The following is a 57,671-nucleotide window of genomic DNA, read 5'->3' as shown; positions in this document are numbered from 1 at the left end:
CAGAATATTGCTGCATTTTTGGCTGAACCAATCCAAGGTGAGGCTGGAGTCTTTGTTCCGGACGAAGGATTTTTGAAAGGCGCATCAGAATTATGTAAAAAATATAACGTCCTTTTCATTGCTGATGAAGTTCAGACCGGAATTGCAAGAACCGGAAGATTAATTGCCTGTCATCACGAAGATGTTCAGCCCGACATTTTGATTCTTGGAAAAGCGCTTTCCGGCGGAATGTATCCTGTTTCCGCAGTCCTGGCGAATGACGAGATTATGAATGTTATCAAGCCTGGCCAGCACGGCTCTACTTTTGGAGGAAACCCGATTGCTTGTGCAGTGGCAGTGGCAGCTTTAGATGTCGTAGAAGAAGAAAAATTATCCGAAAGAGCTGAAGATTTAGGACAACTTTTCCGTTCTGAGATTGAAAAATTAATTCAGAAAACAGATTTAATTACGAAAGTCCGAGGAAAAGGTTTGCTGAATGCTATCCTTATCAACGATACACCGGACAGCAAAACAGCCTGGAATCTTTGCTTACAACTGAAAGAAAATGGATTGCTTGCCAAACCAACTCACGGCAACATCATCAGACTAGCGCCACCTTTGGTAATCTCCGAAGAACAGCTACTGGATTGTGTGAGAATTATTGAGAAAACTGTTTTAGAATTTCAGAATTAATTTTCCAAAATCCTTTCATATAAATCGTGATATTGTTTTGCCATGATTTTATAATCAAATTGTAAAGCCCAATCTGTCAACTGTTTTTCCAGTTCCGGTTGGGTTTTATATTTTTCAAGACCTTGGAGAATGACATTCGCCATTTCCTTTGGATCGAAACTTTGAAAATAAAAAGCCACATCACCTCCAACTTCTGGAAGACTAGTATAAGTTGATAAGAAAACAGGCCTTCCGAAATACATTGCTTCGATTGGAGGAATCCCAAATCCTTCTGCTACAGAAGGCTGGCAAAGTGCTTCACAGTTTTTCAGAAGTCCAAATTTTTCTTTGTTACTAATGTTTCTTAGAATGTGAACTCTGTTTTCTAAGCCATTAGCTTTAATTTCTTCTAAAATCTGATCTTCATAGTCTTTTTTACTTCCAGATACGACTAAAACTAAATCTTCTTCCAGAAACTTTAGCATTTTAATCAATGTTAATTGGTTTTTTTTGGGAAATAAAACACCAATGTTGAGAAGATATTTTTTGTCTTTGAGAATTGGAAAATCTTTTATCTGACATTCTTTTTTTTCAGGGAAAGTAATTCCGTTATAAATAACTTCGGTCGATTTAAGTTTTTTCAGACCAAAAAGATGCTTATTTTTTTCAAAATCGTCTTTAACAAAATTCGATATACATACAATATGGTCAGCGTACTTTAAACTTCTATTTACCTTGTAAAGCATTTTACGCTTCTTGGTAGTAGTGAAATTTTCGTGTAAAAAATTAAGATCATGCAGAGTGACAATCTTTTTTGTTCTAGAGTAATTTTTTTTGAAATAAGGAGATAATTGGTGGCTCACGTGAACAAGGTCATAACCTGAACTAAACATATCAGCAAACTTGTTCCAAAAGTGTCTATTAACAATATTAGATTTTGGAATATATTTTCCGAGGGCGTCTATCGGCCCAAAAAAATCCAAAACAAAATTAGACTCTAAAGTCAACAAACCTTTAGCTAAATTCCTAAACACAGATGCAATGCCAGAATTAGGATAGCGCAAGCGTTCCAAATCTACAAGTACCTTCTTCTTCAAACTTTTTTTTACAAAGATATATTTATTATTTTTTTTTCTGTTTCTGGATTGTGATTTTCTGAAAAATAATTAATTCCATTAGATTTAATTCTTTCATAATAATTATTGTCACTTATTAATCTTGTTATGGCATTGGCAAAGTCTTGAGAATCTTCTGCAACGACACAACCATTGTTAGTTTTGTTAATAAGTCCATCTACACCTCTTCTGTTAGTAACAACTGGCAGGCCAAACGATAGCGCCTCCAAAACTTTTATTTTAATACCAGTCCCACTTAGCATTGGACATATTGCTATTCTTGCCTGTTTGTAAAATGAATCGATATCATCTACAACGCCATGTTTTATGACATTAGGATGCTCTTCAGAAATCGTATTACAGATTTTTCCAATCAGATGAATATTAATATTATTTAAATTTGGTAATACATCGTGTAAAAACCAATGTATTCCCGTGATGTTATGTTGATTATCACTTGCTACATAAATCACATCATACTTAAAATCATTTGTATGTTGATAATAGTTAAAAGGAAATGACACAGGCATTAAAGTAATCTTTTTACCCGTAAACTGTTCAAAAATGTAAGCTTCTTCTATTGAATAAGTCCATATTTCATTAAATTTTCGCAGAATATTAATTTCATCTTGAAAAAGTTTTCCAATTTTATTCTCTTTATCTCGACTTTGAGCAGTTATAAAATCATGAGTATCAATAATTTTATAAACATTATCAGAAAGACCTTCAACTAATTTACCCCAAACTGCGTAGCTAATAATTGCAGTATCAAAAGAATTCTTCTTTATAATTTCTGAAAATTCTTTTCGCAAAATGAAGCTTGTTAAATCAATCGAATTATTTTTAAAAAAATAAGGTATTTTATACAAAAAGAAATACTTAAAGAAGTTTTTTTTGTATTTCTTATCTAATGAATAAAAACTGATGTTAGGATATTTTTGTTTGAATAAAACTTCATCATTATTATTCCACATTCCCCAATCTCTCAGGGAAACAAAAGTAACCTCCAGATTTTCATTTTCATTAAAATTTGAAAGCAACTGATTGAGCCTAGTTGTATTACCGGCTTTTCCAGAAATTGGATTATCAGGCATAAAATATAGAAGCTTTTTTTTCAAAATTATTTACAAATTATTAAAATTGCAGAATTGTTTCATAAATCTTCAAATGTTCAGCAACAGTTTTTTCCCAAGAAAAATTCTTAGCCTGCTCTATTGCTTTTCTACCTAGATCTTGTCTATACTCATCATTATCATAAATCTTCCACATTGTTTCAACAAGTTGACCTTGATCTGTTGGGTCTAATAAAACACCTGCATTACCAACAACCTCTGGTAAAGATGATGTGTTTGAAACTACTACAGCAGTTCCACATTGCATTGCTTCTAACGGAGGCAGACCAAACCCTTCATAAAATGACATATAATAAAAAGAATTCGCATGACTATATATGCTTGCCAAATCCTCATCCGGAATACGACCCGTGATAATTATTTTATCTTTACGTCCTTTTGTATTTTCATACTCTTGGAATATATTATCAAAATCCCAACCTTTATTACCTACTAAAACTAAACTAAGATCATCAATTTTTTTCTCTGTAATCATTTTTACAAAACTTCTGATTACGTGATCTATATTTTTTCGTGGTTCCAAAGTACTAAGACTTAAAAAATACTTGTTAGGAATATTATATTTCTTTTGAACTTCAGAAAATTTTTTCCCGTCATCACATTTATAAAAAAAATCTTTTGATGCTGCTAAAAGACTCACAAAAACTTTGTTTGGATCTATGTAAGGTGCATATTTTAATAAGTCTTTTTTGGTGTTTTCTGACACACAAATTGCAAAATTACTTGAACCTATACTTTTTATTGTTTTCTCTAACAATTCAGTGTTTTCGTTATACTGTGGATATAGAATAGGAATTAAATCGTGAATAGTAATGACTTTTTTCAAATGAGGATAAACCTCTAAACTCTCGTGTATTGGGTAATAGAAAGTATGATATATTTGTGCATTCTTAATTTCTTCATTATAAGAAATAACATAGTCTGAAATACCAATCAGCTTATAGATTTTTTTAAAAAGTTTTTCCTTTCTAAACGGAATAAATTTTACTCGAATGCAGTCATTAACATTTTTAATAATAAAATTTTCTTCCAGAATAAAGCGATTAATTTTAAGATGAGTTTCTTTATGATTATTAAAATTATGATTAGCGTAAAAAACCTCTAAACTGTTATTTGAAAAAAAACGTTTAAAAAGTTCATAAGCCACTCTGAAAATGCCTGTTTGATTATACTTATAAGCGTTGCCAATGACCTCAAGATCAAATATAATTTTTATTTTTTTCACGTTGATAAATACTTTTGTGTAAAATTGTACTATAAAGTATCGTAAAAAGCATTCTGATTTCTCTGTTTATCGATATTTTTAATATGAAATAAACAATAATCTTCATTATCGGAAGGCAATTTTTTAACTTTTTTAAAATTGATAAGTACTTCCTGAATTTTATTCTGCCATCTTATATTTTTGCCCAGTTTAAAAATCCTATTCTGATAATCTGGAAAATTGACATAATCTTTTTCATTAACGTTCCAATTCCAATTTCTAATATCAGAATCTGTAATTCCCTCGACAATATTGATTCGCGGAACTATAAAACAATCGAATCCCCATTTTCGAACAAAATTTCTTTGGGATTTTTTTTCAATCGATAGAGATTTATTGCTAAACTCTTCGGAAAATCTAGAGGTCTTACTTACGAAATGATAAGTGATAGCATTTGCACATAAAAAAATCTTCTCACCTGATAATCTTAAGCGAAGTATCAAATCATCATCTTCGCAAAACATTGGAGAAAAAGGTGGATCCAAACCTCCTATTTTTAATAAAGTCTCTCTCTGTACACTAAGAAAGAACAATGTATGAACTGTTATTTTTTTTAGTTCTACTACCCCATCTAAATATTCTTTTTCATATTGATAAAAATCAGAAAATTTAAATGTTTTGAAGTCGTCGCCGAAATCTTTTATAATTTTCCAATCTCTATTATCATCATCGAAAATAGGAGGTTCTACAACTTTATAACAAAAAATATTATCTGAATCTAAACTTTTTGACAAATTTTCGAGAAAATCCTTTCCCAAAACCATATCATTATGAAGAAAGCAGACATACTTTTTTGTGGCTATACTTGTAGCTTTGTTATAAGTATCAGACAACGTTTTGTTATCTTCGGAATAAAAGTACTTTACGTTAGAATCTTCCAAATTATCTAACCATATGTTCGTTCCGTCAATACTTCCATAGCTCACAAAAACAATCTCTACATCCGGATATAATTCTCTGGTATGTTGATAGAAAAACTTTGTGTATTCTATATTGTTTTTAAGACCAATTAGGAGAAAGATATTATTTTCCACAGCTAGTTACTCCCTATCATAATCATCCTCCAGCCTCACAATATCATCTTCGCCAAAGTAAGTCCCTGTCTGTACCTCGATAAAAACAACAGGCTGATCTGTAAGATTCATAATCCGGTGCTTGGCACCTAGTGGGATGAAAATACTTTGACCATAAGCCAAAGGGATCTCTACATCATCCAGAACAATCGTCGCATTACCTTCGATAATTGTCCACTGCTCTTGTCTTTTATAATGATATTGGTAAGATAATTTTTGACCAGGGTTCACTTCAATTCTTTTCAGTTTATAGTTAGGCTCATCTGCCAACACATAATATTTTCCCCACGGTCGCTCTCCAATTTCTAACATAGTTATCATTTTAATTGTCAAAAATAATGAATTCCTTCAGGAATAACCAAATTCAAACCTCAAAACGGTTAAATTTTATTAATTTTGCACCACATTTTTTAGACATCAAAGCATAACAGGATTTGCATTTGATATTAAAAAACTAAATATCTACAAATGAAAAAAGTACGCGTGCGATTTGCACCCAGTCCGACAGGAGCTTTACACCTTGGAGGAGTCAGAACGGCTTTATATGATTATCTGTTCGCAAAAAATAAAGGTGGCGAATTCGTTCTTAGAATCGAAGATACCGATACAGCAAGATATGTAGAAGGTGCAGAAAATTACATTATGCAATCTTTAGCATGGTGCGGCATTGTTCCGGATGAGAGCCCTGCAATTGGTGGTCCTTATGCACCATACCGCCAGTCGGAAAGGAGAGCCATCTATGACCGCTACAAAGATCAGATCCTGGAAACAGATTATGCTTATCTCGCATTTGATACGCCGGAAGAATTAGACAATATCAGAAAAGAATTTGAAGCCCGTGGCGAAGTTTTCTCATACAACTACCAGACAAGGCAACAATTGAGGAATAGTATTTCTCTTCCTCATGAAGAAGTTCAGCAACTGTTGAATGACCAGGTACCTTATGTTGTACGTTTCAAAATGCCGGTAGATCGTGTTCTTCATCTTCAGGATATTATCAGAGGTAATTTTACTGTTAATACTAATACATTAGACGATAAGGTTTTAATTAAAAATGACGGCATGCCAACTTATCATTTCGCCAATGTGGTGGATGATTATGAGATGAAAATCTCTCACGTTATCCGTGGTGAAGAATGGCTGCCATCTATGCCTTTGCACGTTTTGCTTTACGAAGCCATGGGATGGGAAGCTCCGGAATTTGCACATCTTTCGTTAATCCTAAAACCAGAAGGCAAAGGAAAACTCAGCAAAAGAGACGGTGCAAAATTTGGTTTCCCAGTATTTCCGATGGATTTTAAAGACCCGGAAAGTGATGAGGTTTGGAAAGGTTACAAAGAATCCGGCTATTTCCCGGAAGCTTTTATCAATATGACAGCACTTTTGGGATGGACACCTGCCAATGATAAAGAATTGGTATCAATGGACGAAATGATTGCCGAATTTGATCTTCATAAAGTCCATAAAGCCGGAGCTAGGTTTGACCCTCAAAAAGCGAAATGGTTTAACCATGAGTACCTCAAACTGAAATCTGACGAAGAGGTTTTAACTTTGTTAAAAGAAGTAGATGGTATCAAATCCTTCGGTTTTTCAGACGAAAAATTACTCAAAATCGTTTCGTTGATGAAGGAAAGAGCCAGTTTTGTAGCTGATATCTATAATGACGGCCAATTCTTTTTCCAGGCACCTACATCTTACGACGAAAAAGCGCTTAAAAAAGCATGGAATGACACGACCTCTTCTACCCTGGCCAATTTATCTGCAAAACTGTCTACCACAGAAAGCTTTGAACCGGAAGTACTGAAAGAAACAATCCATCATTTTGCAGAAGAGCAAAGCCTGGGCATGGGAAAAGTTATGATGCCACTTCGTCTCGCACTAGTCGGTGAACTGAAAGGCCCTGACGTACCAGATATTATGAATATTATCGGGAAAGAAGAAACGCTTGCAAGAATAGAAAAAGCAATCCGTTTAAATTAATTATTAAAACACTTCATGAGTCTCAGTTTCACAATTTTTTAATTTTTAAAAATGTCTGTCTGAGGCTGTTGAGGACTCTTAAAGATAATTCAAAAAAAAAGATTATTTTTGGGATGGTTTAACCCAAACGAAATATGGAATATTTAGAATTTGAACAACCTGTAAAAGAGCTGATCGAGCAGTACGAGAAATGTGTACAATTGGGTACAGAGAGCGGCATCGATGTAGATGAATCCTGCAAAAAGATCAAAACAAAAATAGAGGATACCAAGAAAAAAATATATGGCAATCTTACGCCTTGGCAAAGAGTCCAGCTGTCAAGACATCCGGACAGGCCTTATACCTTAGATTACATCAACGGTTTGGCAGATGCAGGAAGTTTTGTAGAACTGCACGGTGACAGAAACTTTGGAGATGATCCGGCCATGATTGGCGGTATTGCCAGCATTAGCGGGAACACTGTGATGTTAATCGGAACCCAAAAGGGAAGAACGACCAAAGAACGCCAACACAGACGATTTGGGATGTCTAACCCTGAAGGTTACAGAAAGGCGCTAAGGCTGATGAAACTGGCAGAGAAATTCAATATTCCTGTGGTAACGTTTGTAGATACACCTGGTGCTTATCCAGGCCTGGAAGCGGAAGAGCGTGGACAAGGCGAAGCTATCGCACGTAACATCTACGAAATGTGCCAGCTAAAAACTCCAATTATCACAATCATCATTGGCGAAGGGGCAAGTGGAGGTGCTCTAGGAATTGGTGTAGGAAACAAAGTTTATATGTTGGAAAACACTTGGTACTCTGTGATTTCTCCAGAAAACTGTTCTGCAATACTTTGGAGAAGCTGGGAATATAAAGAAACTGCTGCCAACACAATGAAGCTGACTGGTGAGGATATGCTGAAGCAGAAACTGATTGATGCGATTATCCCGGAACCTCTTGGTGGGGCACACTATGATTACGCTGCCACTTTTGAAAACGTAAAAAAAGTCATTCTAAAAGATATAAAGAGTTTTGCCAAAATCCCGACTGATAAAATTGTGGAAGAAAGACAGGACAAATTTATTGCCATGGGTGAGTTCAAAGGATAGCACTTTGCTGTTAGCTTACTTCTTTGAAATCAAATAATTATACGACCCTTTCAGAGTTCAAATCCTGAAAGGGTTTTTTTTGTTTTTTCATAAGCCTTGTTAAGCTTTAAACCACGATAGGCCTTTTCTGTATTGATACCAAGCAGACTTTCAATTATATGACAAACATCGTTTGATTGCCTTGTCCTGCGCCCCGACTTGAACGGACTCTTCGACAGGCTCAGAGTGACAAAGCGGGAGTGGAAGGCGGATAAAGGCGCCCCAATAATTTTACAAAAAAAGCGGCTCAAACAAATTGAACCGCTTTTTATATTTAGAAAAAATCTTCTAATTATTCTGCATCGAAGTCTGCATCTGCATCAGCAGATACTTTTTCGCCTTCTTCTTTAGATTTTTCTTTTTCTGCTTTTCTTTGAGATTGTCCTTCTTTTACAGCATCTGCTACAACAGAAAGGATCATATCGATAGATTTGGAAGCATCATCATTTCCTGGGATTACGTAATCCACTTTTCTTGGATCTGAGTTGGTATCTACGATACCGAAAACTGGGATACCCAATTTTTTTGCTTCTGTAACTGCGATGTGTTCTCTCATGATATCAACTACGAAAATAGCTGAAGGAAGACGAACCATGTCTGCGATAGATCCTAAGTTTTTCTCAAGTTTAGCTCTTTGACGATCCACTTGTAATCTTTCTTTTTTAGATAAAGTTTCGAATGTTCCGTCTTTCTTCATTTTATCGATAGCGTTCATTTTTTTAACCGCTTTTCTGATTGTTACGAAGTTGGTCAACATCCCACCAGGCCATCTTTCTGTGATGTAAGGCATGTTAAGTTCTGCAGCATGTTTTGCTACAACTTCTTTCGCTTGCTTTTTAGTCGCTACGAAAAGAACTTTTTTACCAGCAGATGTCAATTTTTCCAAAGCTGCACAAGCTTCGTCCAATTTCACTGCTGTTTTATGTAAATCAATGATGTGAATACCGTTTTTCTCCATGAAAATGTATGGAGCCATATTTGGATTCCACTTTCTGGTCATGTGACCGAAGTGTACGCCAGCCTCTAAAAGGTCTTTTACATTTGCTTTTGCCATGTTTTCTTGTTTTTGTTAGTTTACTTTCCGCTTTTTTGCAATCAACTCAGCTTTAGATGGGAGCGGAGTTTGGATGCTAAACCTAACGGGCAATATTTTTTGTTAGATAAATAGATTTTAGACATAAGACACAGACAAAAAAATCTGAAATCCGACATCTCCAATCTGAAGTCTGAAAAAAAATTAACGTTTTGAGAATTGGAATCTCTTTCTCGCTTTTTTCTGACCTGGTTTTTTTCTCTCAACCATTCTTGCGTCTCTTGTAAGCAATCCGTGTGGCTTAAGAGCCAATCTGAATTCTTCGTTGATCTCGCAAAGTGCTCTGGAAACCCCTAGTCTTACAGCTTCTGCCTGACCTGTGATCCCACCACCAAAAACATTAACTGTAAGATCATACTGACCCAAAGTTTCTGTTAACAAAAATGGCTGATTAACTTTGTAAACTAAAACATCTGTACAGAAATACGTTTTAGCATCTTTCCCGTTTATAGTAATGTTACCAGTTCCTGGTTTTACATAAACTCTTGCAACAGAAGTTTTTCTTCTTCCGATTTTGTGTACTATAGACATACTCAAATTATTTGAATTCGTTAACATTGATTACTTTTGGCTGCTGCGCTTCGTGCTTATGCTCAGTCCCTTCATATAGATAAAGGTTTCTGAATAAAGCTGAACCCAATCTGTTTTTAGGCAACATCCCTTTTACAGATTTTTCCAACACTTTCAAAGGATCTTTCTTCAAAAGCTCTTCTGCAGTTTGCGACTTTTGCCCACCTGGATATCCCGTGTGCCAAATGTAAGTTTTGTCTGCCCACTTGTTTCCGGAAAGTGTAACTTTCCCAGCGTTCAAAACGATTACGTTGTCTCCACAATCTACGTGTGGTGTGTAATTCGTTTTGTGCTTACCTCTCAAAATCTTTGCAACGGTAGAAGCTAGTCTTCCCAACGGTTGCTCAGCAGCGTCTACCACAACCCATTCTTTATTAGCGGTAGCCTTGTTTGCCGATACTGTTTTGTAACTTAATGTATTCACAATTTATCGTTTACGATTAAACATAATTTTCCCTCAAAGGGTGTGCAAAGGTATGAAATTTTTCCCGGATGAAAAATTTTCCCACAAAAAATATTATAATTTTCTAAATATTAAATGGTTAAGTAATACCTGTTTCGTAAAACAGAACAGAAATTATCGTCATTATTTCAAAACTACTAATGTTGCCTGATAAATTATCTGCCCTGCATTTCTTAAAACTAAAGCTTAAAAATCAAATTCAAAAAATTGCACAAATTTTTAAAAGATTAGCAGCCGCCCCATGCCTTTTTTATATTTTTGAGGAACAAGGTTTTACTCAACAAAAAATTCAGGAAAAATTCACAGAAGCGTTTGTTCATACTCTACCAAAAGCACTTTTTATCTACTTGCCTATTTTTGCCTTTATTTTATGGCTGTTTCACGACAAGAAAAAATGGTGGTATTTTGATCATGGTATTTTCACGCTCCATTATTTTTCTTTCCTTCTGCTTAATATCCTCATCTTTTCATTTTTGAACAAACTAACGAATGTAGTGACTATCGGAGCCATCAACTGGCTTTTATATCTGGTAATGACAGGGATGATCATCTACAGCGCGCTCTATTTTTTCGTTGCACACCGCAGAGTTTACCGTTCACATGGTATTGTCAGTTTAATTATTGGCTTTATCTTATTCTCAATCAACTTTATTGCCTTTCTTTTTTTGGTTGTCGGACTAGGACTGATCAGTTTCCTCATGATTCATTAAAAAACAAAAGCCAGATTTCTCTAAGAAGCCTGGCTTTTTTATAAATTTAAATATTGCCTAAAAAGCAAATAGCCAAAAGCTACAAGCCAATCAATACCTCAGCGATTTGCTTTCTCGGAAACTGGCGATCATATAATAGGCAACAAAGACCGTAGAAAACTTAATAATTGATGGAACAGCCGTTTCAAAATCGAAAAATATCAGTCCTACAGCCACCAAGAAAACAATTCCAATTAAAGAAATGCCCATTTTTTTTGCAAGAGGCCACTCCGGATGATCTACAAAATAAGCTAATCCCCAACCAATCCCAAAAGCAGAAGCCACATACAGTTCTACCCAGAAATTGGCAGGCTCTCCTGTAAAACGTCTCAAGAAAAAACTGATCAAAGTTCCTATTGCAAAATACATCAGCGCCTTTACCATCTCAAATAATTTTCGCAAAAATAAGAAATGTATTTGTACAATAGAAAAAGTGTAGAGATTGTTTGTAAAAACCACAAAGTCACAAAAGCTATACTATATAAGTCTTATTGAATATCCATAATTAGTCAATTAATACATGATGAAGAAAATAACTGCTAAAAATACAATTGTTCCAGAAAGCGGACATTCAGATGTTTTTTTCAGTTGATCAAAAACCCAAAAAAGGAAAGCATTTTAAGTATTTTTGTTTTCAACTTTGCAAAGTTTTCAAGTAAGTTTTTCTTTTGTGGCTTTTGTGGTTTAAAATTTTGATTAAAATCAATCAAGTTCAAAACTCTCCTCAACAAAATTCCTTAGATTTGTTTAAATGATATTTTTATGCGCGAGGTAAGGCTCAATTCCATTCTGGACAACGACTTTTATAAGATCACGATGCAAAATGCCGTAGTGAAATTGTTTACCAATGAAATTGTAAAATACGAATTCATCAACCGTGGAAAACACAACTTTCCCGAGGGTTTTGCCGAGGAACTGAGAAAATCTGTCAACGCAATGGCAGAGCTTAAACTGACCAAAGACGAAAAAAAATATCTTAAAATCACCTGCCCGTATCTGGCTTTGCCCTATCTTGACTTTCTGGAAGGTTTCCATTACGATCCTTCGGAAGTCAAAATTGAGCAGGACGGCGCCGATCTCAAAGTGTCTGTAGAAGGCTTGTGGTACAGAACAATCCTTTGGGAAGTGCCTCTTCTAGCGCTTATCAGCGAGCTCCATTATGAGATGAATCATCTGGAAAGGCAAACTAATGAAGAAGTGGTTGAAAAAACCGTGGAAAAAGCCCGACATCTGACAGAACTCGGTGTTCCGTTTGCGGAATTTGGGACCAGGAGGAGGCATTCCTACAAAGTGCACCGATTGGTGATGGACGCTCTTACTCAGGACAAAAGTTCTACTTTTATTGGAACATCCAACATCCATCTCGCCATGCTGTATAAGGTAAAACCTATTGGCACGCATGCGCATGAATGGTTTATGTTCCATGCGGCAGAATTTGGTTTTAAAATGGCCAATTCTATTGCGCTGGAAAATTGGGTGAATGTTTACCGTGGCGATTTGGGAGTTGCATTGTCAGACACTTATACTACGGATGTTTTTTTCCAGCAGTTTGACAAAATGTTTACAAAACTCTTTGATGGTGTGCGGCATGACAGTGGCGATCCGTTGGAATTTGCGGATAAAACCATCGCCCATTACAAGGAGAACGGTATCAACCCGCTTTTCAAATATATAATTTTCTCCGATGGCCTTAATCTGGAAAAAGTTGAAGAAATTACCAATTACTGCAAAGGCAAAATAGGAATCTCTTTTGGTATCGGAACCAACTTAACCAATGATGTTGGCCTGAAACCTATGAACATTGTGATGAAACTTATCAGTGTAAAAGGCATCAATAATGAATGGATCCCTACCGTAAAACTATCTGACGAGAAAGGCAAATATACCGGTGACCCCAAAATGATAGAACTGGCCAAAGAATTTTTAAGAATCAAAGATTAATAGCCTTAAATAGAAAAACCACTTTTGACAGTGGTTTTTGTGCACTAAATTCTTGAAGAATTAATAGCATATTTTAAACTAAAACAGTTTGAAAATAAGTCTTTTATCTTTTCTCTATTTTTTTTCATCTAATTAATTCTTATGAATCTTAATCGGATGTTTTTCTGTTGCATTGATGATTTTTGAAATATCATCGGGAGAAAATTTGCCTTTAATATCTACAAAAACACTTTGGTCATTATCATCATTCACATTGATGATCATGCGGTTTATGACATCTTTAGACTCCTGCGCATTGATGCTGACCAACTGCCCTTCCTGCCTTACAGACATCCACTCCTGATAATTGTTTTTTGTAAGGTATTTCTGAAATTCAGATTTTACAGACGTCTTGGAACTCTCTACAATAAGAACCTTCACGTCACTTATTTTCCTGACAAGGTCAATCACTTCCTGGCTTTCCCCATCCTCTTTCAATGCGTGTTTTACATAAGACTTAGCTAAAAAAGTAGGAACATTGATGCTTACATAGGTTGAATTATTTTTAAAGTCCGGATTATCAAAAAAATCAGTGTGGACTTTTTTCTGTGAGACCATACAGGATTGTAGAAAAAATCCTAAAATAGCCAACATAATAATGTATATAAAACGTAACATAGCTTAATTGATTGAAGTGATACTGGCGCCGGTAATTTCCTGAGCGGATTTGGTAACTCTAGAAGGATTCCCCCTATATTGCACCGAGGCTGCTGAACTGGCACTGGCGGTGATAGTTTCGGTGGTGTTAACTTTGATACTGGCGCCGGACGATGCATCCACAACAGCAGATCTTGTTACAAAATCACTGGCAGAAACGGAACTGCCGCTGCTGGCGCTGTAAACCCCGGAATCTGCTTTGCCGCTCAACTTGATAGAACTGCCGCTGCTTGCTTCCAAAGCCAGAGATTTGGTTTGCAGATTCATCTTCACACTTACGCCAGAAGAAAGTTCCATGGCCGTTGCCGTTGCAATTTTGAAATCCCCGGTAACCTGAGACCCAGACGAAAAACTGGCATTAAAAGAGTTTTCACTAACAGGCGTTACCGTTTTGAAAGATGCACCCGATTTGGTAATCAATTTGGATAATTTTGGCCCGGAAACGATAACTTTCAAACTGTTGAAGTTTAGGTTTTTCACACTTCTGTTTCTCACAAATATCTTCAGAACACCGTTCTCTACTTCCGTTATCACATATTGCTGTTTATCCGCGTCAACCTTCAGCACCACGCTTTGTTTCGGGCTTTGGGTAAACTCCACATCCACGCCTGTTGACACTTCGATCCCGCTGAAAGCCGGTACCAAGCGCTCACTTCCAGTTCCGGAAAAACCGGTATCTGTAGTGGTAAAAGTAGTCGTCCCAGAGTTGTCTGTAATGGTATGTGTTGAAGTATTAATCGTTTTTGCAGGATTCACCGACGTTACATTTTTACTTTCCTCCATCAGTCGGCTGATATCATCCATAGAGATCTTGCCGTCGAGCATCATCAGAACAGTATTATCTTCTGAACTGATATTGAGAATCAGGTTATCCAGTGTGCTGGCAGACGTGTTCTGTGCGAGGAATTTGATTTTATTATCCTTACTGTTAACGGACATCAGTTCCTCATAGTTGAGATTTTTGAGGGAAGATGTGATTTCTTTTTCTATAGATCCGGTTTGTTTCAGGATTTTCTGATCTTCGGCATCGGGCATTGCTGACGTTCTTGGTTTTTCCAAAATCAGCATTTTCAGCCCGTTGACTTTGCCGAGCAATGGCTGTATTTTGCCCAATTCTTCGTTATCAATCTTCAGATTATTCAGCATCTTGAACATTGGCTTGGCAATCTTGATAGACGTGACCCCTTCTTTGTCCTGATACTGGTCAAACAATGCGTTGAGTTTTTCTGTCTGCCCAAAAATATTGGTGGAGAGCAGAAAAAGGATGATAAGTATTGCTATTTTTTTCATTGGTGGTATTTACATTTTTGTGTCAAACCCATTGGTTTCGTGACATTAATAATTTATGATTTTGTAAAGATCTTTAGATAGGTTTTGTGCATTCTCTGCTTCGGTTATTGTCTGACTCACATTACTTGCAAAATAGTTGAATGTATCCTCTGTAATTGCAATAGCCTCCGCCTCATTATAGACAGGCTTTCCGTTGATTATCACATAATTAGGATTATAATCTGATATTTCGTCCTTTATTTGATTATGCTCTGTGTTTTCTTTGTACTGGTAATCAGCCAACTTTATATTCTGCAGATTTGTTTCTCCTCTAGTTTTGTCATAGGATTTTCTGACCGGTTTTTTTGCCTGAGCAAGAACTGGCGCCGGCTGTATGGTTTCTCTCTCCGGAGCTGTCTTAGTTTCAGTCCTTTCTTTTATTTCTGGCTGATGTGCCATCTGTTTTTCCACATGAGCCGGTGGCGACTGAATCCAAAATACCACAAGGCCAAAGACAACCACAAGGCTGGCTGCAAGCCAATAGATAACCGGGGCTTTTTTCTTAACCGGAATAGTAACTACTTTTGGTTGCTCTGCCTTCTTCAGAAATTCTTCAAAACTAAGATCCATTTTTTCATTCTTTTCATCTTTAAGAAATGAAAAGTACGGGTTATCACTTTCATTTTTCAGGAACAGATCTTCCTCCGGCGTCAGCTCTTCGCCTTCAAAAAATTTATATTCCCAATCCTTGTATCTGTCGGTTTTCATATGCATAAAGTTTGTTTACAGCGTCTTTCACCTTTTGCCTGGCTCTCATGAGGTTGACACGGACGGCATTTTCTTCCATTTCCATCATTTCTGAGATTTCCGAGATCTCATATTCTTCTACATCCTTCAGGTGAATGACCATTTTTTGTTTTTCGGGCAATTGATTGATAAATCCCAATATCTGTTCCCGCATATTATTGGTTTCGATCTGATAAAGCTCTGACTGATGCCTGGCCTGGCTGGCAAATCCCAATTTTACATCGTGATGCTTCAGCCTGTTGAGACATTCGTTTTTTACACTTCTCAGGGCAAAACTTTTTAGGTTTTCTATTCCATTTAGCTGATCTTTTTTTTGCCAGAACTTCATCATCAGATCCATTACCACATCTTCTGCCTCATCAGCACTCATGAGAAACTTTTTGGCAAAGCGGTACATCTCATCCTTGAGAATAAATACAGCTTGCTTAAAGTCTTCTTGAGTCATAGATTTCAGTTTAATTTTAAAACTTCAAAGCTTCTTGAGTTTTCAGAATTGGTTGTTTATAAGTAAGACACCTGTAATATAAATATTATTACATCAAAAATAAAAAAGAACTTTAATAATTATTAAAGTTCTTATAATCAATTTGTTATCTTGACAATTGTTTCTATAGAAGGTCATTCCTAATCTCTGTAATCCCAAAGATTATCTTACTATATGCATTGATGGCTATGGCGTTATTCTGAAATATACGCCATTTACTCTCCACCATTTACATTAGCAGAATCAGCTTGTTGACCACCTTTCGGATTCATTGTTTTTTTGAATTTTTCCATCTCAAACGGAAAGTTTTCAAAAAGGCCGGATAATGATAATGCGGAATATACTCTGCCCGAATATTTGTTACCTATGGCTATGATGGTGACTTTTGATTTCAGCAGGTGCGCAAACACAGAGTTGGTACCGTGCCACCAGCCATTATGGTAAGTCAGTTTTTCACCGTTGTCAAATTCTTTCATACGGAATCCAAGTCCATAATTATTAATCCCCTTTTTCTCGTTGCTGTTGGGTTCAAAAATTTTACCAGCCAGTTCTGCCTTCAAGAAATCTTTGGAAAATAAGGCCACAGAAAAATTGAGTAAATCCCGTGGTGTAGTGTACACGTTTTTGTCACCGTAGATCAAATCCAGCTTATCCAGAGGATATAACCTGTACCCACTAAAAAAGGACTGGGACGCCGTGGGGATATCTTTTTCCTGGAAAATATAAGTATGACTCATCTTCAATGGTTTGAACACAATCTCCTGCATCACTTCCGGGAAAGGTGTTTTGGTCACTTTTTCTACAATCAGCGCCAATAATGCAAAGTTGGTATTGCAATACATAAATCCTGTATTACTCATCCTTGCAAGGGCTGGCTGGTATTTGATGAGCATATCCAGCACATCCTGATTGGTAAGGAATGCTTTGTTTAATTCTTCGGGAAGTGGTTTTATACTTTGATCAAAATGTTCATATTTTGGCAGGCCGCTTCTTTGAGACAAAAGGCTGAAAACCGTAATTTCTTTGTAAGGAAATTTAGGGAAAAACTTAGTAATATCATCATCCAGCTTCAATTTTCCGGCTTCTATCAACTTGAGAACGGCCATAGAAGTCATGGTTTTACTCACGGATGCCACGTGCAGCGGTGTATTGGCATCTATAGGCATCTGCTGGCCTTCTCTGCCAAAGCCCCTGTACTTTTCAAAATAGATTTTGTTTCCTTTTGCGACCAGCAAACCACCGCTAAGGTCGCCCTGCTCCCAAACCTTCTGGTAATAATTATTGATAACCGGCAAAATTGTGGCCTGGTTTTCTAAAACACAGTCTGCAGGTGTAAAAACTTTTGAAAGATCTACGTTGCCGTAATTAGGTAGTTTTGACTGGTAAGTTTCTTGTGATTTTTTTTCTTCCTTCTTGCAGGACGAGATTGCCATTGCTGCAAAAGCGATGGTTATTGCTTTTCTAAAATTCATTATTTGCCAACTTCTAAAGATTCGCAAGTTAACATAAAATGACTTTTTATCGGGCCTGCAGGTTTCTTAAGAACTGTTAAAATATCGCTCTTAATTTTACATTTTTTTAAGAAAATCAATAATAACTGGCCAAAATTTTATCTACAATCACCTGTGCCAGCTTCTCCTTGCTCTGATGGGTCCAACCGGCAATATGTGGTGTAACGATCGCTTTATCAGAATCTAAAAGAAACTTCAAATCCTGATTTTCTGATTCTAAGTTTTCGAAAGAAGATTTTTCGTACTCCAAAACATCCAGGCAGGCTCCCAAAACTTTCCCGGATCTAATGGCTTCTACTAAGGCTTTAGTTTTTAAATTTTTACCTCTTGCGGTATTGATGAAATAGAAATCCTTCTCCATTTTGGAGATGAATACTTCATCAATCAGATAATGTGTTTCCGGAGTCAAAGGAATGTGAAGACTTAAAATGTCGGCTCGTTCCTGAAGTTCTTTCAAAGAAACCTGCGTGGCATATTCATCGGAGAGATCTGGTAATATATCATAGAAAATAACCTCAACACCAAAACCGGATAATCTCTTGGCTACCGCTTTTCCCATATTACCATATCCGATAATCCCGAAGGTTTTCCCCAGCAACTCATCGCCACGGTTTTCTTCGCGTTTCCAGATGCCGTTTTTGACTTCGTTGGCTGCGATGAACAAACGGTTCATAAGAATCAGCAGCATCCCGACAACATGTTCCGCTACAGAATCCCGATTGCCTTCCGGAGAATTAATCAATTTGATTCCGAGATTAGCAGCCGTTTCTGCATCAATATTTTCCATCCCGGCACCTACCCTCGCAATAAATTTGAGATGGGAAGCACGAGTCAAAAAATTTTTATCCAACGGAATACGGCTTCTAATAATAAGCGCGTCATAATAAGAGATCTTTTCCAAAACCTCGTCATAGCTGGATGTATGGTCTTCCTCTACCACAAATCCTTTTGCCGTAAGCTGCTGAGAAATTAACGGATGATTTTTATCGAGTTGCAGGATTTTCATTTTTTTAACACTAATTGCACTAATATTATCACAAGTCACACTACTCTAGAGTTTTCCATTGATAATTCGTTTAACTCCATTTTTAAAGTGAGATGTATTGAAATTAATCAACATACCAAGTTTACATTTACTCAATTTGAGATAAGTAAGAATCTGAGCTAAATGGACATCATTCAAAGCTTCAACAGATTTGATTTCCACAATAAATTTATTTTCAATTAATAAATCTAATCAGTATCCAACATCCATTTTTATTTCATCATAAAAAAGAGGCATTGGTTTTTGTTTTTCAACAAATAGCCCTTGTTTTTTAATTTCATAGAACATGCACTCTTCATATGCACTTTCCAGAAGTCCCGGCCCTAATGATTTATGAACTAAAAATCCGGATTCATAAACAATTTTAGATATTTCATTTTCTGAAATGTTGTGAGAATTTGTGCTAAGCATTTGTGTTATTTGTGTTTTTATTCCTCGCCTAAGAATAATTTTTTCAGTTCTATAGAATCTGTTGGTTTCATTCTGCCGGAGAGGATGAGGGACAGTTCTTTTCTTCGTAATGCTGCATGGAAACGCTGAACTTCTTCTTCAGATTCTGGCTCCAGATGCGGGATAGGCACAGGTTTGTTAAACTCATCCACCGCAACAAATGTGTAAATACCTGTATTGGTATGTGTTTTTCTCTGATTGATAGGATCATCCAGCCATGTATCTACATACACCTCCATAGATGTAGAAAATGCGCGGGAAACCTTGGCCTCCAAAACAACAATGCCACCTTCGGGAATTGGTTGATCAAATGACACATGATTGACGGAAGCCGTCACTACCCTTCTCTCACAATGCCTGGTGGCAGAGATAGAAGCAGCGCGATCCATCCTGGCCAATAACTCGCCGCCGAAAAGGTTTCGCAAAGAATTGGTCTCGTTAGGAAGAACGATATTGGTCATTACCGTAAGGCTATCTATTGATTTTTTGGATTTTTGCATGTGTTGTAGATTTTATACTATCTATTGTGACAGAGTCTTTTTTAGGAACAGCCACAGCCTTTTTTGGTGTGACTTTTTTAATATTTTTTTTCTCAGGAATGTGAGAAGATTTTCCGAAAATCAATTCCTGATTTCCAAAAATGGAAATGGCAGCAACCCCCACAACGATAATTGCGAGAAAAGTCCAGATTACATTTTTACTGATGCTATATTCCTGCGAGGTGCTGTTTTTTGAGGTCTTTGGGCTTTGCAGGTTTTGTATACTGATCTCTTCGTAGCCAAACACATCCGACCCGCTATCATTAATCTTTATAATCTCCTGCCTGTCATCTAGCTGAAACTGTCCCAGATGTTTGAGATCCAAAAGTTGGTTATCCTTCATTAACTGATGCCAACGAGCCACTTCTGCCTTCAGGTTCATTTGAACAACAAAAAGATTGGTCCCAGTCTCATCCGCAATATACTTCGCCAGATGATTGCCATAGACCGCCGGTTTGTAAAAGAAAACCACAGTCTCCCTTGGCGGCGTTATGATTGCATTTTCCGCATCAATTTTTGCGGACTCTCTGGTCAACTGAAAAACCCCAAAATCCGGCACTTCTACAGTGTTATTCTTTAGAAGATATTGATATAAAAAATATTCAAAATTCATCGCCACAAAACTACACATTTTTAGGGTTATAGAAAATACAAAAGCCTGCCTTTTACGGCAAGCTTAAAATTGATCTGAATATTGATTAATTTGATAAAAATCGATCTAATGATTTATAAATTAAAACAGTACTGTGAATTTATATTATAAAAAACACAATCTACAGGTCTTATTTTATCTTAATTGACACACCAAAAAGGAAGTTAATTCCGGCTTGTGAGAAGTAATTTGGCCCACTAAAACCGTTATTGACATACTTCGTATTTGTGAAATTATTTAACAAGAACCTCAAAGTAACTTCTTGTTTCTGAAAAGGCAACTTGTATGACATATTAAAATCTGGAACTAAGTAATCTTTTAATTGATTATCTGCAGTTTCTAAATTATCCAAATATTGTTTTCCCACATATTGCGCAGTAACACCAAGATTGAAATTTTTGAATGGCGAGTAAATCACATTTCCGTTCGCAATGATGTTAGGAGAAAAAGAGATATCAGAATCTTTCAAAACAACATCCGCACCATTTTGAAGCGAGTTGATTTCCTTAATCTTATTCTGACTCAAAGATAAATTAGCTCCTAATTGAATTTTATCAGAAAGTCTGCTTTGGGCAGAAAGTTCAATTCCTAATCTATAACTTTTATCTACATTCTGACGAATGAATTCACCAACATTGTTGATTCTACCTGACAAAACCAACTGATTTTGGTAATCCATATAATACGCATTAGCCGTCAACACAACCTTTCCAAATTGCTGTTCCCAACCAGCCTCAAAATCGTGTAAGGTTTCTTCTTTTGTGCTAGGATTTGCAAAGATGTCATCTCTATTTGGTTCGCGATGCGCATTGGCATACGAAACGAATACTTTTCCGTTTTCAATATTGAAATTGACACCAACTTTCGGGTTGAAAAAAGTCCATTTTCTGTATAGATCTGCACCTTCGCCATCACCTGCTGTAATGATTTTGGTATTGTATCCAATATTTCTCAGCTGCAAGTCCCCAAAAAGTTCAAACGCACCTAATTTGTAAATGGCTTTCGCAAAACCGGACACTTCATTCTTTACAGACCGGTTTCTATAATACTCGTACTCATTGATCTCCGGGAAATAAACACCTGTAACATTACCATAATGCCGCCCATAATATTGGTTGGCAACAGCACCAAAATTGAGATCCAAATCACCAAGATTCCCATAGAGCGTAGATATCACACCATAGAAATCATTATCCAGCCATTTTTTACGGATGAAGTCTGTAATTTCAACCGGAGAACCATTGACCACAGGGATAGGTAAATTATAATCTGAGTAATGAGTAGCTGTTTCTTTTGTTTCATTTACCCTCTTATAATTCTCATACCATCCTTTTCCTTTGGTATAATGCGCCGTGGTTTCCAATTTCCAGCTGTCAGAGAACTTTTGGTTCCATAAAAACTGATAGTGGTTTTGCCGGTAATTATCGGTCTCATTATCGTAAAATTTTATTTTACCGGTTACCAAATCTGTATACATTCCGGAATAATTGAACCTTGGATTGGTTTCCCAAGTTTCTTTGTCAACACCATTCCATGCCTGGTAGGTTTTTTCTTTACCACCAAAAGCCAAAAACCTCAACTCAGTATTTTTCTCCTGAAACAAGGCTGAAAAATTATAAGAATTAAGCTCCGATGAAGCGCGGTCTATATAGCCATCTGACTTGATATAAGTATACCGCCCCATCACAGAGAGCCTGTCTTTCCAGAATTTCCCCGAATTGATTTCTGCTGAATACTTTTGCGTGTTGAATGAGCCATAAGAATCATCGGTCTTCACAGAAAAAACACCAGACGGATCTTTGGAAATCACATTAACGCTAGCACCAAAAGCCGAAACTCCGTTGGAAGAAGTACCCACACCCCGCTGAATGACGATCTGCGATGCCGAACTGGTAAGATCCGGAACATCTACAAAAAAGGTTCCCTGCGATTCGGAATCGTTGTAAGGCACACCATTCATCATGACATTAATCGCCGTACCGGCCGTTCCCCTAATCCGGAATCCTGTGTAACCTATACCATTCCCTGCATCAGAAGTAGAGACGACCGACATCTGATTTTTCAGCAAAATTGGCAAATCCTGGCCCAGGTTTTTGTCTGCCAGATCCTTCTGCACATTGATAATTGTTTTGGCAACCGGTGTTCTTTTGGTAAACTCAACCGCTGGGATTGATGTGACATTTGCCGTGTCCTGAACAGTTTGTGAAAGATAAAACGGAGCAATGAAAACCCCTAAAAAAACAAATCCTTTCATTCTTTTAAATTTTTGATTGTTAAAATTTATAGGAATAAAAGGGGCGATTAAATACAATGTACCAATTTTAAAATTTACCAATGTATCAATTATTGATTGTTACACCGCTACATTGTTCTATTGTTACATTTCAAAAATTCCCTAAACAGCATTACCTGTTCCAGGTTCATTGGGTATAATCTCAGCTTGTGACAGCACCCCTTCAATTACTGGCTGCGAAATTACATTATTTTTAATTAATACGCTTTATTATTTTCATCAACGAAATAATAATTTTTACCATCCTGCGAAACTTCAAACAGATGAGCTGTCTTCCAGGACAGGTTAACCTTGATATCATTATATACAAAAGGAATGATAACCTTGTTTGCCTTATCTACAACACCGAATTTATTATTTTTTACGGCAACAATCATCGGATTTTCCCTGTCACCACTTAGCACATAGAGCATGTCGTATTGAGGATAGATGTCAAAATCTTTGTAACCGCCCAGATCTATGTCATCTTTGCTTACCAGCCCATAAGCACCACTCAGGGCAAAAGGTTTATATATAGGTGGCTCATAAGACATTTCGCATTTCCCAAGATCGGATTTTTTGTACTGATAAACACGGGCGCCTTTTTTATTGATCCGGTAACTGATTTTATCTTTCTCCACAGTGGCATAATTAGCAGAGCCAAAAACTCTGACAGTCTTCTTGGGCGAGTTAAGCAGATTACAGTCTTCGGAAAAAAACATGGCAATATTATACTCCGGCTTTATCACTTCCTGGCCTTTTTGATTGACATAGCCTTTTTTTCCATTGATAGCCTGAGGGATCAATTTTGGGATACTATTGTTTTGTTGAGAATAAGCCAGCACAAAGCCAGATACAAACAGTATGCGTAATAGGTTTTTCATCTTAGTGTGTGTTTCTAATTTTCAAAAATACCATGGTAGCAATCAGTATTCCGAAAGAGCGAAAATAGTAAAACTATTATTAATACAATGATTAAGAATGCTTTTGAACGGTAAAACAAAATTTGTTGTTCCGCAGATCTGTATTGGTTAATCCACGAAATGAGCAAAATCAATAAAACCAAAGGGATAGAAATCACAAATAAAGGATTAAAACCAAATGCCTCTGCAAAACGCCCATGCAACAAGGCATGCAAAGCCCGCTGGGAACCGCAACCCGGACAGTCATAACCCGTAACAGATTTTAAAGGGCATGATAAAAATAAAGGACTGTCAGAAGGATTCAAAAAATAATACACCGCTATAATTACCACCACCAAAGCGACAACTATTATATATCCTACATTTTTTTTATTAAACAGATTATTAAGATGCACTCTCACTTGATTGGATTCAGAAATTATAAATTATTATGATACAAAAACAAAATATAGAAAAAACAAATCTAATTTATTTTAAATCTAAATTATTCTATTCTTAAAAACTTTAGAATTTCGTAAATTTGGGCGAATTTAACTAAAATAAAATCATGGTAATATCTTCAGTATTTTCTATGATATAAAAACCTTATGCATAAACATAATTCTGACAGACGCCGAAATCTTTCGCCAAAAATCAGATATGTTTTGCAATTAAAATTTATAAAGACATCTATATGAACTTGTATCAGGATTACCTTAAAGAAATTGAAGAAAGAGAAACACAGGGACTTCACCCAAAACCCATTGACAGTGCCGCATTACTTAGCGAGATTATTGCTCAGATAAGAGACGTCAATAATGAGTACAGGAAAGATTCCCTTACCTTTTTTATCTACAACACCTTACCGGGCACCACAAGTGCTGCCGGCGTAAAGGCTCAGTTTCTTAAAGAAATCATTTTGGGGATCGCAACTGTAGAAGAGATTACGCCTGCGTATGCCTTTGAACTGCTGTCACACATGAAGGGAGGACCATCTATCAAAGTATTGTTGGACCTGGCTCTTGATAATGAGGATCAGACTATTGCGAAAGAGGCTGCTAAAGTTCTTAAAACACAGGTTTTCTTGTACGATGCAGATACTGACCGATTAAAAGCAGCTTACGAAGCAGGTAACGAGATAGCCAAAGATATATTGGAAAGTTATGCAAAAGCAGAGTTTTTCACAAAGCTTCCGGAAGTACCGGAAGAAATCAAAGTTGTGACTTACATTGCTGCAGAAGGAGACATCTCTACCGATTTATTATCGCCGGGAAACCAGGCACACTCACGCTCTGACCGCGAATTACACGGCAAATGTATGATGTCACCTGAGCAACAGGAAGAGATAAAAGCTTTACAAGCCCAACATCCTGATGCAAGCGTGATGTTAATCGCAGAAAAAGGAACAATGGGCGTTGGCTCTTCCCGTATGTCGGGTGTGAACAATGTGGCATTGTGGACTGGTAAACGGGCTAGCCCTTACATTCCGTTTGTGAATATTGCGCCAATTGTGGCCGGAACCAACGGTATTTCTCCGATTTTCTTAACAACAGTTGATGTAACCGGAGGTATCGGAATCGACCTTCAAAACTGGGTGAAAAAACACGATGAGAATGGCGAACTGGTAAGAAACGAAAAAGGAGAACCTGTTTTGGAAGAAGCTTATTCTGTTGCGACAGGAACTGTTTTGACGATTAATACCAAAGAAAAAAAATTATACAACGGTGACAGAGTACTGAAAGATATTACAAAATCCTTCACACCTCAAAAATTAGAATTCATCAAAGCAGGTGGTTCTTACGCCATCGTTTTTGGTAAAAAAATACAAACTTTTGCAGCTAAAACCTTAGGCATTACTGCGCCTGCTGTTTTTGCGCCTTCAAAAGAAATTTCGATTGAAGGACAGGGTCTTACTGCCGTTGAAAAAATCTTCAACAAAAATGCAGTAGGCGTTCCCGAAGGTAAACTGTTACATGCTGGTTCAGACGTTCGGGTAGAAGTTAACATCGTTGGTTCTCAGGATACCACAGGGCTGATGACAGCTCAGGAACTGGAATCTATGGCTGCAACAGTAATTTCTCCAATTGTTGACGGCGCTTACCAATCCGGCTGCCACACCGCTTCGGTTTGGGATAAAAAAGCACAGGCTAACATTCCTAAACTGATGAAGTTTATGAATGACTTCGGCGTGATTACCGCAAGAGATCCAAAAGGAGAATACCACGCCATGACCGATGTTATCCACAAAGTTCTGAATGACATTACCGTGGACGAGTGGGCCATTATTATTGGAGGAGATTCCCACACAAGGATGTCTAAAGGTGTTGCTTTCGGTGCCGACTCTGGAACTGTAGCATTGGCTTTGGCAACAGGTGAAGCGTCTATGCCAATCCCGGAATCTGTAAAAGTAACCTTCAAAGGTGAGATGAAAGAATACATGGATTTCCGTGATGTGGTTCATGCTACACAAGCACAGATGTTGAAACAATTTGATGGTGAAAACGTTTTCCAGGGTAGGATTATCGAGGTTCACATCGGAACACTTCCGGCAGATCAGGCCTTTACATTTACCGACTGGACTGCTGAGATGAAAGCTAAAGCATCCATTTGTATTTCTGAAGATGACACCCTGATCGAGTCTCTAGAAATCGCAAAAGGTAGAATCCAAATCATGATTGACAAAGGGATGGATAACCACAACGAGGTTCTTCAGGGATTGATCAATAAGGCTAATAAGAGAATCGAAGAAATCAAAACAGGTGAAAAACCAGCTTTGACGCCTGATGATAACGCAAAATATTATGCAGAAGTGGTTGTAAACCTAGATGAAATTGTTGAACCAATGATTGCGGATCCGGACGTTAATAATGAAGATATTTCTAAAAGATATACCCACGACACCATCAGAGACCTTACTTATTACGGTGGTGAGAAAAAAGTAGATTTGGGTTTTGTAGGATCTTGTATGGTTCACAAAGGCGACCTTAAGATTGTTTCCCAAATGTTGAGAAACCTGGAAAAACAAAATGGCAAAGTAGAATTCCAGGCACCATTAGTTGTTGCGGCTCCTACTTATAATATCATTGATGAACTGAAAGCGGAAGGCGATTGGGAATTACTGGAAAAATATTCCGGTTTCGAATTTGATGATAACGCTCCAAAAAACCACGCCCGTACAGAATACGAAAACATCATGTATCTTGAGCGCCCTGGTTGCAACCTTTGTATGGGTAATCAGGAAAAAGCGGCAAAGGGAGATACAGTTCTGGCAACTTCTACCCGACTTTTCCAGGGAAGAGTGGTTGAAGATTCTGAACGTAAAAAAGGAGAATCTCTTCTGGCATCCACACCTGTGGTTGTTTTATCCGCCATCAAAGGTAGAATCCCAAGCATCGAGGAATACAAAGAAGCAGTAAAAGGAATCGACTTAACAACCTTTGTCCCATCCATCAAAGAATTGGTTGCAGTTGGACACTAATTTATTTTAAATTAAAGTCACTTAAGACTTTTCAAATAAAAAAAAGGGAGATTTCAACAGAAGTCTTCCTTTTTTATTTAGAATCTTTCCATATTATGACTCCCGGTTTAATTTGACAAAACAGATAGCATCAAAAAAACAATATTTTAGTACCTTAATAGTCTAAAAAACATGAGGATTAATAAAACTGAAAAACCAGCTAGGAATGGTATTTGATAACAATTACAAGGAATAAAAATAAAATTACAGATATGACTTTTGACTTAGATATGATTAAGAAAGTTTACTCTGACTTCGAAAATAGAGTAAACGAAGCAAGAGCATTCATGGGAAGGCCTCTTACTTATTCAGAAAAAATACTTTGTGCGCACCTATATCCCAGCCAGCATAAAGACACATTCAAACGTGGGGAATCTTATGTAGATTTTGCACCAGACCGTGTCGCCATGCAGGATGCAACAGCTCAAATGGCACTCTTGCAGTTTATGCAGGCCGGTAAAAAAAGAGTAGCTGTACCGTCTACCGTCCATTTAGACCACTTGATACAAGCAAGAGTTGGATCTGCAAAAGACCTGATAGAAGCCGAAAACAAAAATAACGAAGTTTATCAGTTTCTTCAATCGGTTTCTAATAAATACGGAATTGGTTTCTGGAAAGCCGGCGCAGGAATCATTCACCAGGTTGTTTTAGAAAATTACGCATTTCCCGGAGGAATGATGATCGGAACAGATTCTCACACGCCAAATGCGGGTGGACTCGGAATGGTCGCCATCGGTGTTGGTGGCGCAGATGCCGTTGATGTGATGGCAGGAATGCCTTGGGAACTAAAATTCCCCAAAATGATTGGTATTAAATTAACCGGAAGACTGAATGGTTGGGCTGCTCCAAAAGACATCATTCTAAAAGTAGCCGGAATCCTTACTGTAAAAGGTGGAACTGGTGCGATTGTAGAATATTTCGGAGAAGGTGCGAATTCATTGTCTTGTACTGGAAAAGGAACGATTTGTAATATGGGCGCAGAAATCGGCGCAACCACTTCTATTTTTGAGTACGACCAAAATATGAGCAAATATCTTCGTTCAACCGACAGAGAAGATTTGGCTGATGCAGCAGATGCAATTGCTCACGTTTTGAAAGCTGACCCAGAAGTTCACGCAGAACCTGAAAAATATTATGACCAGCTTATTGAAATCAATTTAAGTGAACTAGAACCAGCACTGAACGGACCTTTCACACCAGACCTTTACACTCCGATTTCTAAAATGAAAGAAATTGCAGAGAAAAACGGATGGCCTACAAAAATTGAAGTTGGCTTAATTGGTTCTTGTACCAATTCATCATACGAAGATATTGCCAGAGCTGCTTCCGTTGCTAAACAAGCTAAAGATAAAAACCTTGACGTCAAAGCAGAATATACCATTACTCCAGGTTCCGAGCAAGTACGATTTACTGTAGAAAGAGATGGTTTCATTAAAACTTTTGAAGAAATTGGCGGTAAAGTTTTTGCCAATGCCTGCGGACCGTGTATCGGGCAATGGGCTCGTGAAGGTGCAGAAAAGCAGGAGAAAAATACGATTGTACATTCCTTTAACAGAAACTTCTCCAAAAGAGCCGACGGCAACCCGAACACTTACGCCTTTGTAGGTTCTCCGGAATTGGTTACAGCTTTGGCAATTGCTGGAGATTTGAGATTCAACCCTTTAACAGATAAACTTAAAAATAAGGACGGAATCGAAGTTCTTCTTGACGAACCAAGCGGAGATGATTTACCAAGATTAGGATTTGATGTGGACGATCCGGGTTATATTGCGCCGGCGGAAGATGGTTCTAATGTAGAAGTTATTGTTTCGCCAAAATCTGATAGACTTCAGTTATTAGAAGAATTCCCGGCTTGGGATGGACGCAATATTACCGGCGCAAGATTACTCATCAAAGTATACGGAAAATGTACGACTGACCATATTTCTATGGCTGGACCTTGGCTGAAATATCGCGGACACCTTGACAACATTTCCAACAATTTGCTAATTGGCGCTGTGAATGCTTTTAATATGGAAACCAACAAAGTTAAAAATCAATTGGACGGGCAATATAAACCAGTGCCGGATTCTGCAAGACAATACAAGGCAGCACACATCCCAACCATTGTGGTAGGTGATGAAAATTATGGTGAAGGTTCTTCCAGAGAACACGCTGCGATGGAACCAAGACATCTTGGCGTGAGAGCTGTTTTGGTAAAATCTTTTGCCCGTATCCACGAAACAAACCTTAAGAAACAAGGAATGCTGGCCTTGACATTTGACAACAAGGAAGACTATGATAAAATCCAGGAAGATGACATCATTAATTTCCTTGACCTTGACCAATTTGCACCTGACAAACAATTGACTTTGGAATTTGTTCACGCTGATGGAACTAAAGATATTATTAAAGCTAACCATACCTACAATGCTGGACAAATCGAATGGTTTAAAGCTGGTTCTGCTCTTAATCTCATTAAGAAAATGGAAAAACAAGGTTGAAAATTTAACTTTTAATTGCAAAAAAATTCTCACAAAGTTTGTGAGAATTTTTATTTTATGCATTATTGTCTTTTAGCTCAAAATCTGGATTCCAAAACTTCTATTCGGATTTCGGATTCCACATTTCTTTGAACTTTTCTTTTTCATCTTCTGCTCCGCAAAATCGGGATTCAAACTTTTCTTTCCATCGTTTTTTGAATTCTTCCCGCTCTTCTTCACTGCCGCAAAATCTGGATTCGAATTTTTGTTTCCAACCTGCTCGCAAATCATCACGCCCTTCGAAATGATTTCTTCTCCCGAATTTCTTCCCATTAAAACCTCCGAATAAAATTTTCGATAATAACAAAATCCCGAAAGCCTGCCAATAACTAATGGCTTTTACACCTAATATCTCTGGCAAAAGGATATTCCAAAGCCATTGGAAAAACCAAATAAATAATCCCATTGCCGCAATAACAAAAGGGAAAATCAGCCAAAATTTCTTTTTATGTTTTCTCATTTTTTAATTATTTAGATCAGTATACAATTGCTGAAGCCTTTTTCTCAAATGCTTCACCGCATAAGATTTCCTACTGATAATCGTCTTGATATTTTCGCCTTCGTCATCTGCAATCTCCTGCAGCGTTTTATCCTCCAGCTCATTTTGTACATATACCCTTTTCTGTTTTTCCGGTAGCTCGTCCAGCGCTTTCATCAGTTCCTTCCAGAACATATCTTTAAAAACTGCCAGCTCTGGGCTGTTGCTGTCATCGGCCAACAGGATATCTTTCACATTCAGTTCACCATCTTCATCCTGATAAACAAAATCCTCCAGAGACTCTGTTTTCTTTTTCCGATAACTGTCAATTATTTTGTTACGGGTAACCGAGTAGAGCCAGGCGCCTACATTTTCCAGCTCGTCCAGATTGGTTAACCTGCTTGTCTGGAACCAGACTTCCTGAAGAATATCTTCTGCATCCTCTGTCTTTGCCACTTTAGAACTGATAAAGCGCAAGAGCTGGGAACCGTAATTTTTCACGACTTCCGTAATCGATACAGATTTTTTTTCGGCCATTGGCTGTAAAGATAGCGACTCCATACGAATATGACGGCAGAGATGATTCTTTTACCTTAACGGATCAGTAAAAAAAAATAATTTAGGATTTCAGTTTTAGAAAAAAATCAGATTTATAGGTCTCTCCCATTGGGATTTCTATCTCTGATAATAAGGAAATGGTCTTAGGGTTAATTCTGATAATTTTATCCACGTTTACAATAAACGACTTATGTATCCTTGTAAAACGATCAGAAAGCTGTCTCTCTAATGATTTCAAAGTATCCAGTACAATATATTCCTGATTTTCTGTTTTGATGCTGACGTAATCTTTGATACTTTCTACGTAAAGGATTTCATCAAAATTGATTTTATGCTGCTGTCCGGACGACTTTATAAAGAAGTAAGAATTCTGAGAGGTTTCATTCGGAAATCTTTCCTGGGCTTTCAAAGCACTTTTTTGGAAACGATCAAATGTAATCGGTTTCAGAAGATAATCGATGACATTATGCTCATAACCTTCCAAAGCGTATTCTGCATAGGCTGTCGTGAGAATATATTTCATTTTATCACCAACGATCTTCATAAAGTTGATTCCCGTGAGTTCCGACATCTGGATGTCCAGAAAAATCAGGTCTGCTTCATTCTTCCGGATATATTCTAAAGCTTCAATCGGGTTTTCTGTAGAAAAAACCAACTCAAAAAACGGAATTTTCTCAACGTAACTTCCCAGCAAAGAAACCGCGAGCGGTTCATCATCAACGACAATGCATTTAATTCTTTTCATCCTTCAATGATTATTTATATTCTGAAAATAAGACTTTACAATTTCTTTTTTTCAACCACAAAGTCACAAAAGAAATAATTGAAAATAAAGTTATGCAAAAGAAAAAAACGGTTGTTTCTTTTAATGAATATTCAAAAGTCTAACTCTTTTGTGTCTTTTGTGGTTTATACATTCAAATCGATTTTCAAATCTACTGTAAAATCGGTTCCTGTTTCAGTGATGTTCAATTCGTGCTTACCTGGATAAAGGATTTCCAGTCTTTTTTTCACATTTCCGATTCCAATCCCGGAGAGTGAGTCTTTAGACCTTTGTTTTTTGAAGTTTTGAAGATAGAAATTCAAAGTTTTATTTTCATCCGAAATTTTCATAATGAAACCTTTTCCACTGAAATCGCCGTGCTTGAAAGTATTTTCTACAAACGGAACCAGAAGCATCGGCGAAATGTTGAGATCCGGAAAATTGATTTTCTTTTCAATCATTAGCAAATCAGGATTTTTGATTCTGAGTTTTTCCAATTCTATGAGGCTTTCCAGATAGCCGATTTCTTTTTCCAGAGAAATGAAATCCTGTTCTAAATCTTTCGTACTGTATCTTAATAACTGGCTTAATTCCTCAATCGCAGGCAATGCTTTTTCTGAGTTCTGATAAACCAAGGAATAGATATTATTTAAAGTATTAAAAATAAAATGTGGGTTGATTTGCGTCTTCAAAGCCTGAATTTTCGCTTCGTTTCTTTCCTGTTCCAGTTTTTGTTTTTCAGTTTCAATCACGCCAAATTTTTCCAGCAACCACATTATTCCAGCAATAAAAACGTTGATACAGCCGTAGTAAATATTATCAAAAAAGTAATAAAGCAATCCTGTTTCTTCATTATAGTTTCTAAATCCAAAAGTGGCAGGCAGAAGAACTTCTTCCATCAAATATCGCAAAGTCGCAAAACAAAGAATCGACAAGAAAAATGAAAGAATAACTGTATAAATTTTCTCTGGTCTAAAAACTTTCGGAATAATAGCTAAATAACAAATATAGAAAGTAAAAATCCCAGCAAGAAAGAAGGTAATTCTCAAAACTGTACTCTGCAAATCACTTTCTTTAGGAAAAAAGAAAACAGGCGTGATGACAGTTCCAAAAAAGTTGAGACTCCAATAGATAATTTGAAGCCATATGATTTGCTTTTTTTTCATCGTAATTCTTTATGATTAATAATAATTGGTTTATTAGAAGAATAATGCAAATGTATAGAAACCGAGTCAGGATTTTGATTTTCCAGTATCAATCGGCTCTTTTTCGGTAATCTATAATTGAGTTGAGAATTGGCGATGATGGTTTTTGGCATATTCAATTCTGAAATCAAGCTGACATTTTCATTTGAAAGATTTTTAATTTCTAAAGTTGCGGGTGCTTTTAGTTTATCTACAACAATACTATCTCCAGAAGCGATTGTCATTGTTTTCCAAACATCTACCCGATGTGTTCCTACACAAGACATCATTGAAGCCAAAATCAAAATGAGAGTTACTTTTTTCATATTTCAAAAATAAGGATGAGAAGAACATCTGGATTACCCAATTCTATGAACACCCTTTTTTCATCGATGAAAATAGTTTGGTCGAATTAAAACCTCATCAAATCTAAACGCTATTTCATAAGGAAAGTCTTGAAAATACATTTGCATCAAGATTTTACAACGATTAAAATAAACTTATGAAACTAAAATATCTATTTATCACCGGCTTACTTTCAACAGGAATTTTTGCTCAAACTAAAACAGACAGTCTTAAAGAAGTCGAACAAGTTAATATCCTTGTGAAGAAAAAACTTTTGGAAAGAAAAGCTGACAGATTGGTTTTCAATGTAGATGCATCAATCGCTTCTCAAGGAATGGATGCCGGTGAAACTTTGGCGAGTGTTCCAATGCTGAAAGTGGATGAGAATCTCGGAACAATCTCTATCACAGGGAAAAGCAGCGTGAATGTGATGATTAACGGAAAAATGCTGAACCTCTCAGGAACTGCGCTTTTGAATTATTTGAAATCTATCCGTTCAGAAAATATCTCGAAAATTGAAGTGATTACAACGCCGCCTGCAAAATACGAAGCGCAGGGAAACAGCGGGCTCATTAATATTATCTTAAAGAAAAATCCGAACCTCGGTTTCAGTGGAAATATCAGCACTGGTTTGACACAACGAACTTACTTCAACGGAACGACAAACGGAACTTTGAATTACCAAACCGAAAAATTAAGTTTAAGCTTAAAAACAAATTACATCGATGGCGCAAAACGCTCTAACGAAAGATACACAATCCTCGGTGAATCCAAAAATTACAGCGAATCTACGCGAAAAGATATGTGGCAGGATTTGACGCCAAGTTTGAACGCTTCTTACAAAATCAATAAAAATTCAGAAATTGGAATGGAATATATTTTCGGACACGAAAAATCAGGAATGGATATTCTCAACACCACCAGAAATATCAGTTCCGATTTGACAGAAAAAAATCTTTTGACCAATACCTTCCACAGAGAAAAATCCCCGACGCATACTTTCAGTACTTATTATGATTTGAAGCTGGATTCGCTTGGGAAGAAATTGAGCATTACAGGGAATTTTTATAAAAACAAAAATGATACAGAAGTTAATTTTTCAACTTTGACACTTTCGGAAAACTCAATTCAGAATGTGAAAACTCTATCGAAAATCACACCTCAGATTTTTTCTGTTCAAGGCGATTTGGAACTTCCTTATTCATTTGGAACGATTGAAACTGGTGTAAAATTCAATCAGTTCAGAAATTCTGCAGATTTGAAATATCTTGATTTTGAAAATAATCAATTCATCATTGATGATGAGAAAAGCAGCACGTTCAATTATCGTGAGGAGAATTATGCTGCTTATGCAAGTTTTGCGAAAAACTTCGGGGAACATTGGGAGACGAAAGCAGGAATACGGTACGAAAATACGGTTGTAAAAAGCTCTATGAATAATTTCTCTTATGGGCAATGGTTTCCTTCGGCTTTTATTTCTTATAAAGAAGATAAAAACGTATTCAGTTTGTCTTATTCCAGAAGAATCAACCGGCCAAGTATGAGCAACCTGAATCCGTTCCGCTGGTATGAAAACCCGTATTCTTACTCGTCAGGAAATCCTTTGTTGAAGCCTTCTTACATTAATAACTATGAATTGGGTTACACTTATAATAACAAGCTTTCTACAAGCATCTATTATTTAAAACTAAACAATGCTTTTGGACAAGTTGCTTATTTGGACGGAATTTCTCAAACCGGTGATTATCAGAATTATTATGACAATAATTTTTACGGCGCCAATGTTTCTTACACAGACACTTTTTTCAAATTCTGGGAATCCAATATTACAATAAATGCATCTTATCAAAATTCTGAAGTTTTCAACATCAATGCAGAAACGAGTGAAGGAACTTCATTCAGCTATTCCATCAACAACACATTTATTTTAAATAAAACAAAAACCGTTGCTCTGTTCCTGAATTACGACCAAATGTTGCCCTACAAAAACGTCAACTCTTATTATCATAATTTCTCTGAACTGAATTCTGGAATCAAGGTTTCTCTAATGGAAAAGCAACTTCAAATCAACGCAACAGTGACGAATATTTTTGCGCAGAGATTCCGTGGAGATATGTATTTCAATGATAACAGCCAGCATTTTAATAATTATTGGGATGGGAGAAGCTTCCGTTTGAGCGCGAATTATACTTTCGGAAACAAGAAAAAACAAATCAACAAAAAGCAGATTAATTTCGAAGAAAAAGATAGAGCGCAATAATTTGATGTAACAAATGCGGTTTTGTGATGTCTAATTGTTTATAAACTAATCTATGAAGATAAAATCTACTCTTGCAATATCTGTTTTATTTTTAAGTCAAATTTACTTTGCTCAGGAAACTCCTAAAAAAGAAACAGACAACAAGGAAAAACAAATTGAGACAGTAACCATTACCAAAACGAAGAAAGCCGTTGAACAAAAGGCGGACAGAACGATTTTCGACTTTTCTGAACAACCCAATCTCAACTCCGGAACATTGATGGAAGGCTTGAAAAAACTTCCCGGTTTGGTTTCAACAGATATTGCCGGAATGATGTATCAGGGAAAATTGCTGGATGTTTTCATGGATGGACGACCACTGAATATCTCCAGCAACGAGCTGACTGCTTTTCTCGATGGAATGCCCGCAAATTCTATAGAAAGAATAGAAATCATCACGCAACCTGGCGCAGAATTTCCGGCAACTTCCGGCGGCGCTATTCTTAATATCATTACCAGCAAAAACGCAAAAAGCTATCTTACTGCAACTTATAGCGGAAGCTATGCGTTTACCAATTATGACAAATTCCGAAACAGAACTGTGAACAGTCTCAGTCTGAATGCCAGAAACAAATACTTTGGTTGGCAAGTTAATTTTGGACAAAACTATCGGGAAAGTGCGCAATGGAGCACGATGGATGATTTCTCAAAAACCATTACAGATAGAATTGGAAGAGGCTATTTTGCCAATGCCGCAATGACTTTTGATTTGGGAGAAGATCGTTTGCTTTTAAACTATGAATTTAATAAAAATAATAATGACAACGCCATTTCCAGCAATGGTTTTGGCTTGGTTAACAATATTCTTACGCCAATTAATTCCGAGGATTTTGCCAATACATTAGTCAACAGAAATGAAGCAACTATTACTTATCAAAAACGCTTTGATGACAAAAACAAAAAGCTGGATTTCCAATTGAATTACAATAATTACAATACAGATTTTGCTCAAAAAAGCTTCATCAATCCTGTTAACAATATTGCCAATGCTTCCAATCAAAATGTTTACAGCTTCAAGGTGGATTTTTCCCAGCCTTTGAAAATTTTGGACGAAGGTAAAATAAGTGTTGGAGGCCTATATGAAAAACTGAGTTTTGACACCGATAATAAAATCATTACAAATTTAGATTATCAAAGGCAAACTTCTTCTATGTACGCAGAATTGCAATCTAAGCTAAAGAAATTCGATTTCATTCTAGGAGCCAGAGCAGAGAACTATGACATCAGCGGAATTACGAGAATTTGGCAAAATAATGCTGTTGTAGAAAAAAATCTTGTTCCGTTCAATCAATTCCGGATTTTCCCGAATGCAAGCGTGCAATATAATTTCATGAAAAATGTCTATTTTGGTTTGAATTATAACAAGAAAATTAACCTTCCAAACATTTCTTTCCTCAATCCAAACAATACGATTTTCAATAATCAAAACATTAACTATAGTGGAAATCCATATTTGCAACCTACCATTTTTGATAACTTCGAGGTCAAAATTTCGGCTTTTGATTATGCCTTTTTTAGCTACAGCATCAGCTATTCCGACAACAATATTGCGCAACAAGTGGGTAGAAAAGACCTGTTGATTACAAACACCAATATCAACATCCCAAAAATGAGAATCCACAGCTTCAATGCGGGAATTCCGGTTCCTTTTATGGTTTTTACCAAAAGTCTGAAAGAGATGCTGAAGTTTGATTTTAATCCGGATAAAATTAATTTTCTGTATTTATACACCAATTATCAAAAACACGAAATTCCGGATCTGGACAACAAAGGATTCTGGGTTTTTGGAGGAATGGCACAGATTATTTTGCCAAAAGACATCAAATTCACAGCCAATTACCGCCATATTACCAAAGGAAATTATTTCTATTTTGAAGCCATCAAACCTTTCAATCAATCTTTTGATATTAATCTGACTAAAAAATTCATGAATGATCGTCTTACGGTTTCGCTTTATGCAGATGATATTTTCAATCAGAATAAGAATTATTTCAACTCTGTTCCGCCAAACGATTTGAGTCCTGTACTTTTATCAAGCAAAAACGACACCCGAAAATTCGGAATTTCTTTCAATTATAAAATTCCGACCAAAAATAAATTAGCCAAAGTGAACCCGAATCTTATCAAGAACAATAACACGTCTGATTCTAGTGGAGGAATTATAACTCCTTAGATAAGAATTTAAATTAAAAAAAGCCGAAAGATTGATTTCCTTCGGCTTTTTGTTTTATTCTTCACAAGCTCTCCAAACCGCATCATTCTGAGGAACTGGAGCTGTTATTTGAATATTTTCTTTAGTGACAGGATGTAGAAATTCTAATTTTCTGGCGTGAAGGGAAATTCCTCCATCTTGGTTAGAACGCTGACTTCCGTATTTCAAATCACCTTTGATTGGAACTCCAATTTTAGAAAGTTGCGCTCTGATCTGATGATGTCTTCCTGTTTCCAAATCCACTTCCAGCAAAAGATAATTTTCCAAAGTCTTGATTAGACTGTAAGTCAATATAGATTCTTTTGCACCTTCTGTAGCTTTTGGAAAGACAATCGCTTTGTTATTTTTCTCATTTTTTTTAAGGTAATGAACCAATCTTTGAGAATTGGGAATCATTTCTTTCCCAACAACTGCCCAATAGGTTTTTTTGATTTCGCGATTTTTCACCATTTGGGTTAATCGTGAAAGCGCTTTAGACGTTTTTGCATAGATCACCAGTCCGGAAGTTGGCCTGTCTATCCTATGTACTAAACCAAGGAAAACATTCCCAGGTTTGTTATCTCTTTTTTTGATAAAATTTTTGACAGATTCCAGCAGAGACTCATCTCCGGTTTTGTCACCTTGGACGAGTTGCCCGGCTTTTTTGTTAACCACCAGCATGTGGTTGTCTTCATAAACGATCTGATCTTCCGAAAAATCCTGAAGCATAATCTTAATTTCTTTGAATTCTTTGTCTGTTAAACACCGAAATAATAACGCCTGCAAAAAGACCTATTGTTTTAATCTTTGCCAATGGAGAATCTATCGGTAAAAACGAACCAACAATACACAATCCGGCAGCGACATACATCAGATAAACAAACTTTTTGTTGAGAAAAGCTTGCGCCTGAAATACGAAACTAAGACCTATAAGAATGTAAAATAAACGGTTATATAGTAAGTCCGTAATCTCTGGGGAGAATATATTGATCCAGCCTACTGCAAGGCAAATGAGTGCCAGCACAGACAAAACACCTTGTATGGTTTGAGAATTTTTCATTTTGTGAATTTACGGTTTAATTTGCTTAAAAAGCCATTTCGGAATTCGATCTACCAATTCGGCAGAGAGAATATTGTTGTGGTATTTGTCTTTAAATTCCCAAATAACAACTTTGCCTTTTGGTTTCATCTCATCAAAAAATTTAAAATTACTTTGAGGGAAATTATCGGTATCCAAACTTCCGTGGACAATCCAAATAGGCATTTGGAGAAGCGAATCCATCTTATCAAACTGAGAAATACCCGATATATTGATTGCTGCCGCAAACAAATCCGGCCTTTTGGATATCGCATTGGAGGTTGTTGCGCCTCCCATAGAGAATCCCATGACGTAGATTCTGTTCGGATCAATATTTTCATTAATGATTAAAGAATCTACCGATTTCAAAACTAAATCAAGATACTCATTAGATTGAGAAACCTTTACATTTCTTGATTCGTCAAGATGATAATTTGACGAGCGGACAGGGAATTGCGGAGATAAAACATAAACAGGATACTTTTCCCTATTTTCCTGAAGAAGCCACATTTTGGACAATAGACCCATTTGAGCAGTATTATTGGTTCCTACTGCACCTGAACCATGGAACACTAAGATCAATGGATATTTTTTGTCCTGTTCGATTTTCTTCGGTTTCAGAAAACGATAATTCAGATCCACATTTCCATTTTTAAATTTACCAGCTTTGAAATCAGAATAGTCCAGGCTTTTGATATATCTGATTCTAGCTAAAGATTGCAGAGAATCGGCTTTGTCTCGGAATTCCGTCCTTATTCCATATTTCATTTTCTGCGAAGTACAAGAAAACAGAAATAGGATTCCGGATAACAGCAATGAAACTTTGAGCAACTTCAATATTGATAGTATTTTAAATAAAACCCTTTCAGAGTTCGAGTTCTGAAAGGGCTAATTTTATTTTGAATTAATTTTAATAACTCTCCTTGTCATTAGGAAAATCTGAACTTTTTACATCTTTCACATATTGTGATACCGCACCTGTTATTTCAGAATACAAATCCAGATACCTTCTCAGAAATTTTGGAGAAAAACCCTGATTCATCCCGACCATATCGTGATAAACCAAAACCTGACCATCACAGTCCGGCCCCGCACCAATCCCGATAGTTGGGATCGAGATACTTTCGGAGGCCTTTTTTGCCAGCGCTGCAGGAATTTTTTCCAAAACTACAGCAAAGCAGCCTAACTCTTCTAGCAGCTGACAGTCCGCAATCAATTTTTCTGCCTCAGCTTCTTCTTTTGCCCGAACTTTGTAGGTTCCGAACTGATAAATACTTTGTGGTGTCAAACCAAGATGCCCGCAAACAGGAATCCCAGCATTCACGATCTTTCTGATAGATTCTTCAATCTCCTTCCCACCTTCGATTTTAACGGCATGAGCACCGCCCTCTTTCATCATTCTGACCGCAGATTCCAGCGCTTTTTCCGGATTGCTCTGATAAGTCCCGAAAGGTAGATCCGCGACAACCAAAGCCCGGTCTACACCACGAACCACGCATTGTGTATGATAAATCATCTGGTCCAGCGTGATGGGCAAAGTTGTTTCGAAACCGGCCATTACATTGGCCGCAGAGTCGCCAATAAGAATAGCATCTACACCGCCCGCATCTACCATTTTCGCCGTTGTAAAATCGTAAGCTGTGAGCATGGTGATTTTTTCCTTATCGAATTTCATTTTTCGTAAGGTCTCTGTCGTAATTTTTTTTATTTCTGAATGTACAGACATGATTTTGAATGATGAATTATAGTAATTAATGGTGGAAAAGATGAAAATGATTTAAGTAAAGATTTTGAATGACAAAGTGCTATCAATTATCATTCATCTCTTACCATTTATATAACCACGTGTCCTAATTTGATTAATTTTTCTCTGTTGAGGATCTTGATATTTCTGCCTTCCACAACAATCATATCATCTTGTTTGAATTCCGAGATAAGGCGGATGGCGCTTTCCGTAGCCGTCCCGATTAGGTTGGCAATTTCTTCCCTTGTCAAAGATATTTTGATAAAACCTTCTGGGTCGATTCCTAATTTTTGTTCAAGCAAAATCAGGATCTCGGCCAATCTTTCCCTCACTGTTTTCTGTGCAAGAAAGGTAACCGTATTGGCTGATTCTCCCAACTCATAAGCAATCTTTTGCAACATGGCATAAGACAGTTTAGGATCAACTTCCAGCAGATGCAGAAAAATATCAGCCGGTAAAAACTGAACTTTCATTGATGTCATGGCTTCTGCCTTAGCCTGGAAATTTTCACCACACAGCAAAGAACGGTAACCAATAAGATCTTTGTCTTTACAAAACCTAAGGATCTGATCTTTACCATATACTCCGGATTTAGACAATTTGGCAGTTCCTTTTTCTATATAATAAACGCCTTTTGGCGACTCACCGTCTTCAAAAACGATATCACCTTTTGCGAATTCAAGATTTTTAAGGGCTTTTTTATAAGATTCAAAGTCCTCCGCAGACAAGCTGCTGCGCAAGGATTCTTTGTTAAAAGCTTTTGAGAAGTTTTCTTCTATAACCAATTGCTGTTCAAGAGACATATCTATGACATTTATCAGCAAAAATAAGACTTTTTAACACGACCGACAAAGATTTTTGGCGTAATTTTGTCATCCAAATATCTGAGAATTTTTTAATGGCAGAACAATGCTTTCACTGCGGTCAGAAAATCGATAAAGAGCGTATTCTTTTTGACGACAAAGTCTTTTGTTGCAACGGATGCCAATCTGTTTACGAAATCCTGAACGTCCATAATCTCGATAATTTTTATAAAATCAATAAAAATTCCGGTGTAAGGCCAAGTGACGACAACACGACACAGTTTGAGTATCTTGACACACCTGAAATCTCTTCCAAAATTGTAGACTTTTCTGAGGGCGGAACAACACTCGTCACATTCAAAATACCTGTTATCCACTGCTCATCCTGCATCTGGCTATTGGAAAGCCTGCATAATATCAATAAAAGCATTAAGTATTCTCAGGTCAATTTTACCAGAAAAACCCTTCAGGTTTCTTTTAAAGATGAAGAACTTAAGCTTAGCGAACTCGCAAAATTCCTGACCAATCTTGGTTACAAACCGGTGATTAACCTGGAAACCGCTGATAAAAAACATGATAATCTCGATAAAAGCCTTCTTGTAAAACTGGCTGTGGCAGGTTTTGCATTTGGTAACGGGATGTTCTTCAGCTTCCCCGAATACATCTCCGGTAACGATGTCTGGCTGCATTCTTACAAGAATCTGTTCCGGCTCATCATGTTCCTTCTGGCCACGCCGGTGGTATTTTATTCCGCGTCTGACTATTACAAATCGGCATGGTATGGCCTGAAAAACAAAATCGTCAATATTGATGTGCCCATTGTTTTAGGAATTTTTGTACTGTACGGCAGAAGCGTCTACGAAGTGGTGACTGATTACGGCCCTGGCTACTTTGACACCCTTTGCGGGCTGCTTTTCTTTATGTTACTGGGGAAAACTTTTCAGAAAAGAACATACAACTCACTGTCGTATGACAGAGATTACAAATCTTTTTACCCGATTGCCGTTACCAAAGTTGATTTTGATGGCAAACAGGAGAATATCCTGCTTTCGGAATTAGCTGTTGGAGACAGGATCATGGTAAGGAACCAGGAGATCATCCCGGTAGATGCTATTCTTATAAAAGGGGAAGGCAACATAGATAACAGTTTTATTACCGGCGAGTCTGCTTATATTACAAAAAAACCAGGCGACAAAATATTCGCCGGAGGCAAACAGTCAGGATCTGTACTGGAGCTGGAAGTTATCAAAAGTGTTGACCAGAGTTACCTGACGCAACTCTGGAACAAAGAGGCATTCAAAAAATTTGAAAACGGCCTGGATACCATGACAAACACGATCAGTAAGTATTTTACGTTTGTTGTATTGGGGATTACATTGGTTGCCGGGATCTACTGGTCCAGGATTGATATGGAAAAAATGTTCCAAGTGGTCTCAGCTATACTGATTGTTGCTTGCCCTTGCGCGCTGGCACTCTCTGCACCATTTACCTTTGGGCATATTATGAGGATACTGGGCAGAAACAAGTTTTATGTAAAAGACACTTTAACCATCGAGAGGCTTGCCAAGGTTGATACCCTTGTATTTGACAAGACCGGCACCATCACAGAAAATAAAAAAACCAACATCCATTTTGTTGGTAATGAGATAACGGATTTTGACCTGAAGAATATTAAGTCCCTGCTCAAAAACTCGAACCATCCACTATCAAAATCGCTTTATGATTTTCTTGAGATGAATGACGACTATTTTGACATAACTGATTTTGAAGAAATATCAGGCAAAGGCTATCAGGCAAAAGTACGAAGCAGCAACTACAAGATCGGATCTGCGAGTTTCACCGGACAGAAGGCCTTAAATCTTGAAACAGCAGTGTACATTAGTAAAGACAATGCCTTTTTGGGGAAATTTGTTTTCAAAAATGAATACCGAGAAAATCTTTCTCAACTTTTCAAAAACCTTAAACATTACAAAATCAATATCCTAAGTGGTGACAATGCCTCGGAGCAGCCTATTCTGGAAAAACTGATTCCCACAGCTTCTGCAATGAAGTTTAACCAAAATCCGGAAAATAAACTGGATTTTATCAAAGAATTACAGGATAAAGGCGAGAAAGTAGCCATGCTGGGTGATGGCCTTAATGATGCCGGAGCCTTAAAACAAAGCAATGTTGGAATAGCCATTGCAGACGACAGCAACACTTTTACCCCAGCCTCTGATGTCATTATGACCGGCGACAAAATCCCGGAACTGGATAAATATCTTAAGCTGTCCAAAGACGCCATCAGGATTGTAAAAATCACTTTTGTGATCAGTCTCTGCTACAATGTTATTGGTATTGGATTTGCAGTATCGGGAAAAATGCACCCATTGTTCGCCGCTATCTTTATGCCTATTAGTTCCATTACCGTGGTTACATTTACTACACTATCAACATGGATTAGGAGTTCGAAATATTTTAAAATAAACCTCTAATAATTTTATTTAGAGTCATTATAAATTATCCTAAATTACTCCCTTCTGACCAAAGTCAGTAATTTTAACTAAATTTGGGAACTCTTTTTAACGTAAATTTGTACCACAAATGGAGATCCTATATTTAATGATTGTCTGCAGCGTTTCACTCGCTGTTATATTCTTGGTAATTTTTATTATTGGAGCAAGAAAAGGACAGTTTGAAGATGATGAATCGCCTGCAGTGCGGATTCTGTTTGATGACGAGGTTAAAGATGAGGAGAAAGAGATCACTCCAGAAAAAGATAATAAAGAATAATTGCTATTTGTAGATATGGAAACACAAAAGTTTAGTTATGACAACAGTATTGTTCGCGCCTTTCTTATTGCGACAATCATTTTTGGCATTGTAGGTTTTTTATTAGGACTTACCGCTGCGTTGTTATTATTTTATCCTGAATTACCAGAGTTTTTTCTGGGAACAGATGACCCCACCATTCACACATTGCGAACGGGCGGTCTTCAGGGACTAATCAATTCGCAGGGTGCATTTGGTTTTGGACGTATTAGAATGCTGCATACAAGTGCGGTAATTTTCGCATTCGTCTGTAACTCTTTCTTTGCTGGAGCTTATTACTCTATGCAAAGACTTCTAAAAACCAGAATGTGGAGTGATACACTGTCGTGGATTCATTTCTGGGGATGGCAGCTGATGATTGTATCTGTAGTAATTACTTTCTTTATGGGTATCAATACCTCTAAAGAATATGCAGAGCACGAATGGCCTATCGATATATTGATTACGGTAGTTTGGGTCATCTTTGGTATTAACATGTTTGGTACTATCGCCGTAAGAAGAGTAAGGCATTTGTATGTGGCCATATGGTTCTATATAGGAACGTGGGTGGCTATTGCCATGCTTCACATCTTCAACAACTTGGAAGTTCCTCTATCCTTTGCGGGCTGGAAATCATATTCTGCCTACGCTGGTGTGAAAGATGCTTTGGTACAATGGTGGTACGGTCACAATGCGGTGGCATTTGTATTGACGACTCCTGTATTGGGTATGATGTATTATTTCGTACCAAAAGCCGCAGACAGACCGGTATTTTCTTATAAATTATCTATTATCCACTTCTGGTCACTTATATTTGTTTATATCTGGGCAGGACCTCACCACTTACAATATACAGCACTACCAGCTTGGGCTCAGGCTGTAGGTACAGGTTTCTCAATCATGCTAATTGCACCATCTTGGGGAGGTATGCTTAACGGTTTGCTGACACTGAGAGGAGCTTGGGATAAAGTAAGGGAAAACCCTGTACTTAAGTTCTTTGTTGTCGCGGTTACCTGTTATGGTATGGCCACTTTTGAAGGACCACTATTAGCGACAAAAACGGTTAACAAGGTAGGTCACTATACAGACTGGGTTATTGGTCACGTTCACCTTGGTGCCCTTGGATGGAATGGTTTTATGGCTTTTGGGGTGATCTACTACCTTATCCCCGTAATGTGGAGAACCAAATTATGGTCTGTAAAATTAGCTAACTGGCATTTCTGGTTGGGTACTTTAGGGATTATATTCTATGCCGTTCCTTTATACATTTCTGGTTTCACACAAGGTCTGATGTGGAAACAGTTTAACCCAGACGGAACATTGGTTTATAAAAACTGGTTGGATACTGTAACAGCTATTCTGCCTTACTTTAAATTGAGATTTGTAGGAGGTTTACTATATTTTCTTGGTGCTTGTCTTATGGTTGTCAATGTTATTGCAACAGCCAGAAGCGGATCATTCCAAAAAGAAGTTCCTGCTGAAGCTCCTGCATTGGCAAAAATCAATAAAGGCAGAAAAGAAGGTGAAACATTCCACCTTTGGTTGGAAAGAACACCATTATTCTTATCAATTTTTGCTTTCATTGCACTGGCAATCGGTGGTGCTATGGAGATCTTACCTACCATTTTTGTAAAAGACAACGTACCTACCATATCGGCGGTTAAGCCTTATTCTCCACTAGAGCTTGAGGGAAGAGATATCTATATCAGAGAAGGTTGTAATGCCTGCCACTCTCAAATGATACGTCCTTTCCGAGATGAGGTTGTAAGATTTAACGGTAAAAACGGGCAGTATTCCAAAGCCGGAGAGTTTGTTTATGACAGGCCATTCCTATGGGGTTCCAAAAGAACTGGGCCGGACTTACAGAGAGAAGGTGGTGTAAGACCAGATTCTTGGCATTTCAAACATATGTATAACCCAAGATCTACATCTGCAGGTTCTATCATGCCTAGATATCCTTGGTTGATTGAAAATACGCTGGACAGAAGCAAGAGCAAAGCTAAGATAGAACTGATGAAAAACACATTCGATGTTCCGTACACACAGGCTCAGGTAGACAGTGTTGATAGCTGGATGAATCATCAGGCAAGTGGTATTGTTAAAAATGTTTTTGCCGAAGCAGACGATGTTAAAAAATCATTTGCAGAGGCTAAGGCTAATAAAACCAAAGCTGGTGAAAAATTTGTTCCGTTGGAAAAAAGAGAAATTGTAGCATTGATTTCTTATCTGCAAAGACTAGGGACAGATATCAAAACTACAGAAGTTAAAACTGCCAGTAATTAAATTTTTATAAAAAATGATTCCTCAAAGTTTTAAAGATATTGTCTCTAGCGTAGAAAATGCCGGATTTTTCCAGACATTGGCTATGATCATCTTTATACTGTTCTTTTTGGTTGTTGTTTACATTGTAATTAACCGTCCAAAAAAATATTATAAAGAAGAGGAGAACCTTCCATTGGAAGATGATTCAGAAGATGATCTGCAAGATGATAACAACAAAACTTTGTAACTTAAAAGATAATCAATCATGAAAAGAAGAACCCCTGTTTATATTAATATTCTAATTGTATTAGGATTATTGCTTGTAGTCTTTTACATGTTCTCCCAAACATCCGATTTTTTAACATCCAAGTATTTCCTGGGTACGGCGCTTATAAGTATTATCGTTGTATTTATCCAAACAGCCATTGGCGATCTTATCGAGAATGAGAAATTCAAAAAATTGACAGATGGAGAAAAAGCCGCATATCTTACAGAGAAAAAAATACCTTATTTTAAATATCTGTGGAATGGTGCATTCAAAAGTCAATCAGAGAAAGAAGAAAAAGACATCCTTATCGATCATGGATTTGACGGTATTATGGAGCTAGATAATCAGCTTCCAAAATGGTGGTTGGGCCTATTCTACTTCGGTATAGCGTATTGTGTGTTATATGTTTCATCATATTTCCTAACAGACTTTGCTCATCCATACAAAGAGTATGACCAAGAATATAAAGAGCAGATTGCGGCAGTAGATGAGTATATGAAAACCGTAACACAGCCAACATTGGAAACAGCTGTTTTTTCCGAAGATAATGTAGAGGCTGGTAAACAAGTTTTCGAAACCAACTGTGTATCTTGCCATGGTGAAGGTGGTAAAGGTGGTATCGGGCCAAACTTAACAGATAACTATTGGATCAATCAACCGGAAAAAACGCTTTTCAAAAATGTGTTTTACATGGTGGATAACGGTAGTAAAAACAATCCTACCATGCAGGCATGGGGTAAAAATGGTGTAGTATCTGGTTTTGATATGCAAAATGTAGCAGCATATGTATATCACATTAATCAGGAACAGGCGCCAATTACGCCAGCTCAGGGAGGTGCTGCACCACAAGGTACAGAGGCACACTGGGAAAAATAATTTTTAACATACAAGAGAGATTGTCAAAAAATACCGTCCTGCCTTGGGACTGGTATTTGGAAAAAGCTTAATTACAGCTATTTTCCTGGCGATCTCTTTTTTTTATCCATAACTTATGAGTACAACAGAAAAAAAGTATAACGAAGCTGAAAGTTGGGTGGCAGAAGCCGAAACATTTCGGGACTCTGTTGGTACAATGGATAACACCGGAAAAAGACAATGGGTTTATCCAAGAAAGCCTAAGGGAAAATATACCAACTACAGAGTAATTGTCAGTATAGTTTTATTAATTATCTATTTTACACTGCCATTCCTCAAATTCAATGGAAATCCATTATTACTTTTCAATATAATAGACAGGCAGTTCTTCATCTTTGGGCAACCATTTTATCCACAGGATTTTTTTATTCTGGCTTTGGGTGCCATCACCTCTCTTGTCTTTATCATCCTTTTTACGGTAACTTTTGGAAGGATTTTTTGTGGGTGGATTTGTCCACAGACGATCTTTTTAGAAATGATCTTCCGGAAAGTAGAATATGCCATAGAAGGTGACAGAAACAAACAGATAAAACTGGATAACCAACCCTGGACCTCAGAAAAAATCTGGAAAAAGTCCCTTAAATGGGCTATTTTTATATTGATATCCTTAATCATTACCCACATCATGTTTATGTATATCGTGGGCTATGAAGAGGTTTTTAAAATAATGCAGGAAGGCCCGTTTGCTAAGCCAACCAACTTCCTGGTGATGATTCTCTTTACCGCAGCATTCTACTTTGTATTTGCATGGTTCAGAGAGCAGGTTTGCACCATGGTTTGTCCTTATGGCAGGCTACAGGGCGTACTGATTGATAAAGAAACTATCAACGTATTCTACGATTATAAAAGAGGCGAAAACCGGTCCAAATGGAAAAAAGGTGAAGACCGGGCTGCTGCCGGCAAAGGCGATTGCATCGATTGTAAACAGTGCGTTGTTGTATGCCCTACCGGGATAGACATTAGGAATGGCCTTCAAATGGAATGCGTTAACTGTACGGCTTGTATAGATGCTTGTGACGAAGTTATGGTGAAAGTGGGATTACCGCCAGGCCTCATTAGATACGCTTCTGAGAAGGAAATTGAAAATCAGGAAAAATTTAAATTTACCGCGAAGATGAAAGCTTACACCGCTGTTCTCGTCTTCTTAATCGGTTTCTTAGGATTTTTATTGTATAACCGTGGTGATATGGAAGCCAAATTCCTAAAACCACCGGGATCCACATTTTTTGTAAGAGATGGCAAAATCACCAATACTTACAACTATACATTCCTTAACAAATCTAATGAAACAAAAACTGTTGTCATTAAAATTATTGAGCCTGCCAACGGTGAGATTACATCTGGTGGCGGATCTGAAAAAATTGTAATGAAACGTGATGCCATGGTAAAAGGAACCATTAATGTGAGTTTCCCGCAAAGCCAGATAAAACTGTCTAAGCAAAATCTGACACTTGGTGTATATGATATGAATGGTGAATTGCTGGACAAATACACGACTTATTTTGAAGGACCTTTTAAATTTCAATTTTAATTAAAACAATGAAAAAGTTACATTGGGGACACGGGCTTGCCATTGCTCTGGGATGCTTTATCATATTTATATTATTCCTGATCCTGATCTTCCCAATGGGGAAACAGAATTCTGAAATGATAAGTAACAATTATTATGAAGAAGAACTGGAATACCAAAAAGTAATTGATGCCAAGAACAATGCTACTAAACTAAAGGAACTGCCAATATACACTGCAACAAAAGAGGGCATTATGATCAAGTTCCCTCAAGATATAAAAGTGGACGGAGACAAGGTTGATTTTGTTCTTTTCCGAACTAATGATTCTAATCTGGATGTAAAAAAGGAAATTTCTTTGCAGCACAATGTTTTCCTCATTCCTAAAAAAGTTATTTCAGCAGGCTCCTACACACTGAAACTGAAATGGGCAGAAAATAAAACGAATTATCAGGTAGATTATGATATCTTATGGAAATAGCACTTATCATATCAGCATTAGGCCTGGGCTTTGCCTCAGGGTTCCACTGCATTGGGATGTGTGGGCCAATTGCACTGTCTATGGGACTTACCAAAAATCAAAAGGCTAATTTTTACCTTCAGAATGTCACCTATCAATTAGGCAGAATCCTCACCTACTCTATTCTTGGTGCAATCTTAGGGATTATTGGCCAGAGTTTTGAGTTTGCAGGATTTCAGCAGTACTTAACGGTAGCAGTAGGGATTTTGCTCATTGTAATGGCGGTGTCATCGTTTGGAGGTAAAGATTTTGCAGCCAGAATACCTTTTGTTTCAAAAGCTTTACTAAAGGTAAAAATGCAACTTGGTAAAATATTGCAGCGCCAGGATTATAAGTCCCGTTTTGCGACAGGCCTTCTGAACGGATTCTTGCCTTGTGGCATGGTTTATATGGCCTTAACGGCATCACTGGCATCCGGTGGGATTTGGCAAAGTGCTTTATTTATGTTCTTATTCGGGCTAGGTACTTTTCCTTTTATGTTTGCCGTAGTTTTCTTAGGGAATTTTATCACAACGGCATTCCGGGTAAAAATTTTGAGAGTCATTCCTGTGATGATGATCTGCCTGGGAGGATTATTTGTTCTCAGGGGTCTAGAGCTGGGGATACCGTATGTATCGCCACGATCCGAAGCTATGCACATCCAGCAACCGGGCAGCGGAAAAGGGATGGACCACTCACATTGCCATTAGATAAAAAAAAGATCAGCATTAAAATTGCTGATCTTTTTTTACTAAAAATTAACTTCAGAAGATTCTTTACCTTTCTGGAAGTTGATGGTTTTAAGATTTCCTTTGTAAGTAATATTCATGATATTGACCTGTTTGGGAAAAGTACCTATCAACAGGCTATTCCTGATTTTGAGGCTACTGATATCAGGCACATTTCCTATCTCGTAATAAACCCAGACTGTTTCCCCGTTCACCTGACTACCTGTAAAAGTAAGCGCTTTGGGAGATCCGTTGATGCTAACATCCACACTGTTGTTCACATACTTTTTAACTTCAGCTTCAAAGCCCGCCGTTGCAGGGTCTATTTTAACAGCCTGAGAGATATGTGATGTATTCAGCTTTGTTGTAAACTTGAGTGTTTTGGTACCATCTATGTAATCCACCTTGGTCATGGAGGAAAAAAAGTCGACTGTTGCAAAACTGCACAAACCGAGTAATAGAACCCCAAAAGACCATATAAAAATTGATTTTTTCATCGTGTAAATTTATTTCAATAATATTTAATATTTGCTCAAATTATATGCCACATCAAAAGTTGACACTTACCGAGTATTTATCATAAAATGCCTTGATATGGGCAACCGCCTCATCCGCATTATCCACAACGCGGAAGAGTGAAAGATCGTGCTCAGCAATAAGCCCTTCTTTGAGTAATGTATTTGTAAACCAGTCCAGCAAACCGCCCCAAAACTCGCTTCCCACCAATACAATCGGGAATCTGCCAATCTTGTTGGTCTGTATCAGAGTTAAGGCTTCAGAAAGTTCATCCAAAGTACCCCATCCGCCAGGCATCACAATAAAACCCTGCGAGTATTTTACAAACATCACTTTTCTTACAAAAAAGTAGTCAAAATTCATGTTATAGCCCTTATCGATATAAGGATTAAAATGCTGCTCAAACGGCAAATCGATATTAAGGCCTATAGATTTCCCGTTACCATTGGCACCACGGTTAGCCGCCTCCATAATGCCCGGTCCGCCTCCGGTAATCACGCCAAAACCTATCTCTGTAATTTTCTTCGCGATCTCAGAAGCCATCTTATAATAATAGCTTTCCGGCTTTAGCCTGGCGGAACCGAAGATAGAGACACACGGTCCTATCTTGGCCATTTTCTCATAACCATCTACAAATTCTGACATGATTTTGAAAACCATCCAGCTGTCTTTGGTCACTGTTTCGTCCCAGGTCTTCTGCCTCAGGCTCTCGTGCAGTTTTTTCTCGTTATCCTCTTGTGTCATTTAAAAAATTTTTCTGCTTCGGCAATTGATTCCGGTTTGCCTACATCTATCAAGTTGGCAGTATGCTGATATCCAATAATCAAATCATCCTTCATAAAGTCCATATATTCATCCATAATAGAAAATTTACCCGTTCTGGATATCTTCTCAAAAATCTCCGAATTTACACAATGGACTCCACTGAATGCTAATTCTCTCAGTTTAAAAATTCCGCCAACCACTTTTTTCTGATTATTGATAAGGTTTTTCCATCCTTTGAGAAGCATCTGATCGTTAAACAATAATTTTCTGGTACTATTCCTGTCCGATACGGCCAATGTAATCATCCTGCCTTTGCTATGATGATGCTTTACAAAATTGCTGATGTTGAGATCTGTTAATATATCAACATTCATAATCAGGAAAGAAGCTTCATTTTCCAGAAAACGTTTTGCAAAAAGCAGTCCGCCACCGGTTTCCAACAGTTCTTCGGATTCATTGGATATCTCGATGTTAGCTCCAAAATTATCATTCTCAGCCAAAAAAGCTAAAATCTGGCCTCCAAAATGGTGGATATTAATGACAAAATCATTAATCCCGTAACTCTGCAGATATTTGATATTCCGTTCCAAAAGTGTCCTATTATTGACTATTGCCAAGGCCTTTGGATGCGAGTCTGTAAAAGGCTTCAGTCTGGTTCCCAGTCCTGCCGCAAAAATTAGTGCTTTCATACAGTAGTGGCGGGATTAAGATGCAACTGTTCATCATGATGCAGGTTAACCTCCGCTTCAGGAAAATGATTCTTTATAAAAGCTGCAGTTTTGATGGCGGCATATACCGAGCGGTGCTGGCCTCCAGTGCAGCCAAAATTGATTTGCAGATGCTCAAAACCTCTGCCTAAATAATTTTTTATATTAATAGAAACGATGCCCTGAACTAATTTGAGAAACGCCGGCATCTCTGTTTGATTTTCTAAAAATTCCTGAACGCCAGGATCGCTTCCCGTTTGTGATTTGTATTCTTCAATTCTTCCCGGATTCAAAATACCACGGCAGTCAAAAACAAAACCGCCACCGTTACCTGATTCATCTTTTGGTATACCTCCTTTTTTGTAAGAAAAACTGTGAATATCAACAATCAATTTTTTCTGCATTAAAATCTAATTTTTTGTAAAGTTACTTTTTTTAATTTTCTTTGAAAAATCAGCGAATTATAAATTTTAAATTTAATTTTGCACATTAATTGGTTTTTAACTCAGTGAATCACAAAGATTGACTATTTTTAGAAATAAATCTCATTGAAAATGAAATACATAAAATACGCAATTTTTTCGATGCTGCTGGTATTGATGGTCGGCTGCAAAAAGACAAGTGTTGATGGCAGCAGCCGCAAAAGTTTTCAGGAAAGTATTAATGATATGGCTTCCAGCCTGCCTACACTTAAGCAGGTAAAATTTAATGAAGCGCTCTACATCCTCAAGACATTTGGCGTAGAGGCCGATGGCGATGTTGCAGAGATTGCGGCTCTCGGAAAACTTCTGGACGGTAAAAATACGGCTGAGATCTTTGCTATGGCAGATCAGGTAGCGCAAAAAAACGGAATTGCGTGGAGCAGCACCGCACCGCCAAGTTTGGGTGAGATGAACATTTTTGGAAACGAAGTCGCTTCTGAAAAAGACCCTAACGACATAGACGCTGCAGCGCTAAACATTGTTGTAAGAAATATTGCCGGCGACAGCCTTACAGGTTCTAAGGGATTAATCATTGTTCCACAATTGGTAGATAACAACGGCAACCGTGTCGAGTTTGAAGGTGCAGCTCTGGAAACGGTGATGGAAGTGTCCAGCGGCGGCACAAAACTCTCAACATCTAAAAACCTAATGCAGGATCCTGCTTTCAGAGGATTTACAATTCTGTATGCAAAACTCCCAAAAGAAAAGATCTTTGAGAATAAAATTGATATCAAGCTAAGCGTTAAAACTACCAAAAAAGTTTTGCAGATGATAAAAACAGGCATCCCTGTGAATGGCAATGCACTTTATACGCCACCAGCACCGGTAACAAGCGATTCTACTCAGGTTAATCAAATCCCAGAGGCTGCGCCGGGATTAGAAAACCCGCCAGCACCAACCACAACTCCAAAAGCAACTGGTGACCCGAAGGCTGCTGTCAGCAAATTCCTCAGCAATATATCTTCCCAGAATCTAAGAGCAGCGTTTGATGCATCAGAAAATCCAAACTGGGGTTCTTATGAGAGATTCTCCAATCCCAATTCTGGTTTTGGCTCTGTTAAAAATATCAATGTGAAAAACATCGCTGTTCCTTATCACAAAGATAATTCGGCCAATGTGAACGTCACCTATGATGTGACAGACAAAAACGGTAAAACGACTTCTCTTAATGTCACCTACGGATTAAAAGCGGTTAACAACAACTGGAAGATTACGACTTATAAAATTAATAATTCTCAAAAATAAAATGGCATCTTTAGAACTAATTAAAAAACTCGAAGAAACAATAGAAAACGTCCCGGATTTCCCAATTCCAGGGATCCAGTTCAAAGACATCTGCCCTATTTTTCTCCAACCAAAATTATATGAAGAAGTGATTGCCGATCTTGCAGACTTCAGCCGTGGAAAGATTGATGCAGTATGCGGAATCGAGAGTCGTGGTTACCTTTTCGGTATCGCAATAGCCGTAGCACTGGATGTCCCTTTTGTACTGATCAGAAAGGCAGGAAAACTACCTCCGCCATTTGTAGGGGAAAAATATGACCTGGAATATGGCTCTGCGGAAATAGAGATGAAAACCGGGCATCTAAAGCCGGGACAGCGCATCCTCATCCACGATGATCTGCTGGCTACAGGCGGCACGACAGAAGCGGCAGCCAAATTAGTTGCTAAGCAAGGCGCAATCCCTGCTCAATTCAGCTTTTTGATTGATTTAGAAGCATTAAAAGGGAAAGAGAGACTTCAGAAATTTGATGCAGAAGTTTATTCAATTCTTCAATATTAATAATAATTTAACTAACAGAAAAAGAAGTTTTTGCAAATCAAAAGTAAAGCATTAAATTTGCACTTCATTTATAACATCATTATGGCAGATCTGCATAACAAAAAACAAGAACGCGAAGGTAAAGAAACAGTAGAATTCTTTAAAGATCTTGATAAAGAAGCACTTAATATAGAATCATTTTTAGAAAAAAATTCTAAGAAGCTAACTATTGGTTTTGGGATTTTAATCGTTGCTGTTTTGGGATGGTTTGGTTACCAACAGTTTATCCTGGAGCCACAAAACGAGGAAGCTACCAAAAGTTATCTTGCCGCACAAAAAAATCTTGCCGATGGTAAAGAGGACCTTGCTTTAGGTGGTAAATCAGTTGCCAACCCAGGTTTTTTAGGAACATATAACGACTTTTCCAGCACAAAAGCAGGAAAATTGTCTGCTTACAATGCGGGTTTGATAGAATTCAAAAAAGGCAATTATCAGAAAGCTTACGATTTATTAGATAACTTCAGTTCAGACAACAAAATTTTGGTCGCGCTTAAGTATGGTGCAATGGCCGATTGCCTGTCCAACCTTAATAAAAGTGATGATGCGTTAACCCTTGCAGATAAAGCATCTTCTGTTTCTGATGATCCTTACACATCTTATTACTTTACAAAAAAAGCGGGCATGCTGGCTTTGGCACTTAAGAAAAATGCTGATGCTAAAAAGTATTTTTCGGCTATAGACGAGAAATACCAGGATTATGACAATGGCCAATCCGATGCTTTTATAGAAATGACAAAATATTATTAAATAAATGGCAACTACCAATCTTTCCGATTACAAGCCACTTAACATATCCAATGCCGATGAATATTCAATCGGCATTGTTGTTTCTGAGTGGAATGATTTTGTAACCTTCAACCTTCGTGATGGCGCTTTGGATACGCTGAAAGCAGAAGGCATCAAAGAGGAGAATATCTATATCTATTATGTCCCGGGCACCTTTGAACTCAGTTTCGCCAGCATGAAGCTATGTAAATCCAACAGGTTTGCGGCTGTTATTGCTATTGGAAATGTAATCCGTGGAGAGACCCCGCATTTTGATTACGTTTGTTCCGGCGTTACGCAAGGCATTAAAGATTGTAATATCCTAACCAATACACCAACCATTTTTTGTGTATTAACAGATGATACCAAAGCGCAGTCTATTGCCAGAAGCGGCGGTATTCTGGGCAATAAAGGTGTAGAAGCAGCCACAACGGCGCTGAGGATGATAGACTTTAATAACAAAACAACTAAATTTTAGGGAATTAACAAATATTAGTTGATCCAGACTTTGCCGAAGGCTTTATCTTTTTGTTTAGCTATTTTTATCCTCAAAAAGAATCATTGGACTAAAGCATGTTCTAAATATTTTCTTTTATATCAAAAAGAATTTGCTAATTTTAAAACACAAATTTTCAAGTTATGAAATGGACTAACGACAGAAGTGATAATGTAGATGACAGAAGAGGAAGCGGCGGTGGTGGTGCACTTGTAGGTGGCGGATTGGGAACAATCATTATTGCGGCCATCGTTTTTTTCTTAGGCGGAGATCCATCGGCTATTCTCAATAACAGCAGCTCTACACAAACCCAAACTGAACAGAGAACCCTGACTCAGGAAGAACTTAGCGTTCGCGAGTTGGTCCGAATGCTGACTGCAGAAAACGAAGAAACCTGGGCAAAAGTATTTAGCCAGAACGGGATTCAGTTTACGCCTGCCAAAGTGGTAATGTTTGAGAACACAACCAGATCAGGATGTGGTACTGCCCAGTCTGAGATGGGGCCATTCTACTGCCCGGTAGATCAGACGATTTATATGGATATGAGTTTCTTTAATGAACTTCAGCAACAATTCGGTGCCAAAGTAGGCCAGTTTACGGTAGCTTACGTCCTTGCCCACGAATACGGTCATCATATTCAGAATCTGCTGGGAACCCTTGACAAAACTAATGCCCTGCGGCAGAGTGGCCGTTATCCGGAAGCAGAAATGAATAAAGTATCTGTTGCCACAGAGTTGCAGGCAGACTTCTACGCCGGGGTGTGGGCGAAACAAACTGAAACCCGCGAAAAATTCCTTGAGCCAGGTGATATTCAGGAAGCTATGGGTGCAGCCGCAGCAGTAGGCGACGATAACATCCAGAAAAGAGCACAGGGTTATGTTAACCAGGAAAGTTTTACCCACGGATCTTCTGCGCAACGGGAAGAATGGTTTATGAAAGGTTACAACACGGGCGATATCAGGCAAGGAGATACCTTTAACGCCCTATTAAAATAAGCTGTATCTGCTGGCCTTCAATCTATAGAAAATATATAATGAATTTTTTCAAAAAAAATATAATTTACATCGTATTAATCGTTGTTTTGTCTGCATTTGCGCTTATTAAACCTTTACGTGATTTTGTAACAGAGCAGATCGCAATGAGCCCAACAGTGCAAAAGATTAACAACGACACAACGCTGAGTGATGCGGTTTTGGATATTGATCTTAAGGGAATCAATACAAACAGTACTAATGTCAAAAATCTGCGGGGCAAGGTGTTGTTTCTTAATTTTTGGGGGACTTGGTGCCCGCCGTGCAGGACGGAATGGCCCACAATACAAAAACTGTATGATCTGCGAAAAGACAAAGTAGAATTTGCCCTGATTGCTATGCAGGATCAGGAGGAAGCGGTAAGAAAGTTTTTGAAAGATAATAATTATACTGCGCCGGTTTATATCGCAGAGAGCCCACTTGACCCTAAAATTTTACCTTCCGCCTTCCCGACAACCTATCTGATTGCGAAAGATGGCCGAATTCTAAAAAAGGAAGACAGTTCAATGGACTGGAGTAAAGAATCGATACTGGAATTTATTGATAACGTGACTAAGTAGTCATTCCTTAAAATAAATACAACGATTTGATATTCAATATTTTATTATCAAATTTCGCTTAAAAATGTTGTATAAAATTGCAGAAAATCGTATTTTTAGGGTATAAAAAGTGGCAAAATGTTAGGAAAAATAAAACAGGATTTACAGCAAAATTTATTCAAGACCAGACTTACCGAGCTTATTAATATGGATCATCCACTTGTAAAATTAGCGCATGAGATTTCTTGGGATAAAATAGAAGCTGAGTTCGAGGGTTTATTTTCAAAAGAAGGAAGACCCTCTATTG

57 protein-coding genes and 1 pseudogene (1 of these 58 running past the window's edge) are annotated in these 57,671 nt (G+C 37.5%); 23 read left to right on the top strand and 35 right to left on the bottom strand.

The features are described from left to right. Nucleotides 1-672: the 3' portion of an ornithine--oxo-acid transaminase gene (rocD, locus tag B0B05_RS02695; RefSeq protein ID WP_076782026.1), read on the top strand. The gene continues 567 nt to the left of window position 1, outside the view; 672 of the gene's 1,239 nt are visible here — the last part of the coding sequence; its start codon lies off the left edge, out of view; its stop codon occupies nucleotides 670-672. On the opposite strand, the gene B0B05_RS02690 is transcribed toward rocD, so the two are convergent. Genes B0B05_RS02690 through B0B05_RS02670 form a run of 5 tightly spaced genes read right to left on the bottom strand, consistent with a single transcriptional unit; the run spans nucleotide 669 to nucleotide 5,548 of the window. After that, nucleotides 669-1,748, bottom strand: coding sequence for a glycosyltransferase family 4 protein (locus B0B05_RS02690; RefSeq protein WP_076781962.1), 1,080 nt, complete (start codon nucleotides 1,746-1,748; stop codon nucleotides 669-671). The genes rocD and B0B05_RS02690 overlap by 4 nt on opposite strands. 8 nt (nucleotides 1,749-1,756) lie before the next feature. After that, complete coding sequence (locus tag B0B05_RS02685) at nucleotides 1,757-2,860, bottom strand: glycosyltransferase (protein WP_076781961.1); 1,104 nt, start codon at nucleotides 2,858-2,860, stop codon at nucleotides 1,757-1,759. 40 nt (nucleotides 2,861-2,900) lie between these two features. Then, nucleotides 2,901-4,124, bottom strand: a complete 1,224-nt coding sequence (locus tag B0B05_RS02680) for a glycosyltransferase family 4 protein (RefSeq protein ID WP_076781960.1) — start codon at nucleotides 4,122-4,124, stop codon at nucleotides 2,901-2,903. Nucleotides 4,125-4,153: 29 nt separating this feature from the next. Continuing rightward, nucleotides 4,154-5,197: a glycosyltransferase family 2 protein gene (locus B0B05_RS02675; protein ID WP_076781959.1), complete on the bottom strand. Its 1,044-nt coding sequence runs from the start codon at nucleotides 5,195-5,197 to the stop codon at nucleotides 4,154-4,156. 6 nt (nucleotides 5,198-5,203) lie between these two features. Then, nucleotides 5,204-5,548 (bottom strand): phosphomannose isomerase type II C-terminal cupin domain, encoded by a 345-nt coding sequence (locus B0B05_RS02670; RefSeq protein ID WP_076781958.1) that lies wholly within the window; start codon nucleotides 5,546-5,548, stop codon nucleotides 5,204-5,206. 156 nt (nucleotides 5,549-5,704) lie between these two features. Here B0B05_RS02670 and gltX point away from each other — a divergent pair, with 156 nt between their 5' ends. Together gltX and B0B05_RS02660 are read left to right on the top strand one after the other, a co-directional pair. After that, complete coding sequence (gene gltX, locus B0B05_RS02665; protein WP_076781957.1) at nucleotides 5,705-7,216, top strand: glutamate--tRNA ligase; 1,512 nt, start codon at nucleotides 5,705-5,707, stop codon at nucleotides 7,214-7,216. A 134-nt stretch (nucleotides 7,217-7,350) separates the two neighbouring features. Then, a complete protein-coding gene (locus B0B05_RS02660) occupies nucleotides 7,351-8,307 on the top strand; it encodes an acetyl-CoA carboxylase carboxyltransferase subunit alpha (protein WP_076781956.1) in 957 nt (318 codons plus the stop codon). Nucleotides 8,308-8,638: 331 nt separating this feature from the next. On the opposite strand, the gene rpsB is transcribed toward B0B05_RS02660, so the two are convergent. The 3 genes from rpsB to rplM form a co-directional block, all read right to left on the bottom strand. Beyond that, nucleotides 8,639-9,400, bottom strand: coding sequence for a 30S ribosomal protein S2 (gene rpsB / locus B0B05_RS02655; RefSeq protein WP_076781955.1), 762 nt, complete (start codon nucleotides 9,398-9,400; stop codon nucleotides 8,639-8,641). Nucleotides 9,401-9,583: 183 nt separating this feature from the next. Then, nucleotides 9,584-9,970, bottom strand: coding sequence for a 30S ribosomal protein S9 (gene rpsI, locus B0B05_RS02650; RefSeq protein ID WP_027383698.1), 387 nt, complete (start codon nucleotides 9,968-9,970; stop codon nucleotides 9,584-9,586). Nucleotides 9,971-9,977: 7 nt separating this feature from the next. Further along, entirely contained in the window at nucleotides 9,978-10,433 is a 456-nt protein-coding gene (rplM, locus tag B0B05_RS02645) for a 50S ribosomal protein L13 (RefSeq protein WP_076781954.1), read from the bottom strand. 179 nt (nucleotides 10,434-10,612) lie between these two features. Between rplM and B0B05_RS02640 the strand changes: the two genes are divergently transcribed. Further along, entirely contained in the window at nucleotides 10,613-11,182 is a 570-nt protein-coding gene (locus tag B0B05_RS02640; protein WP_076781953.1) for a hypothetical protein, read from the top strand. A gap of 90 nt (nucleotides 11,183-11,272) precedes the next feature. Here B0B05_RS02640 and B0B05_RS02635 read toward each other — a convergent pair whose 3' ends face one another. After that, nucleotides 11,273-11,623, bottom strand: coding sequence for a hypothetical protein (locus B0B05_RS02635; protein WP_317044112.1), 351 nt, complete (start codon nucleotides 11,621-11,623; stop codon nucleotides 11,273-11,275). Nucleotides 11,624-11,983: 360 nt separating this feature from the next. Between B0B05_RS02635 and pncB the strand changes: the two genes are divergently transcribed. Beyond that, nucleotides 11,984-13,162, top strand: a complete 1,179-nt coding sequence (pncB, locus tag B0B05_RS02630; RefSeq protein ID WP_076781951.1) for a nicotinate phosphoribosyltransferase — start codon at nucleotides 11,984-11,986, stop codon at nucleotides 13,160-13,162. A gap of 132 nt (nucleotides 13,163-13,294) precedes the next feature. Here the strand turns inward: pncB and B0B05_RS02625 are convergent, their stop codons facing one another. The 12 genes and pseudogenes from B0B05_RS02625 to B0B05_RS02570 form a co-directional block, all read right to left on the bottom strand. Beyond that, nucleotides 13,295-13,819 carry a DUF4252 domain-containing protein gene (locus B0B05_RS02625; protein ID WP_076781950.1) on the bottom strand — a complete coding sequence of 175 codons (525 nt, stop codon included), beginning with the start codon at nucleotides 13,817-13,819 and terminating at the stop codon, nucleotides 13,295-13,297. 3 nt (nucleotides 13,820-13,822) lie between these two features. Beyond that, on the bottom strand, nucleotides 13,823-15,148 hold the full coding sequence (locus tag B0B05_RS02620; protein WP_076781949.1) for a DUF4252 domain-containing protein: 1,326 nt from the start codon (nucleotides 15,146-15,148) through the stop codon (nucleotides 13,823-13,825). Between the two features lie 45 nt (nucleotides 15,149-15,193). Then, complete coding sequence (locus B0B05_RS02615; protein ID WP_076781948.1) at nucleotides 15,194-15,895, bottom strand: hypothetical protein; 702 nt, start codon at nucleotides 15,893-15,895, stop codon at nucleotides 15,194-15,196. Further along, nucleotides 15,861-16,379 carry a sigma-70 family RNA polymerase sigma factor gene (locus B0B05_RS02610; RefSeq protein ID WP_076781947.1) on the bottom strand — a complete coding sequence of 173 codons (519 nt, stop codon included), beginning with the start codon at nucleotides 16,377-16,379 and terminating at the stop codon, nucleotides 15,861-15,863. Before B0B05_RS02610 ends, B0B05_RS02615 begins: the two co-directional genes overlap by 35 nt. Before the next feature lie 254 nt (nucleotides 16,380-16,633). Next, entirely contained in the window at nucleotides 16,634-17,890 is a 1,257-nt protein-coding gene (locus B0B05_RS02605) for a serine hydrolase domain-containing protein (protein WP_076781946.1), read from the bottom strand. A 115-nt stretch (nucleotides 17,891-18,005) separates the two neighbouring features. Beyond that, nucleotides 18,006-18,935: a 2-hydroxyacid dehydrogenase gene (locus tag B0B05_RS02600; protein WP_076781945.1), complete on the bottom strand. Its 930-nt coding sequence runs from the start codon at nucleotides 18,933-18,935 to the stop codon at nucleotides 18,006-18,008. 45 nt (nucleotides 18,936-18,980) lie between these two features. After that, nucleotides 18,981-19,385, bottom strand: a pseudogene (locus tag B0B05_RS02595) (GxxExxY protein). Nucleotides 19,386-19,402: 17 nt separating this feature from the next. Then, the gene (locus B0B05_RS02590) at nucleotides 19,403-19,924 is read right to left on the bottom strand and encodes an acyl-CoA thioesterase (protein ID WP_076781944.1); all 522 of its coding nucleotides are present in this window, start codon (nucleotides 19,922-19,924) and stop codon (nucleotides 19,403-19,405) included. Further along, nucleotides 19,896-20,594 (bottom strand): HU domain-containing protein, encoded by a 699-nt coding sequence (locus tag B0B05_RS02585; RefSeq protein ID WP_159435822.1) that lies wholly within the window; start codon nucleotides 20,592-20,594, stop codon nucleotides 19,896-19,898. The genes B0B05_RS02590 and B0B05_RS02585 overlap by 29 nt, the downstream gene beginning before the upstream one ends. Nucleotides 20,595-20,745: 151 nt before the next feature. Then, nucleotides 20,746-22,869, bottom strand: coding sequence for a TonB-dependent receptor (locus tag B0B05_RS02580; protein WP_076781942.1), 2,124 nt, complete (start codon nucleotides 22,867-22,869; stop codon nucleotides 20,746-20,748). Nucleotides 22,870-23,105: 236 nt separating this feature from the next. After that, nucleotides 23,106-23,771, bottom strand: coding sequence for a WG repeat-containing protein (locus B0B05_RS02575; RefSeq protein ID WP_076781941.1), 666 nt, complete (start codon nucleotides 23,769-23,771; stop codon nucleotides 23,106-23,108). Between the two features lie 14 nt (nucleotides 23,772-23,785). Then, nucleotides 23,786-24,205 carry a DUF2752 domain-containing protein gene (locus B0B05_RS02570; RefSeq protein ID WP_159435820.1) on the bottom strand — a complete coding sequence of 140 codons (420 nt, stop codon included), beginning with the start codon at nucleotides 24,203-24,205 and terminating at the stop codon, nucleotides 23,786-23,788. 278 nt (nucleotides 24,206-24,483) lie between these two features. Here B0B05_RS02570 and B0B05_RS02565 point away from each other — a divergent pair, with 278 nt between their 5' ends. Continuing rightward, nucleotides 24,484-27,267, top strand: a complete 2,784-nt coding sequence (locus B0B05_RS02565) for a bifunctional aconitate hydratase 2/2-methylisocitrate dehydratase (RefSeq protein ID WP_076781940.1) — start codon at nucleotides 24,484-24,486, stop codon at nucleotides 27,265-27,267. A gap of 251 nt (nucleotides 27,268-27,518) precedes the next feature. After that, complete coding sequence (locus tag B0B05_RS02560) at nucleotides 27,519-29,789, top strand: aconitate hydratase (protein WP_076781939.1); 2,271 nt, start codon at nucleotides 27,519-27,521, stop codon at nucleotides 29,787-29,789. A 100-nt stretch (nucleotides 29,790-29,889) separates the two neighbouring features. On the opposite strand, the gene B0B05_RS02555 is transcribed toward B0B05_RS02560, so the two are convergent. The 5 genes from B0B05_RS02555 to B0B05_RS02535 form a co-directional block, all read right to left on the bottom strand. Further along, a complete protein-coding gene (locus tag B0B05_RS02555) occupies nucleotides 29,890-30,288 on the bottom strand; it encodes a hypothetical protein (protein ID WP_076781938.1) in 399 nt (132 codons plus the stop codon). Between the two features lie 3 nt (nucleotides 30,289-30,291). Then, nucleotides 30,292-30,843 (bottom strand): RNA polymerase sigma factor, encoded by a 552-nt coding sequence (locus B0B05_RS02550; RefSeq protein WP_245799176.1) that lies wholly within the window; start codon nucleotides 30,841-30,843, stop codon nucleotides 30,292-30,294. A gap of 82 nt (nucleotides 30,844-30,925) precedes the next feature. Next, entirely contained in the window at nucleotides 30,926-31,609 is a 684-nt protein-coding gene (locus tag B0B05_RS02545; RefSeq protein ID WP_076781936.1) for a LytR/AlgR family response regulator transcription factor, read from the bottom strand. Between the two features lie 164 nt (nucleotides 31,610-31,773). After that, nucleotides 31,774-32,793 (bottom strand): sensor histidine kinase, encoded by a 1,020-nt coding sequence (locus B0B05_RS02540; protein WP_076781935.1) that lies wholly within the window; start codon nucleotides 32,791-32,793, stop codon nucleotides 31,774-31,776. Beyond that, the gene (locus B0B05_RS02535) at nucleotides 32,790-33,137 is read right to left on the bottom strand and encodes a hypothetical protein (protein WP_076781934.1); all 348 of its coding nucleotides are present in this window, start codon (nucleotides 33,135-33,137) and stop codon (nucleotides 32,790-32,792) included. The genes B0B05_RS02540 and B0B05_RS02535 overlap by 4 nt, the downstream gene beginning before the upstream one ends. 176 nt (nucleotides 33,138-33,313) lie before the next feature. On the opposite strand from B0B05_RS02535, the gene B0B05_RS02530 reads away from it, so the two are divergent. Next, a complete protein-coding gene (locus B0B05_RS02530) occupies nucleotides 33,314-35,416 on the top strand; it encodes a TonB-dependent receptor domain-containing protein (protein ID WP_076781933.1) in 2,103 nt (700 codons plus the stop codon). Nucleotides 35,417-35,468: 52 nt separating this feature from the next. After that, on the top strand, nucleotides 35,469-37,628 hold the full coding sequence (locus tag B0B05_RS02525; RefSeq protein ID WP_076781932.1) for an outer membrane beta-barrel protein: 2,160 nt from the start codon (nucleotides 35,469-35,471) through the stop codon (nucleotides 37,626-37,628). Between the two features lie 54 nt (nucleotides 37,629-37,682). Here B0B05_RS02525 and B0B05_RS02520 read toward each other — a convergent pair whose 3' ends face one another. From B0B05_RS02520 to B0B05_RS02500, 5 genes are all read right to left on the bottom strand, one after another. After that, on the bottom strand, nucleotides 37,683-38,375 hold the full coding sequence (locus B0B05_RS02520) for an RluA family pseudouridine synthase (RefSeq protein ID WP_076781931.1): 693 nt from the start codon (nucleotides 38,373-38,375) through the stop codon (nucleotides 37,683-37,685). A gap of 4 nt (nucleotides 38,376-38,379) precedes the next feature. Continuing rightward, complete coding sequence (locus B0B05_RS02515) at nucleotides 38,380-38,706, bottom strand: hypothetical protein (RefSeq protein ID WP_076781930.1); 327 nt, start codon at nucleotides 38,704-38,706, stop codon at nucleotides 38,380-38,382. 9 nt (nucleotides 38,707-38,715) lie between these two features. Next, entirely contained in the window at nucleotides 38,716-39,492 is a 777-nt protein-coding gene (locus tag B0B05_RS02510) for a carboxylesterase family protein (RefSeq protein WP_076781929.1), read from the bottom strand. Nucleotides 39,493-39,634: 142 nt separating this feature from the next. Continuing rightward, a complete protein-coding gene (gene panB / locus B0B05_RS02505; RefSeq protein ID WP_076781928.1) occupies nucleotides 39,635-40,450 on the bottom strand; it encodes a 3-methyl-2-oxobutanoate hydroxymethyltransferase in 816 nt (271 codons plus the stop codon). A 107-nt stretch (nucleotides 40,451-40,557) separates the two neighbouring features. After that, nucleotides 40,558-41,271 carry a Crp/Fnr family transcriptional regulator gene (locus B0B05_RS02500; RefSeq protein WP_076781927.1) on the bottom strand — a complete coding sequence of 238 codons (714 nt, stop codon included), beginning with the start codon at nucleotides 41,269-41,271 and terminating at the stop codon, nucleotides 40,558-40,560. A gap of 95 nt (nucleotides 41,272-41,366) precedes the next feature. Between B0B05_RS02500 and B0B05_RS02495 the strand changes: the two genes are divergently transcribed. From B0B05_RS02495 to B0B05_RS02460, 8 genes are all read left to right on the top strand, one after another. After that, complete coding sequence (locus tag B0B05_RS02495; protein ID WP_076781926.1) at nucleotides 41,367-43,745, top strand: heavy metal translocating P-type ATPase; 2,379 nt, start codon at nucleotides 41,367-41,369, stop codon at nucleotides 43,743-43,745. Between the two features lie 109 nt (nucleotides 43,746-43,854). After that, complete coding sequence (gene ccoS / locus B0B05_RS02490; RefSeq protein WP_076781925.1) at nucleotides 43,855-44,043, top strand: cbb3-type cytochrome oxidase assembly protein CcoS; 189 nt, start codon at nucleotides 43,855-43,857, stop codon at nucleotides 44,041-44,043. Between the two features lie 15 nt (nucleotides 44,044-44,058). Next, nucleotides 44,059-46,344 (top strand): cytochrome-c oxidase, cbb3-type subunit I, encoded by a 2,286-nt coding sequence (ccoN, locus tag B0B05_RS02485; protein ID WP_076781924.1) that lies wholly within the window; start codon nucleotides 44,059-44,061, stop codon nucleotides 46,342-46,344. Nucleotides 46,345-46,357: 13 nt separating this feature from the next. Beyond that, the gene (locus B0B05_RS02480) at nucleotides 46,358-46,570 is read left to right on the top strand and encodes a cytochrome C oxidase Cbb3 (protein ID WP_076781923.1); all 213 of its coding nucleotides are present in this window, start codon (nucleotides 46,358-46,360) and stop codon (nucleotides 46,568-46,570) included. Nucleotides 46,571-46,588: 18 nt separating this feature from the next. Beyond that, nucleotides 46,589-47,467, top strand: a complete 879-nt coding sequence (locus B0B05_RS02475; RefSeq protein WP_076781922.1) for a cbb3-type cytochrome c oxidase N-terminal domain-containing protein — start codon at nucleotides 46,589-46,591, stop codon at nucleotides 47,465-47,467. A 115-nt stretch (nucleotides 47,468-47,582) separates the two neighbouring features. Beyond that, nucleotides 47,583-49,037 (top strand): cytochrome c oxidase accessory protein CcoG, encoded by a 1,455-nt coding sequence (gene ccoG, locus B0B05_RS02470; protein WP_076781921.1) that lies wholly within the window; start codon nucleotides 47,583-47,585, stop codon nucleotides 49,035-49,037. A gap of 8 nt (nucleotides 49,038-49,045) precedes the next feature. Next, a complete protein-coding gene (locus B0B05_RS02465) occupies nucleotides 49,046-49,495 on the top strand; it encodes a FixH family protein (protein WP_076781920.1) in 450 nt (149 codons plus the stop codon). Then, complete coding sequence (locus B0B05_RS02460) at nucleotides 49,486-50,223, top strand: sulfite exporter TauE/SafE family protein (RefSeq protein WP_076781919.1); 738 nt, start codon at nucleotides 49,486-49,488, stop codon at nucleotides 50,221-50,223. Before B0B05_RS02465 ends, B0B05_RS02460 begins: the two co-directional genes overlap by 10 nt. A 41-nt stretch (nucleotides 50,224-50,264) precedes the next feature. On the opposite strand, the gene B0B05_RS02455 is transcribed toward B0B05_RS02460, so the two are convergent. From B0B05_RS02455 to B0B05_RS02440, 4 genes are read right to left on the bottom strand one after another with little or no spacing between them, the layout of a single operon-like run. After that, nucleotides 50,265-50,738, bottom strand: a complete 474-nt coding sequence (locus tag B0B05_RS02455) for a DUF6702 family protein (RefSeq protein ID WP_076781918.1) — start codon at nucleotides 50,736-50,738, stop codon at nucleotides 50,265-50,267. Nucleotides 50,739-50,790: 52 nt separating this feature from the next. Beyond that, nucleotides 50,791-51,501, bottom strand: coding sequence for an LOG family protein (locus tag B0B05_RS02450; protein ID WP_076781917.1), 711 nt, complete (start codon nucleotides 51,499-51,501; stop codon nucleotides 50,791-50,793). Then, nucleotides 51,498-52,211, bottom strand: a complete 714-nt coding sequence (locus B0B05_RS02445) for a nucleotidyltransferase family protein (protein ID WP_076781916.1) — start codon at nucleotides 52,209-52,211, stop codon at nucleotides 51,498-51,500. The genes B0B05_RS02450 and B0B05_RS02445 overlap by 4 nt, the downstream gene beginning before the upstream one ends. Further along, nucleotides 52,208-52,633, bottom strand: coding sequence for a RapZ C-terminal domain-containing protein (locus B0B05_RS02440; protein ID WP_076781915.1), 426 nt, complete (start codon nucleotides 52,631-52,633; stop codon nucleotides 52,208-52,210). The genes B0B05_RS02445 and B0B05_RS02440 overlap by 4 nt, the downstream gene beginning before the upstream one ends. Before the next feature lie 150 nt (nucleotides 52,634-52,783). Between B0B05_RS02440 and B0B05_RS02435 the strand changes: the two genes are divergently transcribed. The 6 genes from B0B05_RS02435 (at nucleotide 52,784) to B0B05_RS02410 (ending at nucleotide 57,385) form a co-directional block, all read left to right on the top strand. Continuing rightward, complete coding sequence (locus B0B05_RS02435; protein ID WP_076781914.1) at nucleotides 52,784-53,956, top strand: DUF6694 family lipoprotein; 1,173 nt, start codon at nucleotides 52,784-52,786, stop codon at nucleotides 53,954-53,956. Between the two features lies 1 nt (nucleotide 53,957). Beyond that, complete coding sequence (locus B0B05_RS02430; protein WP_076781913.1) at nucleotides 53,958-54,494, top strand: adenine phosphoribosyltransferase; 537 nt, start codon at nucleotides 53,958-53,960, stop codon at nucleotides 54,492-54,494. 81 nt (nucleotides 54,495-54,575) lie between these two features. Beyond that, a complete protein-coding gene (locus B0B05_RS02425; protein WP_076781912.1) occupies nucleotides 54,576-55,280 on the top strand; it encodes a tetratricopeptide repeat protein in 705 nt (234 codons plus the stop codon). A 4-nt stretch (nucleotides 55,281-55,284) separates the two neighbouring features. Beyond that, nucleotides 55,285-55,776 carry a 6,7-dimethyl-8-ribityllumazine synthase gene (gene ribH / locus B0B05_RS02420; RefSeq protein WP_076781911.1) on the top strand — a complete coding sequence of 164 codons (492 nt, stop codon included), beginning with the start codon at nucleotides 55,285-55,287 and terminating at the stop codon, nucleotides 55,774-55,776. Between the two features lie 161 nt (nucleotides 55,777-55,937). Then, the gene (ypfJ, locus tag B0B05_RS02415; RefSeq protein ID WP_076781910.1) at nucleotides 55,938-56,789 is read left to right on the top strand and encodes a KPN_02809 family neutral zinc metallopeptidase; all 852 of its coding nucleotides are present in this window, start codon (nucleotides 55,938-55,940) and stop codon (nucleotides 56,787-56,789) included. Nucleotides 56,790-56,827: 38 nt separating this feature from the next. Next, nucleotides 56,828-57,385 (top strand): TlpA family protein disulfide reductase, encoded by a 558-nt coding sequence (locus B0B05_RS02410; protein ID WP_076781909.1) that lies wholly within the window; start codon nucleotides 56,828-56,830, stop codon nucleotides 57,383-57,385. The last annotated feature ends 286 nt before the right edge of the window (nucleotides 57,386-57,671 follow it).

Source organism: Epilithonimonas bovis DSM 19482 (assembly GCF_900108115.1).
Lineage (GTDB): Bacteria > Bacteroidota > Bacteroidia > Flavobacteriales > Weeksellaceae > Epilithonimonas > Epilithonimonas bovis.
The sequence above is the reverse complement of the archived record's forward strand: the minus strand, read 5'-3'. Positions and strand labels throughout refer to the sequence as shown.

Excerpts from the sequence above, each read along its gene's own strand:
- B0B05_RS02685 (WP_076781961.1), bottom strand. The coding sequence starts at position 2,860 with ATGCCTGATAATCCAATTTCTGGAAAAGCCGGTAATACAACTAGGCTC.
- B0B05_RS02670 (WP_076781958.1), bottom strand. The coding sequence starts at position 5,548 with ATGTTAGAAATTGGAGAGCGACCGTGGGGAAAATATTATGTGTTGGCA.
- gltX (WP_076781957.1), top strand. The coding sequence starts at position 5,705 with ATGAAAAAAGTACGCGTGCGATTTGCACCCAGTCCGACAGGAGCTTTA.
- B0B05_RS02660 (WP_076781956.1), top strand. The coding sequence starts at position 7,351 with ATGGAATATTTAGAATTTGAACAACCTGTAAAAGAGCTGATCGAGCAG.
- rpsB (WP_076781955.1), bottom strand. The coding sequence starts at position 9,400 with ATGGCAAAAGCAAATGTAAAAGACCTTTTAGAGGCTGGCGTACACTTC.
- rpsI (WP_027383698.1), bottom strand. The coding sequence starts at position 9,970 with ATGTCTATAGTACACAAAATCGGAAGAAGAAAAACTTCTGTTGCAAGA.
- B0B05_RS02640 (WP_076781953.1), top strand. The coding sequence starts at position 10,613 with ATGTTGCCTGATAAATTATCTGCCCTGCATTTCTTAAAACTAAAGCTT.
- pncB (WP_076781951.1), top strand. The coding sequence starts at position 11,984 with ATGCGCGAGGTAAGGCTCAATTCCATTCTGGACAACGACTTTTATAAG.
- B0B05_RS02625 (WP_076781950.1), bottom strand. The coding sequence starts at position 13,819 with ATGTTACGTTTTATATACATTATTATGTTGGCTATTTTAGGATTTTTT.
- B0B05_RS02620 (WP_076781949.1), bottom strand. The coding sequence starts at position 15,148 with ATGAAAAAAATAGCAATACTTATCATCCTTTTTCTGCTCTCCACCAAT.
- B0B05_RS02615 (WP_076781948.1), bottom strand. The coding sequence starts at position 15,895 with ATGAAAACCGACAGATACAAGGATTGGGAATATAAATTTTTTGAAGGC.
- B0B05_RS02610 (WP_076781947.1), bottom strand. The coding sequence starts at position 16,379 with ATGACTCAAGAAGACTTTAAGCAAGCTGTATTTATTCTCAAGGATGAG.
- B0B05_RS02605 (WP_076781946.1), bottom strand. The coding sequence starts at position 17,890 with ATGAATTTTAGAAAAGCAATAACCATCGCTTTTGCAGCAATGGCAATC.
- B0B05_RS02600 (WP_076781945.1), bottom strand. The coding sequence starts at position 18,935 with ATGAAAATCCTGCAACTCGATAAAAATCATCCGTTAATTTCTCAGCAG.
- B0B05_RS02590 (WP_076781944.1), bottom strand. The coding sequence starts at position 19,924 with ATGCAAAAATCCAAAAAATCAATAGATAGCCTTACGGTAATGACCAAT.
- B0B05_RS02585 (WP_159435822.1), bottom strand. The coding sequence starts at position 20,594 with ATGTGTAGTTTTGTGGCGATGAATTTTGAATATTTTTTATATCAATAT.
- B0B05_RS02580 (WP_076781942.1), bottom strand. The coding sequence starts at position 22,869 with ATGAAAGGATTTGTTTTTTTAGGGGTTTTCATTGCTCCGTTTTATCTT.
- B0B05_RS02575 (WP_076781941.1), bottom strand. The coding sequence starts at position 23,771 with ATGAAAAACCTATTACGCATACTGTTTGTATCTGGCTTTGTGCTGGCT.
- B0B05_RS02565 (WP_076781940.1), top strand. The coding sequence starts at position 24,484 with ATGAACTTGTATCAGGATTACCTTAAAGAAATTGAAGAAAGAGAAACA.
- B0B05_RS02560 (WP_076781939.1), top strand. The coding sequence starts at position 27,519 with ATGACTTTTGACTTAGATATGATTAAGAAAGTTTACTCTGACTTCGAA.
- B0B05_RS02555 (WP_076781938.1), bottom strand. The coding sequence starts at position 30,288 with ATGAGAAAACATAAAAAGAAATTTTGGCTGATTTTCCCTTTTGTTATT.
- B0B05_RS02550 (WP_245799176.1), bottom strand. The coding sequence starts at position 30,843 with ATGGCCGAAAAAAAATCTGTATCGATTACGGAAGTCGTGAAAAATTAC.
- B0B05_RS02545 (WP_076781936.1), bottom strand. The coding sequence starts at position 31,609 with ATGAAAAGAATTAAATGCATTGTCGTTGATGATGAACCGCTCGCGGTT.
- B0B05_RS02540 (WP_076781935.1), bottom strand. The coding sequence starts at position 32,793 with ATGAAAAAAAAGCAAATCATATGGCTTCAAATTATCTATTGGAGTCTC.
- B0B05_RS02535 (WP_076781934.1), bottom strand. The coding sequence starts at position 33,137 with ATGAAAAAAGTAACTCTCATTTTGATTTTGGCTTCAATGATGTCTTGT.
- B0B05_RS02530 (WP_076781933.1), top strand. The coding sequence starts at position 33,314 with ATGAAACTAAAATATCTATTTATCACCGGCTTACTTTCAACAGGAATT.
- B0B05_RS02525 (WP_076781932.1), top strand. The coding sequence starts at position 35,469 with ATGAAGATAAAATCTACTCTTGCAATATCTGTTTTATTTTTAAGTCAA.
- B0B05_RS02520 (WP_076781931.1), bottom strand. The coding sequence starts at position 38,375 with ATGCTTCAGGATTTTTCGGAAGATCAGATCGTTTATGAAGACAACCAC.
- B0B05_RS02515 (WP_076781930.1), bottom strand. The coding sequence starts at position 38,706 with ATGAAAAATTCTCAAACCATACAAGGTGTTTTGTCTGTGCTGGCACTC.
- B0B05_RS02510 (WP_076781929.1), bottom strand. The coding sequence starts at position 39,492 with ATGAAATATGGAATAAGGACGGAATTCCGAGACAAAGCCGATTCTCTG.
- panB (WP_076781928.1), bottom strand. The coding sequence starts at position 40,450 with ATGTCTGTACATTCAGAAATAAAAAAAATTACGACAGAGACCTTACGA.
- B0B05_RS02500 (WP_076781927.1), bottom strand. The coding sequence starts at position 41,271 with ATGTCTCTTGAACAGCAATTGGTTATAGAAGAAAACTTCTCAAAAGCT.
- B0B05_RS02495 (WP_076781926.1), top strand. The coding sequence starts at position 41,367 with ATGGCAGAACAATGCTTTCACTGCGGTCAGAAAATCGATAAAGAGCGT.
- ccoS (WP_076781925.1), top strand. The coding sequence starts at position 43,855 with ATGGAGATCCTATATTTAATGATTGTCTGCAGCGTTTCACTCGCTGTT.
- ccoN (WP_076781924.1), top strand. The coding sequence starts at position 44,059 with ATGGAAACACAAAAGTTTAGTTATGACAACAGTATTGTTCGCGCCTTT.
- B0B05_RS02480 (WP_076781923.1), top strand. The coding sequence starts at position 46,358 with ATGATTCCTCAAAGTTTTAAAGATATTGTCTCTAGCGTAGAAAATGCC.
- B0B05_RS02475 (WP_076781922.1), top strand. The coding sequence starts at position 46,589 with ATGAAAAGAAGAACCCCTGTTTATATTAATATTCTAATTGTATTAGGA.
- ccoG (WP_076781921.1), top strand. The coding sequence starts at position 47,583 with ATGAGTACAACAGAAAAAAAGTATAACGAAGCTGAAAGTTGGGTGGCA.
- B0B05_RS02465 (WP_076781920.1), top strand. The coding sequence starts at position 49,046 with ATGAAAAAGTTACATTGGGGACACGGGCTTGCCATTGCTCTGGGATGC.
- B0B05_RS02460 (WP_076781919.1), top strand. The coding sequence starts at position 49,486 with ATGGAAATAGCACTTATCATATCAGCATTAGGCCTGGGCTTTGCCTCA.
- B0B05_RS02455 (WP_076781918.1), bottom strand. The coding sequence starts at position 50,738 with ATGAAAAAATCAATTTTTATATGGTCTTTTGGGGTTCTATTACTCGGT.
- B0B05_RS02450 (WP_076781917.1), bottom strand. The coding sequence starts at position 51,501 with ATGACACAAGAGGATAACGAGAAAAAACTGCACGAGAGCCTGAGGCAG.
- B0B05_RS02445 (WP_076781916.1), bottom strand. The coding sequence starts at position 52,211 with ATGAAAGCACTAATTTTTGCGGCAGGACTGGGAACCAGACTGAAGCCT.
- B0B05_RS02440 (WP_076781915.1), bottom strand. The coding sequence starts at position 52,633 with ATGCAGAAAAAATTGATTGTTGATATTCACAGTTTTTCTTACAAAAAA.
- B0B05_RS02435 (WP_076781914.1), top strand. The coding sequence starts at position 52,784 with ATGAAATACATAAAATACGCAATTTTTTCGATGCTGCTGGTATTGATG.
- B0B05_RS02430 (WP_076781913.1), top strand. The coding sequence starts at position 53,958 with ATGGCATCTTTAGAACTAATTAAAAAACTCGAAGAAACAATAGAAAAC.
- B0B05_RS02425 (WP_076781912.1), top strand. The coding sequence starts at position 54,576 with ATGGCAGATCTGCATAACAAAAAACAAGAACGCGAAGGTAAAGAAACA.
- ribH (WP_076781911.1), top strand. The coding sequence starts at position 55,285 with ATGGCAACTACCAATCTTTCCGATTACAAGCCACTTAACATATCCAAT.
- ypfJ (WP_076781910.1), top strand. The coding sequence starts at position 55,938 with ATGAAATGGACTAACGACAGAAGTGATAATGTAGATGACAGAAGAGGA.
- B0B05_RS02410 (WP_076781909.1), top strand. The coding sequence starts at position 56,828 with ATGAATTTTTTCAAAAAAAATATAATTTACATCGTATTAATCGTTGTT.